The organism is Alteromonas sp. ASW11-130, from assembly GCF_026183735.1.
Classification (GTDB): domain Bacteria; phylum Pseudomonadota; class Gammaproteobacteria; order Enterobacterales; family Alteromonadaceae; genus Alteromonas.
This window is the reverse complement of record NZ_JAPFRE010000015.1, coordinates 259914-317584: the sequence shown is the minus strand read 5'-3', so window position 1 is coordinate 317584 and position 57671 is coordinate 259914. Positions and strand designations below refer to the sequence as shown.

Here is a 57671-nt window from a genome sequence, read left to right as displayed (position 1 = left end):
GGTTGTTTTTAGGTGAAAAGCTCAGGCCTTTGCAGCAAGTTGCAGTGGTACTGGCGATACTGGGTGTCTCAGTTTTAGTGCTCTCTTATGGTCAGCTACCCTGGATTGCACTTGTGTTGGCCGGTACCTTTGGTATTTATGGTTTATTGCGTAAGCAGGTGGCGGTCGATTCGTTACCGGGTTTATTCATTGAAACCATGATGATGCTGCCTTTTGCACTAATATTTTGGATGTGGTTTGCTTCACCGCAAAGTGATATGACGGCGAATTCCATAGAGTATAACAGCCTCTTATTTGCAGCGGGCATCGTAACGACCGCACCTTTGCTATGTTTTACCGCTGCTGCTCGGCGGATTATGTACTCAACCCTGGGCTTCTTCCAGTACATCGGACCCACCATGATGTTCGTACTCGCTGTGTTCTTATACGGTGAGCCGCTTGAGGAAGCCAGATTGATTACCTTTGCCTTCGTTTGGACGGGGTTGCTTTTATTCAGTATGGATTCGCTGCGATTTTACCATCGACAAAAAAAGCTGCGTCTTAAAGGCGCAGATTCTTAATAGATAACGATACTACTCTTAGTTCCCTATTATAACTACGCACCAAAGTACTATGTATAAACTTTAGTCCAGCGACTACCTATTGTTAACATTAAGTTAGCAACAGGCTGGTTTATGAAAACGTTGATTAATACATTGGGTTTGCTGTCATTATTTGCGGGTCAGGTATACGCTCAATGCAAAGACAATGTTGTCTTAGTACATGGTAACACTGCTACGCCATCGAGCTGGTCGAATACGATTAGCGAACTAAAATCCCGCGGTCATGCAGAATCTACTATTTACACGCCTGATTGGGGGGCGAAAAGCTGCGCCCCCTGCAACAATCATAGTGGGTCTGAAGAAACGCCAGTAAGAAATGCCATTGTCTCTGCTATTAATAATTCCTGCACGGGTAAAATTGATGTGATTGGCCACTCTATGGGAGTAACGCTGGCTGCACAGCAAATAGATAAACTGGCAGCTTCGGCAGTTGTCGATACCTTTGTGGGAATCGCCGGAGCAATGCGCGGTTTGCTCAGCTGCGGCGTATATCCATACAATGTGTGGAATAGTACCTGTGGGTATTATGGACTATCTGTGAGCAGTCCCTTCCTAGATGGTCTGTACGGCGCACCGCTGGGGGCAAAGGTCTATTCATTGAAAAGCTATACCGATCAGGTAGTTTGTTCGACGGGCACCTGCTACGTATACGGTGTGCATAGTAGCCGTATTTGGTATGAAGACGCCACATACACTTATTCACTGGGACATTTTGGACTGCAAACTGACACAGCTCGGCATCAGGTCGATTTAATAAACTGATACGGGGGGGTTATTCATCCCGAACACATATCTGATTGCGGCCGTGGGCCTTAGCTTCGTAAAGCAACTTATCGGCATCAGACAGCAACGCTTCAATATTATGCGATGGGCGGGTACTTAAACCAATACTGGTAGTAACAGTAATTTCTGTGTTATCAAACACAATTACAGAGCCTTCTACGAGCTTGCGAAACATCTCAAGGCGCGTGTACGCTTTTTCTGCAGAGTAAAGCGGTAAGTAGATGCAAAATTCTTCTCCTCCAAAACGTGCCACAAACACATCATCAAAGGCCTGCGCGATGAGTTTAGCAACATGTTTAAGCACGTAATCACCGGCGTCATGCCCATATGTATCGTTAATCAGTTTAAAAAAATCCAGATCCAATAACGCCAGTGCCTGTTTTGCTGGAAGGTTTTTGAAGCTGTGGTTAACCGAATAGAAAAAATGTCGCCGATTGGGTAAGCCAGTAAGGAAGTCTTTATTGGCGGCTTCCCTAATAACATTGACGTTATCAATCAATTCCAAATTTTGTGTTATGCGGCACATGAACTCTTCATAACAGTAGGGCTTTCGCAATACATCATTCGCCCCACTTTTAATGTAATGGGCAGATAGTAAGCCGCTTTCACTGTCAGAAACGCCAATAATGGCGAGCTCTTCTGTTGAGTATTCTTTGCGTAAATTGGAGATGAAATCTGTAGAGGGAGCATCTTCAATGCTGTCGCCAATTATTATCAGCTGAATATGTGAATGTAAATCGAGAGCTTCCACCGCTTCTTCTGCACCGGCGGCTTCGTAAATCAGAAAGTGATGACGCTTGAGCAAGGAAACGGTAGCCTGTCGGCTGTGTCTGAAGCTATCAACTACTAACACGCCCACGACTTTATTTTTTTCCAGCCTAGCTAACAACCGACTTAGATAATCATAGATCTGTCCATTCTCTTTAGGAATGTAATCAACTACCTGGCGGGCAAGAACCGCATTACGCGTGTTTGTATCATTGTTATCGGTTACAGCAATAGTAGGAAGGTATGCATTGATCGCGAAATCCAGCGCCTCCCCGTGTTTAGCGTCAGGCAAGTGATAGTCGACTACAGCACATAAGAATTCTTCAGGCATCGATTGTCTGAACTTGTATTCCGCTTCAGAAAGCGAATTGGCACCTACTGGCTGCAAACCTGCTTTTTTGACCAATTTGGACATCAAAGACAAGCTATGTGCACTTTGTTCAACTACCAGCACTTTTTTTTGCATGAACCATGTATCCTGAATGATATGGTCAACTGCTCTTCGCAATACGAATGACACCCGTCTTGACGTGTCTGAGGTGGCCTATCTATGTCGACTAATTTTTAATCAATTATGCCTGTTCAAGCTTAGCGTATGCAAGCACTAGCCATTTGCTACCAAATTCAGCAAAATTAACCTGTACTCGCGCATGTTCACCTGAGCCTTCGTAATTAAGCACAATTCCCTCACCGAACTTACGGTGTTTCACTCGTTGGCCCAGTGAAAAGCCGCTATTTTCAAATGCTTCGTGAGATGTGGCGCGGCTAAATCGGTTATGAACAGGCCGTGAAATAGTAGAGCGTAATCGAACTTCCTCGACGAACTCAGAAGGGATCTCGCGGATGAATCGAGAAACAGTATGAAATTTATCCTGTCCATATAAGCGACGGCTTTCTGCATACGTCATGAAGAGCTTCTGCATAGCGCGAGTCATGCCAACGTACGCTAAGCGTCGTTCCTCTTCCATGCGGCCCGGCTCATCATTCGTCATTTGACTAGGAAACATACCTTCTTCGACGCCGGCAAGAAACACAAGGGGGAATTCCAACCCTTTTGCTGTGTGGATGGTCATCATTTGTACCGCATCTTGATCGCTGTCGGCTTGCGCTTCACCAGCCTCCAGTGAAGCATGGGCTAAAAATGCAGCCAGCGGCGTCATTTCTTCGGCTTCTTCAGGTACTATAAACTGTTTACAGGCGGTAACCAGTTCCTCCAGGTTTTCTAGACGTGCCTGCGCTTTTTCGCCTTTTTCAGCCTGATACATAGCGTACAGACCTGAACGTTGGATGGCTTTATCAGCCTGCTCCTCAAGTGGAAGCTGGCTAAGCTCCTGCTCAAGATCGGTGATGAGTCCGATAAAAGTTTGCAATGCATTTGCAGCACGGCCTTTCATACCGCCTTCATTTACTAACAAATGACTGGCTTGCCACATAGAGCAGTTTTGCGCCCGCGCCGCCTCTCGGATTTGGCCTAGAGTTTTTTCTCCCATTCCGCGGCTTGGTGTATTCACCACGCGTTCAAAAGCAGCGTCATCGTGGGGGTGACTTATCAAACGAAGATAGCCCAATGCGTCTTTTATCTCCTGACGCTCGAAGAAACGCAGACCTCCGTAAATACGGTAAGCTAAATTTTCATGCAATAATGCTTCTTCAAGTACACGAGACTGGGCGTTATTGCGGTACAAGATTGCACATTCTTGTAACGGATTACCTTTGTCGAGCCAGCCTTTTATCTGTGAAACAATGAATCGCGCTTCGTCTAGTTCATTGAAACCCGCGTATACTGACACAGGTTCGCCCTCGCTGCCTTGTGTCCACAACTCTTTGCCCAACCGCCCCTGGTTATTTGCAATAACCGCATTAGCAGCTTTCAAAATAGTGGCTGTTGATCGATAGTTTTGTTCAAGCCGGATGGTGGAGGGCGAGTTGAAGTCTTTTAAAAAGTGTTGAATATTATCAATGTTAGCGCCGCGCCAGCCATATATGGACTGATCATCGTCGCCTACTATCATAATGGTATTATTGTCGCCACAGAGCATGCGCAACCACGCGTACTGTATATTGTTAGTGTCTTGGAACTCATCTACTAAAACAGCTTGAAAGCGTTGTTGATAGTGAGCTAAAACCGCGGGATTCTGTGCCCATAACTCGTGAGCTCGAAGTAACAGTTCAGCAAAATCTACCAATCCAGCGCGGTCACAAGCGTCTTGATAGGCAGCGTAAATCTCCTGCATTTTTTTCTGGGTATGATCCTGATGGGTCTCAATATGGTGTGGCCGCAACCCTTCATCTTTATTACCATTGATATACCATTGGATTTGCCGCGGAGCCCAATGTTTTTCATCCAGATTCATCGCCTTTAATACACGGCGAATAAGACGATACTGATCGTCAGAATCAATAATTTGAAAGTTTTCAGGTAATTTAGCTTCAGCATAATGACTGCGGAGTAAGCGATGGGCCAATCCATGAAAAGTACCGATCCACATAGTATGCATACTTCGATGCATTATTTTTTCAACCCGCCCTCGCATTTCCCGCGCCGCTTTGTTGGTAAAAGTTACTGCCAGAATGGAATAAGGGGCAATGTTCTCTACTTCCATCAACCACGCCATGCGATGCACCAGTACGCGGGTTTTACCGCTGCCGGCACCAGCGAGCACGAGCATATTGGAAAGTGGAGCGGCTACCGCTTCGCGTTGTTTGTCGTTTAAATCATCTAGTAGCCGTGATACATCCATAATTTTACCTGTCTTAACTTATTTGAAGTGATTATACCAATCCGCGCTCATGCCTGCTAAGTTCAGCGGTACAGCAACGCTGCTAATTACGGTTCATGGATGATAAATAGAAAATGCTAATCCCTCTTACGCCAATGTAACACACAATAGACGCCTCCCCCTTACTTCCGTTCGGGCGGGATTCATTAGCCTTTTAAATCCATTGTGTGGGTCAAATTTTGCGCCACAACATTTTCAAAAATCGGTATGTCAATAGTCGAACAATTCTCACCTTGTGCAAGTACGCATCAGTGTGAGTGGGTATTATGCCAGCAGGCTGGTCATTTATACAGTGGCAAATTGTATAGAATCCGAATAGATTATTCTGTTCTTTATTAAAGCTAAATACCATTAACATAACGTAGGGTGGAGCGATAAGCTTAGGTATCATGCGCTAAACATTTTTGTTCTGATCAAATTTTGAGGGAATATGACGATGCAGGCACCCACAAACACCATTGATTTTTGGCGTGAGCTGAAAAGCGAAGCAACGCGCGTGGCAGAAAATGAACCACTGTTAGCCAGCTATATCCACGCCTGTATTCTAACCCATCATAATTTTGAAACCTCCTTAAGCTTTATTCTGTCAAACAAAGTGGCAGATGATGTAATGCCAGCACTGGCTATTCGTGAAGTCTTTGACGAGGCCTATTTGCTGAAGCCATCGATAACAGAAGCAGCGATTGCTGATGTTACCGCTGTATACAAACGCGATGCGGCCACCTCTGATTTTCTTACCCCGCTACTTTACTTTAAAGGGTTCCAGGCGGTCCAGGTACATCGCCTAGCACATCATTTGTGGCAACAAGGAAGGCATCAACTAGCGCTGTTTTTACAGAGCCGAAATTCGCAAACTTTTGGCGTGGATATCCACCCCGCGGCAACGGTAGGGCACGGAGTTATGTTTGATCACGCCACAGGTATTGTGGTGGGCGAAACTGCAGTAATAGAGAATAACGTTTCAATTTTACAAAATGTAACATTGGGCGGGACGGGAAATGAATCTGGTGATCGTCATCCAAAAATCCGACAAGGGGTGCTAATTGGTGCGGGAGCAAAGATTCTTGGCAATATTGAAATTGGAGAAGGCTCTAAAGTGGGGGCGGGCAGTGTCGTTTTGTCCGATGTACCTGCCCATGTTACGGTGGTAGGCGTACCCGCTAAAGTAGTCGGCCGGCCTTGCTGTCAGCGTCCTTGCGAGTCTATGAACCAAAATGTGTTGGAAGACAACTATACTAACTAATCCTCATCGGTTTAAGCGAACATCAAGCATAGCCCTCACTATTTATTATATGAAAGCATAGCTTGTTGTTCTTCAGACAAGAAGTCACCCAGCACCTCATTAAATGGAAGCTAAACCCCTCGTCCTTCAATGGCTTTAGTGCTCAATGGATGAGCTGTTCTCAAATTGGTCGTTAAGCGTTGCAATAATAAAGCGCTTTTAGGTCATTGGGCGGTCTTACATTGACATCGCTTTAGCCTTCAGGTTTTTGCATACCGTAGTGATGTCAGGTAAACCCTTTCCTATCTGCCCTGGCAAGTACCTGATGTAGGCATTGCGGGATAAACATTTTGCACAAAAATTAGCGGCAACACAAAATATCTCAACGAAATTCTGTATGCCTATACTTTGTGAAGCGTTAATTTTTTTTCCGAAAGTTCGGATTTAGGAAACGCCATAAGGTCCACTTCATTAAACCGCGTGTAGAGAGACAATAAGTGATATCGAGTAGGAGTCTTTTCTGTTCTGAGTAGTCAATCACCTTTTGTTTGATGGAACTATGCAAATGCTGCACTGAATGAGTGCATTCAAAGGCACAACCTTCCCAGGCACGTATTGCCGGGCCATTCACAGGGGGACGGCCTAACCACATGAAAGATAAAAACCACCCTTTTTTCAGCCACTTCGATTAATCTACTAATAACAACAGTTCGTCCAATGACCCTAGTTCTACATGGGGCAATACAGATACTTTTTCATAACGCATAATCATACCGCGATTATGGGCATACCATGCCGCCTGCATACCTGAATTTACAGCGCCTTGTACATCCTTTATCAGGTTGTCGCCTACATGTAGTATCTCTTGTGGCTGACAATCTAACGCCTCCACCGCTGCTTTGAAAAGCGGAGACTCCGGCTTCATGGGAAGGTCGATACTCGCGTGGAAGAAGTGGGTAAAATATTCACTAATACCGATATTTTTTGGATTCACGTTTCCATTGGTAATAGCCACCAATGGGACTTTGCGGGACAGCTTTTTTAGACAGGAATGAATGTTCTCTTCGATTTCAAAATCACTTCTTTTGTTATAGAAACGGTCAAAACATACTTTCGCGGCTTCCTTAAGTTCCTCACCCGATAATTCGCTTGAAAGCGCCGTCAATAAACTTTGCATGCGCAACTTTCCCATATCTGACGCGAGCGCAGGATTGGCCTGTATTAAATCTTCTTTAATTTTGTTCCAATCGTGAGGGGCGAGTTTAGCCGTCTGGGGATGGTGTTCCTTAAGGTATAATTGTAAAGTCTGTTCCGCTGCATGAATGATAGGGCCGTTGTCATACAGAGTATCGTCTAAATCGAACGTTATCGCCTTGACGGAATAAAGCGGCCGATAAAATTTCATCATTTCTCTCCTGTACGTCGCCTTGCACGCGGATGGGCGCTATCGTATACCTTCGCCAAGTGTTGAAAATCTAAATGGGTATAAACCTGTGTAGTAGACAAGTTGGCGTGCCCGAGCAATTCTTGCACCGCACGTAAATCGCCACTCGATTCTAAAACATGCGTAGCAAAAGAGTGGCGCAGCTTATGTGGATTAACCTTTTGATTCATACCTTGCTGAACGGCTAACTGGTCGAGTCTATTACCCACTTGACGATTCGATATGCGGCTTCCTCTTTTACTGACAAATAAGGCGCTTTCATACATGGAGGCGTAATTTCCGCGTACCTTCAGCCAGTTATGTATAGCTTGAGAAGCTACCCGCCCTATGGGCAGCACCCGCTGTTTATTGCCCTTTCCCGTTACCCAAATTGTGCCGTCAGATTTAACATCGGCGAGGTTGAGCGATGTCAGTTCATTTAAACGCAAACCGCAACCGTACATAAGTTCGAACATAGCTAAGTCGCGGCAGATGATATCCGCATCGTGTTCACTAGTTAGTAGCTGCTGCATTTCATCTACATTAAGTTGCTTGGGCAGTGGACGGCCCGTTTTGGGCGCCTGAACACCTTCTACCGGATTGGTTTCAAGGTGATCTTGCTCGATTAAATATTGGCAGAATGATCTGAGCGCTGACAGACGCAGAGCAATACTTCTGGGTTGTTGGTTGGCACGTTTTGAAGCGGCGAGTACTCTTTTAACATCTACCTGAGTAAGTGCACGCCAGTCGGTAATAGCCAGTATGTCTGCGACAACGATTAATTGACGTCGGTAGTTGCTGATGGTGTGAGAAGATAGACCACGGACAACGTGTATATGAACTAAGAATTTTTCCAGCCAATGACGGCATTCATCTGTTAGCGATTCAATTGACGGGGTTGCCATTAATACCCAAGCAGATCCGGAATGACAATATTAAGTACTTGTTGCAGCTGTTTCAGCAATAGGGTGTCCATATCAGGGGTAAAGTGTGTAGCATCTGCACTACTCACTCCCACTAACCCCAAATCGTTTTTTCTACCTAGCGAAATTAACGCCACAGACTCTGCGGGCTGGTCACTGAATAGCAATTGCTTTTCATGCTGACTTAAACGACCAAAGAAAAACGGGGTCTGCTTAAAGCGTTTCTCGGTAATGAGTTTTTTTTGCAATTCAGGTAAAGCGTGAGGGCCTTTAAACATCTTAATGACCACTGCGGCCAGATCAAGCTGGTCTTGTAGCACGTCTTCTAGTTTGAGTTGAATGTCTGCTACCGACTTACAGGTAAGCAGTTGGACATTAAGGTCAGTATACACACGATATATTTTTTCGTTTTGTTTAGCGACACCAATTAGTTGGTTAAGTTTGTAATTAAGCTGGCGTAGCTTCTTACGATATTGCTCACTTTGCAACTCTACTAAGGAAACGCTGCCTTTCTGTTGATGAGGTATGCGTAGACGTTCCAGCAAATCGGGATGTTGATTGAAGAATTCAGGGTGCTTCAGCAAGTAATTGCGCACGTCTTCTGCTTTAACCGCGTCGGCTTCCTCATACCTAGGCTCGAGAGGTACGGTCGCTTTGGGCTGTCCTGAAAAATCACTCATACAGTAAAATGTCCATCATAGATATGCTCAGCGGGACCCGTCATCTTTAACATACTATCTCCGCCCTGCCAGCGAATTCGTAAGGTACCGCCTGGCAGATCAACTTGCACATCTTTATCTAATTTCCCCTGAATCTGGCCAATTGCTACGGCCGCGCACGCGCCGCTTCCGCAAGCCAGGGTTTCGCCACTTCCGCGCTCAAAAACACGCAGACGAATATGTTTTGAAGATAATACCTGCATAAAGCCAACATTAACACCCTCAGGAAAACGTTCGCTGGTTTCTAATAAGGGCCCTAACGTGGCCACTTCAGCCTCGTCTACATTATCAACTTCCATAACACAGTGAGGATTACCCATAGAAACGGCACCACAGAAAAGGGTGTGCTCGTATTCACGAATAATATAAGTCTTTTCTTGTTTATTAGCTTTAAGCGGAATATTAGCGGGCTCAAAGTTAGGTTTGCCCATATTCACAGTAACTTGACCATCTTTCTCAAGGTATAGCACCATCTTGCCGTTGGCAGTACTGACTACAATGCGATTCCGATTTATTAAGCCTTTATGGCGAACGAACCGTGCAAAGCAGCGGGCGCCGTTTCCACACTGACCCGCTTCACTACCATCTGCATTGAAAATGCGATAATGAAAGTCTTGCTCAGGATCATAGGGAGGTTCCACCATTAATAGTTGGTCGAAACCAATGCCAAAATGGCGATCTGCTAGTTGCTGAATGCGATCTCTAGAAAAGAAAACATTCTGGGTGACATTGTCCACAACAACAAAGTCGTTGCCGAGTCCGTGCATTTTTGAAAAATTCACCTGCATATAGAATGTTTCTTTTTTATAAAATAATAATTCGATACCCTCTAGTTTACGTAAGTTTATGCTCACCTTTCCAGAGATCTTTTAGTTTTTCTCGTTCACGCACCAAATGAACAGATTTACCATCTACCATTACCTCTGCCGGGCGACAGCGACTGTTATAGTTAGATGCCATTACGAAGCCATAGGCGCCTGCTCCGCGCACGGCCAGATAATCACCTGCAGCAACGGCTAATTCGCGATCTTTACCGAGAAAATCCCCCGTCTCACAAACAGGGCCGACCACATCGTATAACCGTTTGGGCGCAGTGGTTTTCTGCTCTACTTGAACAATTTCCTGCCACGCTTCATAAAGTGAAGGGCGAAGTAAGTCATTCATCGCCGCATCAACTATCGCAAAATGCTTTTCATCCCCTTCTTTAACAAACTCTACCTGCGTTACTAAAATTCCAGCATTAGCTGCAATAGCCCGACCCGGCTCAAGAATAAGCTTAAGATTCTCGCGACCTGTCATCTTTTCCGCCATGGCCGCCGCATATTCTTTAGGGTGAGGCGGTGTTTCAGTTGCATATTTAACGCCCAGGCCCCCTCCAACATCAAGGTGAGAAAGAACAATTCCTAAATCTGTCAGTTCATCTACCAACACTAGTAGACGTTCCAAGGCGTCGACAAAGGGCTTCACTTGGGTCAATTGCGACCCAATATGGCAGTCCATACCTACTACTTCAAGATTAGGTAAAGAGTGAGCGAGTTGATAAGCTGCCACGGCGCGTTCACGGGGGATGCCGAATTTATTGGCCTTTAAACCCGTGGATATATAGGGATGAGTACCTGCATCCACATCCGGGTTAATACGTAGGGATATGGACGCGGTTTTTCCCATATCTTGTGCGACCTTACTAATTCGTTGAAGCTCTGGCTCAGACTCTACATTGAAACACATAATCCCTTGCTTCAAAGCATAGCGAATTTCATCGGTCTTTTTGGCCACGCCTGAGAAAACGACTTTACCTGGGTCCCCTCCTGCTTCGATTACTCGGGCCAGTTCGCCGCCAGAAACAATGTCGAATCCGGAGCCCAGTTTGGCCAACGCACTTAGCACGCCCAAATTAGAATTAGCTTTTACGGCGTAGCAGATAAGGTGAGGATGATCGCCAACGGCATCGTTAAACGCATGCCAATGTCGCTCTAGGGTAGCGCGAGAATAGACATACAGAGGCGTGCCATGCTGTTCCGCTATCTCGTTTACGGGGACATCTTCGGCAAATAATTGCTCATTTTTAAACTGAAAAAAATCCATCTACTGCACCTCTTCATCGGGCGCTTCAGTTTGCTGAGTTTGTTGGTTACTCACTTCTTCCTCAGGGAGGTATAGCGCGGCGCGATACCCACAAGCGGAAAGTAAAAGAACGTATATAAGAACACTAGCGACAGAAAGCTTTTTGAACACGGTAGTATAGTAATTGAAAATGCAATGCCTGTATCATCTCATCGCTTTATTAAATTGCAAGTGAAGATAACTTTTCCTGCGTTCGGTGACCGTAATTTACGCGTTCCCACAATGATTTACACAATGAAGTGGTGTCTTCCCAATTCCCTTTTACTAGCCAGTCGACCACTATACCGGGGGTGTCGGGAAAGCGAATGCCTTCATTCTCTGGAGCCTCTAGCCATTCATCAACTACATCGCTGTCTAATTGGAATAGCGTGTGACAAAGACCTAGCTTCTGCAATGTAAGCACATTAGAGAGCTGTTCGAACTGCCCGTGAAGCGGTTTAACAAGAAGCTTTTTATTCAGGTGGAGTGCCTCACTCGATAGCTCGAATCCGCCATTGGCAATCACTCCCTCGCAGTGTTGCAGTGCATGATGAAAGCCCGCTTTCGAGGGAGGAAACCAACTAATGTGCCCACATTTCTGCTCGGCAGTTATCGAGGGATGATAGCATTTAAAATGTTGCTCGCTCAGCGGATACAGCATTTGGTGGATGTCATCAATATCTTCAAATGGCAGGTAAACCAATATGAGAGAGCTTTCATGTTGGTTTACTGGTTTTTCCATCACAAAAGGCGGAATGATTGGCTGATTGAAGTGAAACCAATGTACACCAACTTGAATATTCGTAGGTGCAAAATATTTTAGAAGGAGTTTATCTACAACGGTATCGCCACAGCGAGGTACAGCATAGGTAAACGCAGCCTGATGACTTATGGAGATAGATTTAAGACCTTGTATTTTTGCAGCCCACGCCGTAACGGGTTCAAAATCATTTATCAGTAAATCATATTTAGAAACATCAAGCTTTCTGACGTCCTGTATAAATTGACGAAGTTGTGCCTGGCGAAACGTCTTTAACCGGTCAACCCGGCCCCGGGTGGTAAAAAAGGTTAAGCCTGCAAAAGTACGGTAGTGACCAAATATTTCCATTTCGAAATAGTTGTGCGCTTCACGACCACTAAAAATGAAATCAACTTCTACATCGTTTCTGCTTTGCATCGCTGCGGCCATGATGCGCGCACGCGCTATATGGCCATTTCCGGTAGCCTGGACGCCGTACAGTATTTTCATCATTATCCCAGTACCGTCAAACTAATCGTTGCGATGGCTACACCCAGGGTGATACCGGCGAGAATATCAGTCGGATAGTGTACGCCAAGTAATATGCGTGATAAGCCGATCAGGGTTGCCCAAGAGTAAACGAGAAAAGCAAAGGGCGGATAGTAGTATGCTACGATACTTGCCATCAGCCAGGCTGCCGCAGTATGTCCTGACGGTAAACTAAACTTGTCGGAAGGTGTCACATGAGAACGTAAGTTAGCGAATAAATCGCAAGGACGCTGTCGTTTAAACAGTGTTTTCAGCATGACATAAATGGGTAGCTCAAGCGCGTATGCCATCAATGCGGTGTATAAAAACAGCTCTCCATGTTGTGGTTCGAATGCCCACAACAGCACACCTATAATTAAGTAAAGGTAACCATCTCCAGTTCTAGACAACCAAATGATGACTCGGCAATCGCGCTTGGTTGTTAATCTGAATAATTTATAAAACAGAGCAATGTCGTATTTTGCAAGAGATGTAAGCTTCATTGATTTTGCCTTACTTACTTTTCTGGCGACCAGGTTAAGGTTAGTTTATGAATAGTCGGTGACAGTGTGGCGAAATATTCGTGACAATACGTCATTACTTATAAATCTTCGTAATTAGTTTGAATTAACTTAAATGATGCTATGCTAGGTACAGCAGTTATTCCCGTAAGGAAAATCGATGGATTACAATACTTCCGAGTTGTGTGACTTGTTTGCTGATAGTGTAGATGTTGTTGACCCTATTTTTGTCAGCTACGGTGGGCGATATTCATTCGGCGGCGAAATTACTACGATTAAGTGTTACGAAGATCGTGGTCTGGTTGACCGCATACTTGCACAAAATGGGGCAGGTAAAGTGCTACTCATTGATGGGGGCGGGTCTACGCGAAGAGCATTAATTGATGCTAATTCTGCACAAATGGCCATCGATAATGAGTGGGAAGGTATCGTTTGTTATGGCAGCGTTCGCGAGGTAGATAGTCTTGCAGATTTGGATATCGGCGTGCTTGCTGTGGCATCAATCCCGGTTAACGCTGAAGTAGAGAGTATTGGGGATGTGGATGTACCCGTTAATTTTGGCGGCGTGACATTTCTTCCTGAAGACCATTTATATGCCGATTCCACAGGGGTTATTCTTTCTCCTGAACCACTGGACATTGATTGATTTCATTGTTAACGGCAAGCAAGCAATAGTTGTACGATGCTAAAAAAACGCGCAGAAAAATGAACCAGATCGCGGGTTTTCAACTATTGCTTCTTTAACGCCGCTTTTTATTTCATTTTCTTCGGTCAGTATGCACTGGTGAAAAAGCTAGACGAACGGCACATTACCCTCAGATTCTCGTAGACTGGTCAAGTTAAGTGTCAATGAATGTTGGAAAAGAAAGTCACCTAAACGTAGAATTGCTAAATGATGTAAAAAGTCGTTTTGGCCTTGTACCTAATTTTTTTAGACTTGCATTAGAATCTCCCGATATTTCCGAAAACCTTTGGGGTTTTGCCAAGTTCGCGTATTTAGATAACCCATTACCCTCTTTATTTAAAGAACGGTTATTTGTTTATGCCTCACGTTTTTGCGAAGTAAGATATTGTATTGCCAGGCACGTCGGCTTTTTAGCAGGGCTTGGGCATCCATCTGGGGACCCTTCGAGCAATTTATCTTCAATGGATTTAATCATTCCCCTGTTAGCGAATCCATTACCCAGAAATAGCGACCTTCAGCCGTACCTAAATCTTGTTCCAACTTTAGAATTGTCTACATCACATGTTCCAGATGAAGGGTCTGAGGAAGAATACGCAGTCTTTGTCTGTGTCGCTCATATTTTATTACAAACCTCCAGTACACATGACTGTTTAGATGCGTTGAAAAAGGCTTACGCGCCTGCTGATTTAGAGTATGTGTTAGTTTTGCTAACCTTTATCCGTACTGCCCATTACTGGACCAAGATTCATCCCGAGTTAGAGCTAGAAGACGACTTACGACAACTATTCCAGGTGCAGGAACATTTAGCAGAAAAGTTATTTAACGACCCTGAAGCTGAAGCCTGCGAATTGTCTAGTCAGTTACATAACGAGCTTTATACGTTAAGACGCGAAGCGCAACTGATGGGACAAATAAAATCAAGCAACGAAGCCTTAAGGGAAGCAAATCTCAGAAAAGACGACTTTCTTGCTACGCTCGCCCACGAATTAAGGAATCCCTTAGCACCGATCGCAAGTGGTCTTGAAGCGATGGACCTTGCAATAAAGAATAAAAACCTTAAAGCCGTTGAATCGTTATGCTCTTCGATGAAAAGACAGACGCAACAGTTAACTTCATTAGTTAACGATCTCATGGATGTGTCTCGGATATCCAGAGGCGTGATGTCGTTAAAGATGGAAAAGGTAGAGTTGGTAGACGTTATTACAGACGCTATTGATTCTGTAGCCGAAAGAATGGAAACGGCTGAGCACACATTTGTTTACGATAGCGGTAAGTATGAATCGATAGTCGTACAAGGGAATCAAGTTCGATTAATTCAGATTTTTTCTAACTTATTAGACAACGCGATCAAATATAGTCCAGATGAAGGAAGAGTGGAGCTAAAAATTGACATACACGATAAACAAGTAGTTGTTACCGTAAGCGACCACGGTGTAGGGATACCTGAGGAACATTACGAAAAAATATTTGAGCTTTTTTCGCAGTCAGGGGATGACCTAGAGGCGGGGGAAAATGGCTTGGGAGTAGGCTTATCTCTAGTCAAAAAGTTGGTAGAACTCCATGACGGATCTGTTTCAGTTAGTTCGCGCCATCCTGATAATGGCAGTCAGTTTGTGGTTCGCTTACCTTTAATTGAATATAGAAAAACACCTGATGGGTCTAAGGTAGCAAGTGAAATGGAGAAAACGACACCCTGTAAGGTACTTCTGGTAGACGATAACAAATCGGCTGCAGATATTCTGGGTATGCTTATTTTGATGTTGGGGTATTCAGTAGACACCGTTTACAACGGAAAGGCTGCTTTGGAGATTGCACCTGATTTATCTCCCGACGTGATTTTTATGGACATAGGTATGCCGGAACTTAATGGTTATGAAACGGCTAAACGTATGAGCAAGGCTGCATGGAGGCGCAATACTGTACTTATCGCACTTACCGGCTGGGGTCGCGATGAGGATATACAACGAACTAAAGAAGCTGGTTTCGATTACCACTTAGTCAAACCTATAGACGCAGAGCAGTTAAAGAAAATTCTTTTGTATGTGAGCAACAAGGACTATGAAGGCCTAAAAAGTTATTTGGATTAAAAAAGGCCATGCTGGTTTTATCACGCATATTATTAGCACATGCGCGTAGGTCTTTGGGGGGGAGGACGGACGTCTATGTCACCCGTAACAACAGGTAATGACGTTACTAGCGCGCGTAATCACCCTGCAGTTAATCTATGCGACACAAAATTTCCCCTAGAAGTTACCTTACCCCGCAAACTGACTACAGATCTTATGAACTCAATAAACAGGTTTGAAACATCAAACCAAGCAAACATAAGCTAGCTTTAATTGAGGTTACCCTGGCCGCGCCAATTTGGCATCACCAGACTCAACTAACGCTGACATAGTCCGAATTACACCCACTCCTATCCTTGACGTCTATTTAGCTACAATTGGAAACGTCCAAGCTTAGAGCCTCGTCCTAACAAGGGTTACGAATGAACTTAGTTATGTAAAAAGGGGCCCGTTGGCCCCTTTTCTGAATGGATTATTTAAATACTTCGTTAAGGTAAGCAGCAATTCTTACCCCTGCCTGCTGCAGACGCTTTTTTACCGTAGGAATATGCTCATAAAGATAATCGTAGTTCATGTTATTAGCGTCCTTAGGGTAGATAGTTTTGCGAATGGCCACACTCTCATCAATCCATGTTTGCGGATTGGTGTCACGCCACTGGTCACGATCAGTATCGCTAATTTTTTGCAATAACCACTCAGTCCATTCGGTGTAAGACAATTTTCTTTGCTCTAGCATTTGTGAGTCCCATACCCTGTGCAAATTAGAATCATTCCAGAAGAAGCGTACTTTTATATCATTGCCCCCTTTATCATTGCCGTTACCTGCGTGTAGGGGTTGGTGAAGATCGCCAATAATATGCACAATAAAACGCAACGCTTTTTGTTTCTCTCTAGCGGAGCTGGTGGGGCTTGTTAGTAATTGGCGAAAATACTGAAGGGCTGTAAATGCATCACCTTGTTTTGGTGCGCCGGTTTGTTGATAGGTTTTATCGCCAGGAATAGTTACATAGTGCCAGGGGGTCGCTGTTCTTTGCCAGAATTCGTCCGGGTTAGAACGCATTTCATCTGCCCAGGTGGATGCTTCAGCCAGAGATTCGTTGGGTAAAAGCGCTTCAACAGCCGATTTGGCTTCGTTTGACAAATAATGCTCGGCAATCGCCCCCGTTACTCTATGGCCTGTCTGCCCCCATGCCATCACAAGTGAAGAGGTAAAAAGGCAGACAGAAGTTAACGATGCAATGAAAATGCGTTGTGTTAGTTTTGGCATTAGTTTTCCCTTAACGTTGGTAGCCCCAGCGAGGCATTAGCGATTGGTCTATTCCAATGTGATCTAGTATTCTGGCGACGACAAAATCAACGAGATCCATGATGGACTGAGGCTGATGATAGAAACCAGGCGCAGCTGGCATAATGGTTGCGCCCAGTTGCGACAGTTTAAGCATATTTTCGAGGTGAATGGATGATAATGGCATTTCCCGAGGTACGACAATAAGCTGTCCACGTTCTTTTAATACAACGTCTGCTGCTCTTTCTATTAGGTTGTCACTCGCCCCGACCGCAATAGAAGAAAGCGTACCAGTAGAGCAGGGACATACAATCATGGTTTTCGGCGCGGCTGACCCCGACGCTACCGGAGAGAACCATTCTTCCTTGCCGTAAACGTAAAGTTGATCTTCATTACAGTGATATTTGTCAATAAATAGCGTTTTAATCTGATCTGGCCGTCCCGGCAGCTGCAAATTTTCTTCGGTAGCGAAAACAACCTTGGCGGCGGATGAAATAAGCAGGTGTACCGTACATTTTGCGGCCAATAATGATTCCAGCAGTCTCAATGCGTATGGCGCGCCGGAAGCGCCCGTGATGGCTAATGTGATGGTTGGGTTAGTCATCTGATTTTTCCGTTCTGGTGGGCAAGGCGTTAAGCAATCGGCGGTGAATATTATCGAACCCGCCATTACTCATGATCAGGATATGGTCGCCGCTTTTTGCATGCTGAAGTAAATAATCAATGATCATGCTGACATCGTCAAAGCATATTGCATCTGATGTACTGGTTGATGCTAATTCAGCCAAAGACCATTGCAGGCCTTTTGGTTCCAACAGCAGTGTATGATCAGCCTGTTGCCAAGATGCAACAAGTTGCGTGTTGTGATGACCCATTTTCATGGTATTAGAACGCGGTTCTAATACGGCAAATATACGTTGCTCGCCCACCTTTTCGCGTAATCCCTGCAAGGTTAACTGTATAGCGGTAGGGTGGTGGGCGAAATCGTCATATACGGTGACCCCGTTAATGGTCCCTCGCACCTCTAATCTGCGCTTAACGTTTTTAAACTGCGCTAGTCCGTTAACTGCGTCGGTAACGGTTACCCCGGCGTGATGCGCTGCGGCAATCGCCATCAATCCATTCTCCACATTATGCAGACCAAGCAAATCCCAATGAACTTCTCCAACAGGCTTATCGTTGTGGCGAACTGTAAAAGCACTGCCGTCAGAGTTTATTAATTCGTACTGCCAGTGTTTGCCGGAAAACTGTTGCGAACTCCAACAGCCGCGGACCAACGTCTCATTAATCGGTTGACTGTGGGAAGGCGATATAATTAAGCCGTTACCGGGTACGGTTCTAACTAAGTGGTGAAACTGCGTTTGAATTGCGGCCAGGTCGGCAAAAATATCGGCATGGTCAAACTCTAAGTTGTTAATAACCAGTGTACGTGGATGATAGTGCACGAATTTAGCGCGCTTATCAAAAAACGCACTATCATATTCGTCGGCTTCAATAACAAAAAACGGGCTCTCACCCAGCCGCGCCGAAATGCCGAAGTTCTGTGGAACTCCGCCTATCAAAAAGCCGGGGTTTAATTCGGCATACTCCAATAACCACGCCACCATACTGCTGGTGGTGGTTTTACCGTGAGTACCAGAAATGCCTATCACCCAACGGTCTTGCAGTACGTTTTCAAGCAACCATTGCGGTCCGCTGATGTAAGGAATATTCCGATTCAGTACATACTCAACGGCTGGGTTCCCTCGCGATAGGGCATTACCCACGATGACAACATCAGGAACAGGATTAAACTGCGCTTCATCGAAGCCCTCTGTCAATGTAATACCTAAGTTTGCCAGTTGTGTACTCATAGGGGGGTACACGTTTTGATCCGAACCGGTGACGGTATGACCTAGAGATTTAGCGATGGCGGCTATACCACCCATAAAACTTCCACAAATGCCTAAAATATGAACGTGCATAGGATCTTCATATAACTTTTTCTTCAATATACTCTACCAGAAGCGACTCGATGTGTTGATATACAACTCAGATTTCCTTTCAATCTTTTTCGCGGGTACAATTAGTGCCCAATTAGTCAATGCCTATTAACACGAAGCAAATTGCTTAGGTCGGCAGATTAATCGATGATCAGCTAAATTACGTTATCTAAAAAAAATTATACTACGCAATGTGATCGCTGATTTACCCTACAAAAATTGATAAAGGCTGTAGCACACTATGAAACGACTTAATTCGCAGTTACAAAAAGACGGTGCCCCGCTCGAACTTATTTTACTTATCCGTACGCTTTTAGCCGGGTGTAAAGAAATCTCTTTTCGTGTTAGTCAAGGCGCATTAGCGGGTGTTTTGGGCTCTACTCTAAGTGAGAATGTACAAGGCGAAACACAGAAAAAACTGGATGTTATTTCTAACCAGATTTTAAAAGATACATTGCGTGAATCGGGCTATGTCAAAGCAATATCCTCTGAGGAAGAAGATGACGTCGTTCCTTGCAATCCTGAAGGCAAGTATCTGGTAAGTTTTGACCCGCTAGACGGTTCGTCAAATACCGAAATTAACAGCCTTATTGGTACCATCTTCTCGATCACGCATGCCCCCCAGTGGATGGAAGCCGATGACCCTTCTGCATTCCTCCAGCCTGGAACGCAAATGGTCGCGGCAGGGTACGTATTATACGGGCCATCAACGATGTTAGCGATGACCACAGGCCGCGGCACGCATCTATACACGTTAGATAAGACCCATGGTGGTTTTCTGTTAACCCATCCTAATATTCAAGTGCCGGAACAAACTAAAGAATTCGCCATTAACACGTCTAATCAACGTCATTGGGAGGCGCCCGTGCAAGAATATATCGGGGATCTGTTGGCTGGCACCGAAGGACCTCGAGGTAAAGACTATAATATGCGGTGGGTAGCGGCGATGGTGGGCGATATTCATCGCGTACTGTGTCGGGGGGGAATATTTATGTACCCGTTCGACAAGCGAAATCCATCGAAGCCGGGTAAATTACGTTTACTCTACGAAGCTAATCCCATGGCTTTCTTGATGGAACAAGCAGGTGGCTTGGCTAACACAGGACACGGGCGCATTATGGAAGTAATGCCAAGTGAAATTCACCAGCGTGTACCCACTTTGTTAGGTTCGAAAGAAGAGATTGAGGCGTGTTTGAGTTACTACGCGAAGCACGAGTCTTAATAGCATTCGCTGCAGTAAACCGGCTTTGTATTTTGACTTAATAGTCTTATACTGTGCGGTTTATTATTACGTCTAAAATAAAGGAAACTTATCAATGAGTTTAAGCAACGTTCCAGCAGGTAAAAATGTACCTGAAGAAGTGAATGTTATCATCGAAATTCCAGCGCAGGCTGATCCGGTTAAATACGAAGTCGATAAAGACACTGGCGCTATGTATGTGGACCGCTTCATGGCGACTTGCATGCATTATCCAACCAACTATGGTTATGTGCCCAATACCTTGTCTGAAGATGGAGATCCGGTCGACGTATTGGTAGTAACGCCTTTTCCTTTATTGTCAGGCTCAGTGATTAAGTGTCGCCCTGTGGGTGTCCTTAATATGACTGATGAGTCGGGCAAAGACGCAAAAGTTATCGCCGTACCCGTTGATAAATTATCTACTATTTATCGCAACGTGCATGACGTAAATGATTTGCCGGAACTACTGCTTCAACAAATTGAGCATTTCTTCTCTCACTATAAAGATCTTGAGCCAGGTAAATGGGTTAAAATTGACGGTTGGGACGGTGCTGAAGCGGCTAAAGCGGAAATCAATGCAAGTGTTGAGCGCGAAAAGCAAAACGGCTAATCATCAAACTTTGGTTTGCTAAATGTGAAGGGGCTCGTTAAATGCGAGCCCTTTTTGTTTTTGGAGAAAAATATGAAATCATGTATTCAGATTTTGTTATTTATCACGTTATCTGCATTTTCAGTTCGTGCAACTGCAGAAGAACCCATTGAAGTTTACTGGGAAGATTTGGTACCAGCCGGGTTTAATCCCATGCAAGCGCCCGCCGTATCGCATGATAACAGTATGGCGCAATTACAGCCTAATGCGCCCGTGGTATCTAAATACGACGGTAAAGTGGTTAAAATCCCCGGTTTCGTTGTACCGCTTGAGGGAACCGCTGAACTCACCACTGAATTTCTTTTGGTTCCTTATTTTGGAGCCTGTATTCATGTCCCACCGCCGCCTTCAAATCAGATTGTTTATGTTAAGTTTGCGGAAGGCGTGCCGATAGAGAACTTATCAGATGCTATTTGGGTAACGGGTTTACTATCTACCGAAGGATGGGCTGGTGAAATAGCGTCTGTGGGTTACCGACTAGAAGGACAAGTTGTCGCGCCTTTTTGATGTGAAAAAAAAGTTTTGGATATTACTAGATATATATAATAAGTTTAGTGATAAGCATTTAAGTTAGCCAAACTAAAAAACAGGTAATCAATGAATTTTCTCAACCGACTATCGATTGCACAAAAGTTATATTTGATACCAATAATTAGTACGATTGCATTTGTATTGTACTTGGTTATTACATCCAATACGGCTTTAGACAATGTTCGTTTGCTGGAAGACGCGCGTGGTGTACAGTTCCCTGCGCTAAACCACTCCCGTGAAGCGCTATTTAATATGAAAAACGTGCGCGATACACTGAGTAGCGCGGTGACTACGGGTGACGAAGAGTCATTGCAACGCGCTAATCAGCTTGCAGAGATCACACGTGAGGAATTAAATTATATTGCTCAGGTTAACCCCGCGTTAAATTCGGAAGCAAATAGTATTCTTTCGAATTTTAATGAGTACTATACGCTGGCTTACAGAGTTAGCGAATCGATGGTGGGGGGCACGGCCGATTTTAGCAAGCTGGCCCAGCAAAGCGTCGAGATGAATGAGAGATTTGAAACTACGACCACCCGATTGGAAAACTTCAGCCAGGCACGTCATGCAGCATTTGAAGAAGCAGTTGATGAATCTAATGAGGCTGCGCGCTCACTCATTATGGTAGGTATAGTAATGGGTGTTATCACTACTATACTGCTGTTTGCCACAGCCTTTCCCATCGTACGTAATCTGCGTGGCGGTGTGACTGAAGTAGTAAACTCTCTGCGCGACATTGCGCAAGAAGATGGCGACTTAACAGTCCGTATTCAGACCAAAAACAAAGATGAGATTGGTGAGTTGGTGCACTGGTTTAATCAATTTGTCGCTAAACTGCAAGGTGTCGTAAAAGATATAGGTCAGTCATCTAAACCTTTGTCAGATCTTGCGAAAAATCTTAATGAGGTGTCAGGCCATACCCGCACTACTATTGATGCTCAGCAACGCTCAGCTGAAGAAACGAAACATGCGGTTGATAACTTAACCAGTAGCGTGAACGAAGTCGCCAGTAGTGCTGCGGATGCAGCCGATGCTGCATCAGATGCCTCTAATGCGTCCAGTGATGGACAACGGGTAGTCAATTCAACCGTTACCAGTATTCAAAACCTAGCGGCGTCGGTACAGGAGACCGCTGAAGTTATTCGCAAGCTAGAGGACGATTCCAACCAGGTAGGTGTTGTTCTAGATGTAATCAAAGGTATTGCGGAACAAACTAATTTGTTAGCGCTGAATGCGGCGATTGAGGCTGCACGTGCTGGTGAACAAGGTCGTGGTTTTGCAGTGGTTGCAGACGAAGTCAGAACACTTGCTTCGCGTACCCAGCAATCCACAGAAGAAATTCAGCATACCATTGAACAATTACAAAATGCGGCCAGATCGGCGGTGACTGTAATGGGACGGGGGACAGAATTAGCTGGCTCGAGCGTTGAGGAAGCCAATAAAGCAGGAAGTAGCTTGACGGTTATCAACGATACGATTTCTCGCATCACCAGAATGAACGATCAAATTGCCAGCGCCACGGGTGAACAGCAAGACGTCGCGAAGAGAATATCAGCTAATGTGGAGGATATTAATCGTCGCACTGATGATACTGCTGAAAGCGCAGAAAAGCTTGCAGGTGTTAGCCAGTCATTGGAACACTTGGCAAAAGATTTCGCCCGTATCATGCAACAATTTAAATATTAATGTTTGTTTATGAGCGGGTTGGCGTAATCCGCTCATAAAAAGAAGCAGGTATTTATGACATTTCAGTCAAGGTATCTTGATAAGATTTGCTGTAAGTATGGACAAAATTAAATTGTCGACGCAGTGACTGGAAGCCTCCTCTTGCCCTCTGCGCCGGCAATTTTTCAGCGTGTTCTAGAGGCTATCCTTTTTTGGTCTCCCCGCTTTGCTCTTCATTATGCGCATGCGACGACCAGAAAATTCCATAAGTGTGTACTTACTATTTTACGATTTAGCGGCAGTATAGATTGCCTCTGCACGATTAAATAGCATCCACGAGGTAAGAATATACTTATCCTGATTTTTTGGTTTTTGTCCCCGATGCGTATGAGTGAATCCTGCCGGGGCAATAACCATTCTACCGGCTTTGGGCTTTATTGAGCGCTTCTGATAATAGAAGTCAGTCTCGCCACCTTCTTCTACATCATTTAGATAGAACATAAATAGTAAGGTACGATGCAGCGCATCATTGTGGGGCAATTGGGGATATACCTCTGAATGCCAGTAAGGATATCCCCCTTCATTCGCTCGATAGCGTTGCGCGTTAATTTCTCCGACTCGAAACAAGTAATTGAGTAAATTTGCTAAATTGGGCTTACCTACCTCTTCGAAATTATCGCCAGTCAGTTTAACCGCTTCTCCAGTAGTTGGATGCCGTACGGTGAGTCCAATCGGGCCGACTAAGGCGAAATAGTATTTTTCCATATAGCGAAGGAGTTGTTCTCCTGTTTTTTGCATAACTTGTGGGAACAATTCTTTAAATTCAGGCTGTTCGCTGAAGGATACATCGGAACTCTTCTTTTTATCAGTATCCACACCCCCACCCGTTCTGCCCGCAGCCAGGTTAGGGCTTTTCTCAAAGGCTGAAATGATCTCGTTACATAACTCAACAGAAAGCACATCATCTATAACTTCGATAAAATCACATTGCTCTTCACTCATGCATCCTTCTCCAATAAGTGGGAGGCTAACGCACTGCGGACTTCATCTGGGATGGCGCACGTTTGCTGATTTTTGTAATCAAAATGCACCATAGTAGTGGTGCCGGAAGCACATTTATTTTCGTTTTGCCAAAGCTCTTGAAATACATCAAAAGAGCTATTCCCAATACGGCTAATATACGTCTTTACCGAAACAGGTCGCCCGTAAAAAATTTGCGCGTGAAAATCCACCTGATAACTGGCGAGAATAAGAGGCCAGTTTTTCAAATCCAGCGTGGGTGTGAACATTTTAAATACAGGTTCACGTGCGGCCTCAAACCAGCCAACGATTACCGTATTACTTACATGCGCCAAGGCATCAGTTTCATAAAAGCGAACATCAAACGATGTTTCCAAGGGGCGATTTGTCATTGTTATACTTTTCCCTCTATTATTAACGGCTCAAAAGTGGCTTTAAAAAGTGTCCTGTGTGCGAAACCTTCGATTCGGCTACCTCTTCAGGCGTGCCCGTTGCGATAATTCGGCCACCGCCCGAACCTCCTTCTGGTCCTAGATCAACGATCCAGTCCGCAGTTTTGATTACGTCCAGATTGTGCTCGATAACCACTACGGTATTACCATGGTCACGTAAACGGTGTAATACTGCAAGTAACTGTTTAATGTCGTGAAAGTGTAGGCCGGTTGTCGGTTCATCTAGAATATACAATGTTTGCCCTGTATCGCGTTTGGATAGCTCTCTTGCAAGCTTAACTCTTTGCGCTTCACCCCCTGAAAGTGTGGTCGCGGCCTGACCTAGTTTAATATAGGATAAACCAACATCTATTAAGGTTTGCAGTTTGCGCGCGATAGACGGAATGGCGTCAAAGAAGGCTCTGGCATCTTCCACTGTCATATCCAGCACTTCGTTGATATTTTTGCCCTTATACTGAATTTCAAGCGTTTCGCGGTTATAGCGTTTACCTTTACACACGTCGCACGGTACATACACGTCAGGTAAGAAATGCATTTCAACTTTAATTACCCCGTCTCCCTGACACGCTTCACATCGTCCGCCTTTAACGTTAAAACTGAAACGCCCTACTTTATACCCTCTTGAACGTGCCTCCTGAGTGCCAGCAAATAGCTCACGAATTGGGGTGAAAATACCCGCATAAGTGGCAGGATTTGAGCGCGGTGTGCGGCCAATTGGACTTTGATCAATGTCGACTACTTTATCGAGCTGATCCAGGCCCTTAATATCTTTGTGGGGTGCGGGTTCTGAAGTTGTGGCTTTGTTTAATTCACGATGAGCAATTTTGTAGAAAGTGTCGTTTATGAGAGTAGATTTTCCAGATCCAGACACACCGGTGACACACGTCATTAAGCCCACTGGGATGGTTAACTCTACTTCATCCAGGTTATTTCCAGTCGCGCCTGTTAAGGTTATAACTTTCTTTTTATCGAATTTTGTTCGTTTTGCAGGTACTTCGATTTTCTCTCTGCCCGATAAATATTTCCCCGTAAGTGAATGCTCACTGCTCAAAATATCTTCTAGTTGTCCCTGGGCAATGATTTCGCCCCCATGGACGCCGGCCCCAGGGCCTATATCAACAATGTAGTCAGCTTCACGGATAGCATCTTCATCGTGTTCAACAACCAGTACGGTATTACCTAAGTCACGTAGGTGCGTAAGCGTCTTCAGCAAACGTTCGTTGTCACGCTGATGCAAGCCGATAGAAGGCTCATCCAGCACATACATGACACCCACTAAACCTGCACCAATTTGACTGGCTAAGCGAATGCGCTGTGCTTCGCCGCCCGACAGTGTGTCTGCACTGCGTGACATTGACAGGTAGTTCAATCCAACGTTGATAAGAAAACGCAGACGGTCCTGAATTTCCTTCAAAATCTTTTCCGCTATTTGGCCTTTTTGCCCAGTAAGGTTGAGATTGGCAAAGAAATCGTACGCCGCGGCAATCGACATTTCAGTAATTGTCGGCAGGGTCGTGTCCTGTAAAAATACATTGCGCGCTTCCAATCTTAGCCGCGAACCCTCGCAGGCACTACAGTGCTGTTGACTTAAATACTTAGCCAACTCTTCTCGCACCGCGTTAGACTCAGTTTCGCGGTAGCGGCGTTCCATATTAGGTATCACCCCTTCAAAAGGGTGTTTGCGCTCCATCACATCGCCGCGGTCGTTAATATATTTGAACTTAAGGGATTTGCCTTTGGAACCATATAACACCACATCCCGCGCTTTGTCAGAAAGTGATTGAAAGGGTTTGGTCAGATCAAAGTCGTATTGTTCTGCCACAGCCTGGAGCATCTGGTAATAGTAATAACTACGCTTATCCCAACCGCGAATAGCCCCACCAGTTAAACTTAACTCTGCGTTACTGACTACTCGCGCAGGGTCGAAAAATTGTCGTGTGCCCAATCCATCGCAAGTAGGGCAAGCACCCGCGGGGTTGTTAAACGAGAATAGACGCGGCTCCAATTCACTTAAACTATATCCACAAAGCGGGCAGGCAAAGTTTGCGGAAAAAATAATTTCTTCCGCTTCCGGCTCGTCCATATTAGCGATTTTTGCATTGCCATGGGCTAACTCTAAAGCAGTTTCAAATGATTCAGCCAATCGCAGTTGTAAATCGTCGCGTACTTTAAAGCGGTCTACCACGACTTCGATAGTATGTTTTTTGTGTAAATCCAGGGGTGGGGGATCGGATAGATCGCAAACCTCGCCGTCGATTCGCGCGCGGATGTATCCCTGAGTCGCCAGGTTTTGTAATACCTTTACGTGTTCCCCTTTACGATCTTCCACGACAGGAGCTAACAACATCAGTTTGCTGCCTTCCGGCATTGCCAGCACCTTGTCTACCATTTGGCTAACGGTCTGTGCATCAAGTGGCGTGTCATGGTCTGGGCACCGGGGGGTACCCACTCGGGCAAACATTAAGCGTAAATAGTCGTATATCTCGGTTATCGTACCTACGGTTGAACGTGGGTTATGCGAAGTTGATTTCTGCTCAATAGAAATAGCGGGCGAGAGACCTTCAATATGATCAACGTCAGGCTTTTCCATCATGGATAGAAATTGCCGAGCGTAGGCTGAAAGTGACTCTACATAACGCCGCTGGCCTTCCGCATAAAGGGTGTCAAATGCGAGTGAGGACTTACCTGAACCGGATAAGCCGGTGATAACTACCAACTTGTCCCTCGGAAGGGTTAAATCGATATTTTTTAAATTGTGGGTGCGAGCCCCGCGAACGTCGATTTTATCCATAGATGCGCTAATTTTTGCCAAAAAGATCAGTATGCCACACCCGAGCCTGAAAGATATACCGGAGACTGGCGTAACATGGTGAATTCAATGTAACTTCGATAAGAAATGTTTACGGTTAATGTAAAAGGCAGATCAAAGTGCACAACATGGGATGTGGCAGAAATTGTGGTAAACTGCGCCGCATTAACGAAATGAAAGCTAATACAGGTGAAGTTTGAACGCACTTGAAGTACGTGCGGCGATTGCGTTGGCGCTGGTCTACGTATTGCGCATGCTCGGACTATTTATGGTTATGCCAGTTCTGGCAGTAGCAGCCATGGATTACCCAGATTACTCTCCTTTAATGGTCGGCCTGGCTATAGGTGGATATGGCTTGACGCAAGCTGCGTTGCAAATCCCAATGGGCATGATGTCTGATCGATGGGGGCGCAAGCCCGTTATTGTGTTAGGTCTATCTGTGTTCGCTGTAGGTAGTTTCATTGCCGCCAGTGCTGACACAATGGCGTGGATGATCGTAGGTCGAATATTACAAGGTGCAGGTGCGATTGCTGGCGCTATAATGGCATTAGCTGCTGATGTCAGTAGAGAATCACAACGCGCTAAAGTTATGGCAATTATTGGCATAGCGATCGGTATGTCTTTCTATTTAGCTGTTTTGGTAGGGCCCCTGCTAGCTGAGCAGTTTGGTTTGGCTGGCATTTTCTGGATAACAGGGATTTTGGCCCTTGCCTGCTTACCACTCATTTTATGGGGTATCCCCAAAGTATCCTTCCTCGCCAGCGGCGACACTCTTCCGCAAGCGAACCAGTTAAAACGGTTATTTTTTTCTTCGCAGCTATGGCGGTTAAATATAAGTGTGATGTTTTTGCATATGCTCATCACCCTATTGTTTGTGCAATTACCGGTGACGCTGCTGCATTTTAATATGTCATTACAAAGCCATTGGACGCTTTATGCCCCTGTATTGCTTGCTTCTATTATCGGATTAGTAGTAATGATGGGAGTGGCAAAGGGACAGATGCCGAAACGATTGTTAATGCTTGCACTGGTATTAATGGGAGCAGGCTTCAGTCTGTTAGCTCTGCATGATGAGAACCAGTGGGTGGTGCTGGTGGCAGTCGTATTCTTTTTTACTGGATTTAACTACTTGGAAGCCAATTTTCCTGCATTGGTTTCAAGTATTGCGCCGGCCGGTGAAAAGGGCACTGCAATGGGGATTTATGCCAGCTTTCAGTTTTTCGGCGCTTTTCTAGGCGGCGTAATTTCGGGCTGGACGGTAAACATTTGGCCAGCGGAAACAGCCTATCTCATCGGGGCCTTAGCTGTAATTCTATGGTTTTTACTCTTAAGCGGGTTGAAAGAAGTTTCTAGGATAAAACGCGTTCAGCTAAAAGGGGTGGCAACTGAGTTGGCTAAATCGAAGCTTAAAGCGCTGCCCGGCGTGGTCGAAGTCACGCAAAATTCCGGGGTGGATACAATATATCTAAAAGTCACCCGCGATTTTGACTTACAACAAGCACAAATGATTGTTACTAAAGAATAGCGTGTAGCTTGTTCTTACGCGTATCATCCGCTTTAATAGAGTTAGGATTAGCAAGGAAGTATCGATGCGTTTTATAACATTTCTTTTATCTTTGGGTCTGTTATGTTTGACGATAGGCTGCGCGATTGACGTCACGCCAAGCGCTTTTATTTATCAAGCGACGCAACCGTTACAGCTGGACACCTCTTCATTACAAAAAGCGATTCAAAAAGATGAAGCTCAGGCTTCCATTACCACCGTACAACTGACAAATTCGCAGGACCTTCAATTGGTAGGTGTTGCCGTCTCGTATCCGAACGCTCAAGTAAACATTGTTTTTTTTGGAGGAGACGGCCAAACCATCAATAAAGGTTCAGGCATTATTCACCGTTTCGGCCAAATTCCGGCCAATATATTGTGGGTAGACTATCAGGGCATGGGGGCCAGTGGTAGAGCCGATAAGCTTAAAGTGGCTAATCTAAAGTCTGATGCGCTTCAGGTTTACGATTACGCAAAGGAAGTCTTCCCTACGCGCTTGCCGACATTAGTGCATGGTCTTTCGATGGGAACCCTGTTCGCCACTTACATTGGGGCGGAACGAGACGTGGATGCGCTGGTTCTAGATGGCGCTCTAAATGATTTACCTAGCGTAGTTACCAACATGATGCCTGGGTGGTCACGGCCATTCACATCGTTAGATATACATCCTGATTTAGCCAATATGAGTAATGTTGAAGCGATCAAAAACTATCAGGGTCCGGTACTGTTTTTGGTGGGTGAAAAGGACAGGGTTACACCTGTCGAATTTGTTGAACAAGTTTATCGCGCCGCTCCGACTGCCAATAAAACCATGTATATCATTCCTGAGCAAACGCATTATCACGCGTTGAAGCAGGATGCGACTATTCAGCACTACCGTGAATTTGTAGAAACTATAAAGTAATAACTAAAATTCACTCGCAATAATATGCGAGCAGCTAAGGAAACGAAGAATAGTATAGTCCTTCTAGTTTACGCCACACAGCCTTAATGCATTACTGTTTTTCTTTTCTGAAGGGGCGTTCAGTTTTCAAATTATTAAAACACTTCGATTCTATCCAGTCATATTTTTCCCACTCTGGCCAGTCAGAAAGTTAAGAAGCGCGTAAATTAGAAACGATCACAATTAAGCCTCAAGGGACGCCACAGGCCCCTTGATCCATTAGGTGTACTATTACTTGCGGAAATCTACTCCACTGTTCGCCGCATACCATGCAAACATTGTGTAAATGGCAGTATTGGTTTTAAGTGCCTCTTGGTTAACCTTATCTAGCGTGTCATTTTCAGTATGATGATAATCAAAATAATCATTGCCATCGGGATAAAAGTTAACGGCGGGCTGGCCTGCTTTACCCAATAAACTCATATCGGACTGACCTTTCGCATTATTGGTCGAGGCCATTTCCACTCCCATAGGGGATAAGTATCCAGCGAACTCTTTTAATTTGCTTAACGAGGTATCTCCCACGCCAGGCGCAAGTTTATATATTTTGCCATTGCCGAAATCCCATTCTGCACCAATCACATGATTCATCATGTTATCCTTATGCTTCTCAACGTAGTCCTTAGCGCCTAACAGACCAATCTCTTCAGCTGCGAAAAGGATGACCCGAATAGTTCGCTTGGGCCTTTGCTTCATTTTGGTAATGTGGTTCACCGCGGCCAAAGTTATGCCCACGCCTATCCCATCATCGATAGCGCCGGTACCTACATCCCAACTATCTAAATGAGCGCCTAAAGTAACAATTTCTTCAGGATTTTCGCTCCCTGTTATCTCCCCTATTACATTCGCGATTGTAACGTTGTTATTCAGTTTTCCGCTTGCCGTGGATGAAATTGACATAGTCACAGGTTGTGTTCGTAGCAGCGCATTTTCCAGCAAATCGGCATCAGGATTGGAAAGGGCTATAGCGGGAATGTGGTTGTTCCCTTCTGAGTAACGCATTACGCCGGTGTGTGCAAAGCGGTGGGAATCTGTACCAACTGAACGCATAGCGAATGCCACCGCGCCACGTTTGGCGGCAATAGAAGCACCATTTACGCGAGCGCCCACGGCTTCACTATACCCGCTACCATCCTTTCTACGTTCCATGGCAAACGCGACATAAGCAATCTTGCCAGCTAAGCTGTTCTGTTTAGCTGCGCTGAGTGCCTCCAAACTCTCAAACATTTCAACCTGAGCTTCTATAGCGCCAGCGCTGGTGCCCACACTGTTACCTAGCGACAGCGCTACCAACTTATGATGGAAAGGAGAGGTCAGTGCGACTTCAAGTTCGCCTCGCTGCCAATCGGGCGCTTGGCTTTCTTCCTTCCATACCTTATCAAATCCCAGTTCTTTCATTTTTACCATTGCCCACTCCACTGACTTTTTCTCCGCAGGGGTACCCACCATTCTGGCCCCTACTTCGGTGGTGAGGGATTCGATGATGTCGTAAGAAAGAGTGGAGTGAACAGTAGCGTTTTTTAGTTCGTCCAATTGGGCATGTAACTTTTCGTCTAAGGCATGTACCGCGCCGCTGAAAAAAAGTGATCCCATTATACCCGCTAAAAAAATGGCCCAACTAAACCGCTTCATTAAATTTCCTTCACAAATAGAGAGTTATTGAAAAATAGACATTCTTAAAAAGATGTCGTTGTTAAATGATTCTAAACGCAATTTTATTTCTATTAACCGATGCTTTCGATCAGTGGTTTTCACTTCAATAAAAGGATATGCTCGGTGACCTAAATAAATACATAAACTGGCCGTTGAATTAAGGTATACTACGCGTAATTCATCCGCTTGAAAACTCCTTATCCTTTTAAAATTCATATGGATAAGTGCGGTAAGTTAAATTAAGTTGCAGGAGATAACGATGGCAAACAGAGGTGTTAACAAAGTCATCCTGGTGGGGCATTTAGGAAATGATCCCGAAGTACGCTATATGCCTAATGGTAATGCAGTTGCGAATTTAAGTCTGGCCACGAGCGAGAGCTGGAAGGATCAGCAAGGGCAGGTACAGGAAAGAACTGAATGGCACCGATTGACCATGTATCGTCGTTTAGCGGAAATTGCCGGTGAGTACTTAAAAAAGGGTGCGCAAATTTATGTGGAAGGCAAGTTGCAGACCCGTAAATGGCAAGACCAGCAGGGTCAGGATCGTTATACAACTGAAATCATTGTCGACCAAATGCAAATGTTAGGTGGTCGTCAGGAAGGAGGCAACGCGAGCGGTGGATACCAGCAGCGCCCTCAAAGTGGAAATCAAGGCGGTAACCCAGGCGGTAACCCAGGCTATAATCAGCAAGGCGGGTATGCACCACAAGGTAATCAGGGCGGCGGTCGTCCTCAACAGCCAAGTAATCAGAGCAATGCAAAACCGGCTATGCCAGAGCCTGATTTTGATTTTGACGACGACATCCCATTCTGATCGCTTTTAGTAGTGGTACGAAAAGACGTAAATAATTTAAAAAACCCTGCAGATGCAGGGTTTTTTGCAGCCAATTTTTAGAATTATTGTGTAAAAGGTCATTAGGGCAAATTTTAATGAGCTCCGATTTAGGTAAACGACTAAATAAATTTATCAGTGATACTGGGCTTTGTTCTAGACGCGAAGCAGATAAGCTTATTGAGCAAAACCGCGTTATGGTTAATGGAAGGGCCCCAGAACTGGGTACTAAAATCTTTTCTACCGATAAAGTCTTCGTCGATGGAAAAAGGGTGGGGGCGGTTGCAGAAGACAAGTCGGATCGCATCTATCTGGTTTATAACAAACCGATAGGCATTACCTGTACGACTGAACGCCATGTAAAAGGCAATATTATCGATGCGATAGGCCATAAGGAGCGAATTTTCCCTATCGGCCGTTTAGATAAACCATCAGAAGGACTGATTCTTCTAACCAGTGACGGCGATATCGTTAATAAAATTCTGCGTGCAGAAAATGCCCACGAAAAAGAATATGAGGTGACGGTAAATCAACCCGTCAGTGAGCGCTTTTTACAGAAAATGGCAAGGGGTGTTCCGATACTAGGAACAGTAACGAAGCCTTGTGTTGTACGACCGCGAGGGAAGTTCCAATTTACAATCATTCTCACCCAGGGCCTTAACCGACAAATTCGTCGCATGTGTGAGTTTCTAGGTTACGAGGTAACTAAACTTAAGCGTACTCGAATTATGCACTTCGAATTAGGCAGGCTGCGTTCTGGTCAATGGCGCGACGTGAGCGAGCAGGAACTTGCAACGTTAAATGCTGCTTTGAAGCATTCCACTAAAGCTGCTAAATCACCTGCGGTAAAAGGTAAGTAAGGCATGGGCTTTTCGTCGATGTGCCGGATGTATTCCAAGGTCCATATGAACAGCGGGTTGGCTCGTTGTTCACGTCGAAGCGACGATAGTGCCACTATTGTAAATCACGAAACTTAAGGATGAAATAAAATTACCGTGTTTTAGTACACGTTACGATTGCATTTTCCTCAACTGAATGACAAACGATGCAGCCAGCACCGATAATTGCGTTATCGCCAATTTCTACCCCACCGCAAATAGACACATTGGCCCCTATCCAGACATGGTTACCAATTTTGATAGGTGCACTTGTAACGCTGTTTGCTGTTTTTTCTAAAACTGTCGCTATTTTGCAATTTGGCCCAATAAGCACGTTCCGGCCAATGCTTACTGCGCTACTATCGTCTATCGTAACGTTGTGATTTATAAAAGTTTCAGCATCGATTTGGATATTGTTTCCATATACGCACTGAAAATGCGATTCTATAAAAAGCGGAAACTGGGCATTTATTAATTGGGCTATTATTCGTCTTCTTTCCTGGATAGCCTGTGGCGAAGATAAATTAAGCTGTTGAGATAACTTTTCACAGCGAAGTCTGTTTGAGAGATATGGTTCCTTTTGGGGGTCAAAACGTATCACTTGTCCTACATTTATAGATTGCTCAACCACATTTCACCTTTGACATTTCATCAATTTTGTTGATGATCGCATTAAATTTGTAATTTGATATTCTACCAAGGCGTTTTCTATGAAAGAAATTATTTTAATTCGCCATGGTAAGCCAGCAAGTGCGCATAATGAAAGAGTCAACGCTACAGGATTTGCAAAATGGGTACGGCAATATGATAAGGCTGAACTTGATGTAGATAGTCACCCTCACTTCACGGTAGATTTGACGAATCACTATATTATTGCAAGTAATTTAAAGCGGGCGCGGTTATCTGCCGAAAAGTATAGTAATAATCAGATAAGTGAAGTCAATTGCTTATTCCGAGAAATGGATATTCCCCGGTACAAACTGCCGTTTACACTTCGGGCTTGGAATTGGGTTTATCTCAATCGGGCATTGTGGATGGCCGGTAAAAAAGGCCCGTTTGAATCTTTCCAACAGGCTAAGGTTCGTGCACGGCTTGCTTCAGAATACCTTTGCGATTTGGCGCAGCAACAGCAACGGATAGCACTATTTGGCCATGCCATGACCAATCGAGTTCTTCGCCATAATTTGCGTCAGCAAGGCTGGTCGCTGGTGCAAAAGCAGGAGCAATTCTGGGGTGTGAGTAAATTGACTCGACCATAACAAACGGTACAACAGTGTGAGAAGAATAAAAAATAGTACACCCAAACATACCCTAAGAAGTGTAACCATAATTATTGGCTTTGCCTTCGTGCTTATGACACTCATTATTTTTTTGAATCGACCAGAGCCAGATTTTAAAGAAGCAATGTTGGAAAAACTGGCCGAGAAATTCGAGCGCAGCGTAATCAGTTCTTACTATCAATGGAAAGCCGAAAACCAGCCTGAAATGATTATGTTCGTTCACTATGACAATAACGGTAAAGAAACTGACCGCCGGCCAGTGAGAATTGCTCGCAATGGCTGGCCTAAAGTCAATCCAACCAGCGAAGGGTGTGAGGATTTGTGGCGGATGTTGCTAAATGTGCCTATGATCATTGACGGTTTTAAAGTTTTTGGCGAGTTCTTCCCAGGTAAGCTAGATGATGATGAGTTAATCAGCGCTCGCTGCCGTTTTCGGTTAAGCAGCGGACCGTATTTTGATTACCACATAGACAAGGGAACGGTGAACTTAGAGGCCCAATAACGGTACTAATTGAAAGTTTTGGGTAGTTACCATAGGTTGTAGAAAAAATAATTGGTTTTTATGCAGTTAGACGACCTGATTACTTGCCCAATAAAGCCCCCGTTGGTAAAGTGTGGGGATAACTATCTTTTTTGTTAATTAGCATTGCGATAACGGCAAGTTCACTAATTAGCACAGTTACAGGAAAGTACATTTCATGTTTAAAAAGCTTCGGGGCATGTTTTCAAACGATTTATCGATCGATCTTGGAACAGCGAATACCCTGATTTACGTAAAAGATCAGGGTATTGTTCTGAATGAGCCATCAGTAGTGGCGATCAGACAAGAGCGCGCAGCCGGTCCGAAAAGCGTGGCCGCCGTAGGGGCAGAAGCCAAACGTATGCTAGGTCGGACTCCAGGTAATATTCGTGCAATCCGTCCAATGAAAGATGGCGTAATTGCCGATTTTTATGTGACTGAAAAAATGCTCCAGCATTTTATTAAACAAGTACACGACAATAACTTCTTAAGGCCTAGTCCTCGCGTTTTAGTCTGTGTTCCATGTGGCTCTACGCAAGTCGAGCGCCGAGCTATTAAAGAGTCTGCACTGGGTGCTGGTGCACGCGAAGTGTATCTGATAGACGAACCCATGGCCGCAGCTATCGGCGCAGGTCTTCCTGTTTCAGAAGCAACCGGCTCTATGGTAGTAGACATTGGCGGTGGTACTACCGAAGTAGCGATTATTTCACTAAACGGCGTTGTATATTCCTCATCTGTGCGAATTGGTGGCGATAAGTTCGATGAGGCCATTATCAATTATATTCGGCGCAATTTCGGCTCACTAATTGGGGAAGCAACCGCGGAACGCATTAAACACGAAATTGGTGCAGCCTACCCTGGCGAAGAGGTACGTGAGATTGAGGTGCGTGGGCGTAACTTGGCTGAAGGGGTGCCTAGGGGTTTCACCCTTAATTCAAACGAAATCCTTGAAGCGCTGCAAGAGCCATTAACTGGGATAGTATCTGCAGTAATGGTCGCGTTAGAGCAATCACCACCAGAGTTGGCTTCTGATATTTCTGAGCGAGGCATGGTACTCACTGGAGGAGGTGCGTTGTTGAAAGATCTTGACCGCTTATTGATGGAAGAAACAGGCATTCCTGTGGTGGTAGCGGATGACCCGCTCACCTGTGTTGCACGCGGTGGAGGTAAAGCATTTGACATGATTGACCTGCATGGCGGCGATTTATTCAGTTACGAACAATAAGAAGAGCAACCGACAGGTTGCCTTCGTTTTTTCATGGATACTATATTCACCCGTGGTCCTTCGATCAATAGCCGCCTAGCGCTTACCCTCGCGTTATCGGTTATGCTGATCGTAATCGACCATAAATTCGATGGCTTTAATTCCACGCGGGTATATCTAAACTCCCTGGTAAGCCCAATCCAATATCTCGCTAATCTACCAAGTGTTATGTTGAGCGAAAGTGCCCAGCGTCTGACTTCCCACCAACAGTTGCGCTCAGAAAACGAACGATTAACTAACAAGCTTCTTATGATGAGTGAGCGCTTACAACGGTTCGATATCATTGAAGCAGAGAATAGTCAGTTACGTAAATTGTTAGATGCACCCGTTAAGCCAGAGATGCGTAAAACAGTGGCAGAGCTAATGGCAGTGGACAATAACCCATTCAGCCAGCAGATTTTGATTAACCGTGGGGCAATCGACGGCGTATTTCCGCTTCAATCGGTACTTGATGATCGTGGTATCGTTGGTCAGGTCATGGAAGTGGGAACAACAAATAGTCGCGTGCTACTTATTTCAGACGTGACACATGCAATCCCAGTGCGTTCTGTCCGTAATAACATTCGCTTTATCGCCAGTGGAAGTGGTTCCTTAGATGAACTTATTCTTGAGCATGTGCCCCATAGCGTGGATGTACAAGAAGGTGACCTATTGTTGTCCTCAGGCCTTGGGCAAGTTTTTCCTGAAGGATATCCAGTCGCTCGCGTTAACAAGGTCGTGCGTGACGAAAGTCTTCCCTTTGCAACCGTTACTGCGCAACCTTTAGCCCGTCTCGACCGGCTTAAATATTTATTGTTAATTTGGCCCCAAGCGCCGGTGGCAGACGACCAACCAAAAGAGGACCAGCCAACGGAAGCTGAACTAATAGAGGGAAATAAGCCGTGAAAGTGCAGTCTCGCTTTTATGTTATACCAGCTAGTTTGCTAATTGCGTTGGTTTTGCAAATAATGCCTCTACCAATCGAAGCTGACCTCTACCGGCCAGATTGGGTATTGATTGTGCTGGCGTATTGGTCAATGGCATTACCAAACCGGGTTAATGTAGGAATTGCCTTTATTACCGGTTTGGCGATGGACATACTGTTGGGCACAGCTATCGGAATACACAGCTTTGCATTAAGCGTTTCCGTTTGGGTACTTGTCGCTAATTATCAACGCTTACGTAATTACTCAGTATGGCAACAGGCTATTGTTATTGGGCTGCTCAGTGCTCTGTACCACCTCTTGGTCTTTTGGCTGCAACATTTACTCACCGATATCTATTTTCTGTTTGACTATCTATGGCCTACGTTTACTTCGATGTTATTGTGGCCGTGGATTTTCTGGCTGCTGCGCAAATCTCGTCGCCAGTTTCGTGTTACTTAAAAGGAGCACTTATTTATGCAGCCTGAACTTATTTTGGCTTCTGCTTCTCCTCGACGAACCGCGCTACTCTCCCAAATTGGTATTCGTCATAAGGTTAAGGCAGTAAATATAGACGAATCCTCGTTGCCTAAGGAAACGCCTATGCAGCAAGTGTTGCGCTTGGCGGAACAGAAGGCACACACAGCGTTGGATACACTTACAGCGGATAAAAAGGCAGGGACTGTCGTACTGGCCTCTGACACCTTAATTGCACTTGATGGCAAGAGTCTTGGTAAACCCGGTAATCAAGCCGAATGTATTACTATGCTCTCTTCTCTGTCGGGAAAGGAACATGAAGTGTTAACAGCAATCTGCGTGTGTTCAGCTGAGGTTAAAAAAAGCCAGTGTATTAATACCAAAGTACAATTCGCTCACTTGACCCATGAAGAAATGGTCGCATACTGGCGCACTGGGGAGCCGGCGGATAAAGCAGGAAGCTACGCTATTCAAGGTATAGGTGGTCAGTTTGTAAAAGCCGTTAATGGCAGTGTAAGTGCAGTAATTGGTTTACCCTTGTATGAAACCAAACAATTACTAAAAGAATTTGGAGTGACGCCGTGAGTGCGGAACTATTAATAAATGTAACCCCCTCGGAATCGCGTGTCGCGTTAATCGAGAATGGTATCTTGCAGGAAGTGCACGTTGAGCGGCATACCAAACGTGGCTTGGTTGGCAATATTTATCGCGGGAAAGTAAGTCGAGTGCTACCTGGCATGCAGGCAGCTTTTGTGGACATAGGTTTAGAAAAAGCCGCCTTTTTACACGCTTCAGATATTGTCATTCATAGTGAAATTGTGGGCGAAGTGAATACCAGCGATATAGCTAAACACGATATCCGTGATCTGGTCAAAGACGGCCAGGACATTGTCGTTCAGGTAGTGAAAGATCCTATTGGCACTAAAGGGGCAAGGTTAACTACTGACATTACTATACCTTCACGTTATTTAGTTTTTATGCCCAGTGTGACTCACGTAGGCGTTTCCCAACGCATTGAGGACGAATGCGAACGGGAAAGGTTAAAATCACTGGTGCAGGAGTTTTGTGATGATGAAGGGGGCTTCATTCTGCGGACTGCTGCAGAAGGGGTTAATCATGAGGAATTATCTCAGGATGCCGCTTTTTTAAGACGCTTGTGGAATAAAATTCAGCAGCGTATGCAGCGTAAGAAGTCAAATGTACTATATGAAGATCTCCCGTTAGCTCGCCGCGTGCTTAGAGACTTCGTCGGCACCGAGTTAGACCGTATTCGCAACGACTCCAAACTTTCGCATCAAGAATTAGGGCAATTTACCAAAGAATACGTACCGGAATTAAGCAGCAAATTGGAATATTATACCGGTGAACGTCCTATCTTTGATTTATATGACGTAGAGAACGAGGTACAACGAGCGTTAGAGCGACGGGTAGACCTTAAGTCAGGCGGCTATCTTATTATTGATCAAACCGAAGCAATGACCACCATAGATATTAATACTGGTGCGTTCGTAGGTCATAGAAACCTTGAAGAAACTATTTTTAATACGAATATTGAGGCAACACAGGCGATCGCGCGCCAGTTACGGCTTCGTAATTTGGGCGGAATGATTTTAATTGATTTCATCGATATGGTGGACGCCGATCACAAACGTCGCGTGTTACATAGCCTGGAAGTGGCTACCAGTAAAGATCGCGCTAAAATCAACATACATGGGTTTACGGCTTTGGGACTAATAGAAATGACCCGTAAACGCACTCGCGAGAGTCTAGAACATGTGCTTTGTGGCGAATGCCCAGTGTGCAAAGGAAGGGGTTCAGTCAAAACCATTGAAACGATCTGTTTTGAAATTATGCGCGAAATTGTGCGTGTAAATCGCGCGTACGATGCAGATAAGTTCGTGGTCTACGCCTCACCTAAAGTTGCAGACGCATTGTTGGGAGAGGAATCCCACATGTTGGCTGAGCTTGAAGTTTTTGTTAGCAAGCAAATTAAAGTTCAGACCGAAACACTATATAACCAGGACAAATACGACGTAGTAATGATGTAGGTACCTGTGTGAGAAAAGTTATGCAAATTGCTTCAATGTTACTTAGAAAGTTATGGGTAACGTTAGCGATTTTATTAGTTGTGTTTGCGGTTGTTCTAAGTGTATTACGCTACACACTTCCCCATATCGAGCATAAAAAACATATGCTGGAAGATTATGCGCGTGAAATCTACGGCGTAGAATTATCAATTGAAAGCGTGCACGCCGTTTGGGAAAGTGACGGGCCGAGTATCGTTCTTACGAATGTCGCATTAGAACAAAATGAGTCTTCACCCGTTGCCTTAAATATTGAAAATGTTTTTGTCCAGTTCAATCTTTGGCAATCGATATTATCGGGCAAGATAAGTTCCGAACAGTTTAATTTAGACGGGTTGCGGCTAACTATCAATATGGAGCAAGCCCCTCAATCGGATAACGATTTTCCCATTGTCGGTGCTTTAAAAAGTTTATTTTTGGAGCAGCTCAAAAGCTTTTCATTACACGATGGGAAAGTGACGCTAGCGCGCAAAGAGAGTGAGCGAACCTTTAATATAAAACACCTTTCCTGGTTGAATAATCACAGGTTTCACCGAGGGGAAGGGCAGGTCAGTGTTGAAACGTTAACCCGCAATACCGCCACCTTCTTAATTGATTTGGAGGGTAGTAAAGATAACTTGTCTGGAATGTTATATGCCAGAGGGGATGATTTAGATATTTCTCCCTGGGTTTCACACCGCTTGGCCGTTACAAGGCCACTGACGCAAAGTAAAACAAACTTAGAGTCCTGGATCTCAATCAAAAATAGTAAAATTGACCGTGTTGTCGTTGATTTTCATGAAAGCCTGCTCGAGTGGGGAGGGAACGACGAACAGACATTTTATTCTGGGGTGATGGGGGGAAGTTTTCAAGCGTTGCCCGATGCAACAGGCTGGAACTTTCGCGTTGATCGTCTCATATTCAACGCCAATAACGAGAGTATAGTGACAGACCTGGTCGGGCACTATAATAATAATGGCGACATTGTCATAAATACCATTAAGCCGGTGGCCGTCAACCCGTTTGCGAGTATGCTGCCGCTGCTAATTAGCGACACCCAGGACAATAATTTTACAAACCTTAATCCCCAGGGCCAGATAGCTACGTTACAGTTTCAGTGGAAAAATAGTCAACCTTACTTGGCTGCTAAAATACTTGACGTAAGTTGGGAACAGCAAGGTCAACTGCCAGGAGTTGATTCGCTCGATTTGGATGTACAGTGGCATGGAACTACTGGGTTTATAAGGCTTAAAGCTGAACAATCCACCTTACTGGTCGACGACAATTTTTCACAGAACCTGCCTATTAATTCTCTCAATGCTAAGCTTTACATTTATGAACAATCAAATAGTTGGGTGGTCAGTAGTAGTCAGCTTACGATCGTCAGTGAACCACTGGTCATAGAACAGGCATTTAATCTGCGGTTAAATGATATGCACTTAGCGTATCAGGCGAATTTAAGTGACGTGCCTTTAGCTAAAGTCAGCTCATTTTTTCCTGCGGTCACAATGGGTAAAGATACGGCACAATATCTCACTGCTGCGCTCGCTGGTATCGGCAATGTGGAATCAGCTCGCGTCCTTTGGCATGGCCATCTAGAGCAATTTCCTTTTAAAAATAACAATGGCATATTTCAAGCAGCGGTGGATATTAAAGATAGCCATCTTTTATTCTCCGATGACTGGCCAGTGTTGACAGACCTCAATCTTACCCTTTTGTTTGAAAACGCTGGCCTTACCATGCACGCTCCTTTCGCAAAATTGCAAACGATTGATGTGGCCGGGCTTAGGGCAGAAATTCCCGATATGCTCGCAAGCAATCCAATGCTAACTATTCAAGCCCAGGGAAAAGGTACCGGCACGGCGTTGGCATCACTAATGATGCAAAGCGAGCTAAAAAAGTCGTTGGGTACGCTGTTTAGTAACGAGGTGATGATAGATGGACCTATCACTGCAGATTTAAATTTACGTATACCGTTAAGTGATACCGGCGAATTCGTTGCCGCGGGTGAAGTTAATATAAAAGAGAGTGCGGTTACCATTGATTCTGTAGGCTTAATACTTAATCAAGTTAACGGCCAGGTGTCTTTTGTTAATGATGTGGTCACAGCCTCTGCACTGGACGCTAATATATATAATCAGCCAGTTACTATCGATTTCAAGGGGAGAAATGACGAAGACAGTTATCACGTAGGAATTCAGGCAGCGGGTGAAGCTAACATTCAGGAAGTGCTCACAACTTTGAATTCGCCCTTAGTTGATTACTTTAAGGGGGCTGCCCCGGTCAATGCAAAAATAGACCTGACGTTGCCTGAAGAAGGTTTCGTTTACCAAGCAGAAATCACAGCTGACCTATTGGCGGTGGCTTCATTAATGCCTGCACCGCTGGATAAAAATCTAAACATTAACGAACCGTTAAAAGTGGAAGTTGAAGGTAATGAGCATTCTTCCTTAGTAATGGCTACTGTGGGCCAAACTGTACAATTTGATGGTGTGTTAAGCCACTCCCTGAAACAATTTACTCGAGCTCATGTTTCGTTAGGGGAAAGTGATTTTATTAGTCAAGGTTTAGGCTTAAGTATTGTTGCCAATGTCGATTCGCTTGATGCACACGCATGGTACGACTTTGTTAGCGCGTTAACTGAGCACAGTGAATCATCAACCACACCACTTTTTACTTTGCCTGAACGAATCTATCTTAATGCAAAAGAAGTGAAGTTAGCGGGGATCACTTTATCGAACGTAAAGTCGGTAACTAGACAAAAAGACAATAATTGGTATATCGACCTCCAATCAAAGCAAGCTAGTGCGCAAATTAATCTATCTGATGATTGGCTGGGAAGAGGAATTTACGTCAATGCAGATTTTATTCAGATAGACGACTGGAAGGTATCGGATACAGACTCTCCTACACAGTGGCGCGCTGAATCAATGCCACCACTTTATTTCTATTGTAAACAATGTCGATACGCTGATAAACAGCTAGGCGAAGTCACGCTTGCTATGGCTAAGATGCCGGAGGGCATGTCTATTCGAACACTGAGAGCTGAAGGTAAGCACGGCGTAATTTCGGCAACGGGAAGCTGGGTCGACAACGACGAACGAAGCGAAACTAACCTCAGTGGTCAAATAAGCAGCGACGAAATTGGACTGATGCTTAGTGACTTTGGCATCGATACGGGCATCAAAGATTCGGAAGCTGATTTAAGCTTTACTCTGAATTGGGCTGATTCTCCGATGGACTTTTCTGTCGCTAATTTAGGTGGGGAGGTAAAATGGGAATTAACCGACGGCTACCTGAGCGAATTGAGTGACAAAGGCTCCCGTCTATTTACTTTGTTCAGCTTAAATTCGCTTATTAGAAAGCTTAGCTTGGATTTTAGAGATGTATTTGCCAAAGGATTCTTTTATGATGAAATCCACGGGAGTATGCAAATTGGTAATGGGAAAGCCGTTACTCGTGATACTGAAGTAGACGGGGGGGCTGGTGAAATAACCATCAATGGCTATACCGATTTGGTGAAAGAACAACTCAATTATCGAGTATCTTTTGCACCGAACGTGACAGGGAATTTACCATTTTTAGTTTATTTCTTAGCCACGCCCCCCACGGCTCTGGCTGCTTTAGCACTTGATCAAATGCTAACGTCCGCAAAAGTAATATCCAATGTGAATTACAGAGTTACGGGTACAATTAGTAATCCTGTTTTCGAAGAAGTCGGCCGAGACAGCAAAGACGTGCCATTACCAGCAAGGAGTGAACCGACTGGTAAAAATGACACGATTGAACAAGAGCTGGACCCGGTTAAACTGGAGGTGAATAATGGTTAATCTTTGTGCAGTGCAAATGACGTCTAATCCTGATATGGACGCAAATTTTGCATGGATAGACAAACAGCTTTCAGCAGCATCTGGAATTAAGAACGCACTCGTCGTATTGCCCGAATGTTTCGCATTTTTTGGTGACAGTGATAAAGCAATGTTGGACAAAGCAGAGCCTCTGGGTGAAGGCCCGATCCAACAACGTATAGCCGACTTAGCGCAAAAATATCAATGTTACATAGTGGGCGGCACCATTCCGATTAAAACAGAAAGTCCGGATAAATTTGCCGCCTCATCGCTTCTGTTTTCTCCAAATGGCAACAGGTTAGCAGATTATCAAAAAATACATTTATTTGATGTGGCAGTAGTAGATAACACCGGTAGTTATCAGGAATCCAAGCACACCCTGGCAGGTAATCAAATAGTGACCGTAGACACAGAAATAGGACGTATTGGGATGGCAGTATGTTATGATGTGCGTTTTCCTGGTCTTTTTTCTGCCATGGGCGATATAGATATTTTAGTATTGCCTGCTGCTTTTACCCGCGCGACGGGGAAAGCTCACTGGCATACACTTTTACGCGCCAGGGCAATTGAAAAACAATGCTTTGTGGTAGGTGCAAATCAATGCGGTACCCATGCCAACAACCGCAAAACCTATGGGCATAGTCTCGTTTATTCTCCATGGGGAGACGTGCTAGTAGAGCGACCTGATGACCCAGGCCTGGCAATTGCCGAATGCGACTTAAGAGAGCGTGATACGCTGAAGCAGCGCATGCCGCTGACCGAACATAATCGATTTAGGAGTTACATCGTCGAATGACGCTTGCAACCAACGTAAGACAACATTTACTTCATGATTCAGGCTTAGAGATTAACGATCTCGAGCGTGCATTAGCTTCAATTTATCACCATGATAATGACTTTGCTGATCTTTATTTTCAATCAAGTCAGCATGAAAGCTGGGTACTGGAAGACGGTATCATCAAAGAAGGAAGCTATAGCCTCGAACGGGGCGTCGGCGTGCGGGCTGTGAGTGGTGAAAAAACAGGGTTTGCCTACTCAGATGAAATTAGTAACGAAGCGCTAATTAAGGCTTGTGAAGCTGCCCGAAGCATATCTACTGAAGGTGGCAAGCATAAGGTGACGGGATTAAAATCGGCTAACTTCGCCTCCCGTTATCAGGCCGACAATCCCATTTTAGGCATGGAAGATGCTGAGAAAATTGCTTTGTTACGGGCCGTAGACGCTTATATTCGCAAGCAGGAGCCTGGAATCAATCAGGTGGTCGTTAGCTTAAGTGGGGTGTATGAAGAAGTCCTGATAGCAGCTACCGATGGGACACTTGCCACTGATATTCGCCCCTTAGTTCGCTTAAACTGTTCTGTGTTGATCGAAAAAGGTGACCGTCGTGAGCGCGGCAGCGCAGGAGCGGGAGGGAGACACACCTATACGTTTTTCCAAACTGATGAAGACGGTCAGCCGCTTTACGAAAAACTGGCAGAGGAAGCACTTCACATGGCACGCATAAATATGCAAGCCATAGCATCACCCGCTGGAAGCATGCCCGTTGTGCTAGGTAATGGTTGGCCAGGGGTATTGTTGCATGAAGCGGTAGGACACGGATTAGAAGGAGACTTCAATCGTAAAGGAGCCTCTACATTTAGCGGTCGCATCGGTGAACGTGTCGCCGCCAAAGGGGTGACGGTGGTGGATGATGGAACATTGGCAGACCGTCGCGGTTCACTGTCGGTCGATGACGAGGGCACACCTACACAACATAACGTGCTAATTGAAGATGGTATTCTTAAAGGCTATATGCAAGATAAACTAAATGCCCGTTTAATGAAGGTTAAGCCAACTGGAAATGGTCGTCGTGAATCCTTTGCTCATCTTCCTATGCCCCGCATGACCAATACATATATGCTTGCAGGTCAGTATGCAAGAGACGAGATAATTGCCTCTATTGATAAAGGTATTTATGCACCTAACTTTGCCGGTGGGCAGGTAGATATCACTTCGGGTAAATTTGTGTTCTCTAGCGCAGAAGCTTATTTAATTGAAAATGGCAAAATCACTGCGCCTGTGAAAGGGGCTACGTTAATTGGAAACGGTCCCGAAGTGATGCAAAAAATTTCAATGATTGGGAATGACGTTGCACTGGATCGCGGTGTAGGCGTGTGCGGCAAAGACGGTCAGAGCGTACCCGTAGGGGTTGGGCAACCTACGCTGAAAATTGATGAGCTAACGGTAGGTGGAACGGCGTAATGCTGTTTCTCCTACCTTATTCTATCTATTGGCAACAATGAACGTACAGCGCTCAAAGGAGAGTGCGTAAAGTCTATTGCAAATAAAATAGACCGCGCCTGCTTTCTGGGACGTGACGCTTAAATTTGACTCCCCCGTTTCGTTGCCTTAGTTTCGCGAAACTTTCTAGATCGCGTTTAACAAGAACAGAAAATTCTCGGACAGAAGGGGCGTCCGTTTGCACCGCTGGTCATGTCTAGCCACCTATAGTACTTTTTAAATATTGAAATAATTCGCGGTAGGCTTTTGGCGGTGCCGATTTTTCCTTTTCTTTTTTAATTTGGCGGTGAAATTGTCTCAACTTCTGCCTATCTAACTCAGGGTACGTTTCCAACAACGCCTGTATGGCAGTATCACCCTGATTCGCTATATCTTCGCGCGCTTTTTCTAAAGCGTGAAATTCGCTATTTTGTTGCGCATGCTTTTGATTAAGCATCGCCATGGCTTGCTCTATTTCTTCAGTGTCTCGGTGCCTTAATAACTTTCCAATGAATTGTAATTGACGCCGATACCCGTCTTTTTTACGATTAATTTTTCTCGCCACAGCAACGGCATCGGCCAGCTCATCATCAAGCGGTATCGTAGCAAGTTGGGCTGGGGTCAAATGTACCATGTCTTCGCCAAGCTTTTGTAAAGCTGCTGACTTGCGCTTAAGTTCCGATTTACTTAACGGTTCTAATTCATCTTCAGGTGAATGGGAGGAATTATCATCCCATTCAGAATATTCATTCCGGTGAGTCATTTGTCACTCATAAGTGTTACACTTCTTAGTAATATTGTGACACATACCATTTGATAGCGAAACAAAGTATGCAAATAGAACAGCAGATTGCTGAGATTCAGGAAGTAGTGGCTGACGCATTGAAGATGGCTCAGCAGAAAGGCGCGACACAGGCCGAGGCGAGTATGTCGAAAGTACAGGGAATAGCCGTTTCGACCCGACTGCGTGAGGTTGAGAATGTTGAGTTTACTAATGATGGTGGTCTCGGCATCAGCGTTTATGTGGGTAAACACAAAGGCAGCGCTTCAACAGCAGATTTGAGTAAGAGTGCATTGCAGTTAACGGTAGAGAAGGCCGTTGATATAGCTCGTTATACCAATGAAGACCCCTGTGCAGGGTTGGCAGACAAAGACCTTATAGCCACAGAGTTTCCAGATTTAGATCTGTATCATCCGCAAGAATTGGATACTGAAAAAGCTATCGAAATTGCATTGGAAACAGAAGCCGCTGCACTGGACTTCGATAAGCGTATTGTGAATTCTGATGGAGCTTCATACAACGCCAACCTGGGAATGCGTGTGTATGGCAACACCCATGGAATCAATACAGGCTATCCCAGCAGTCGTTACAGTTTGAGTTGTATGATGATCGCGTCGGATGATAACGATATGCAACGTGATTACGCGTATTCAGTCGATCGAAAGGCTAGCCGCTTATATTCGCCCAGACGAGTAGGAGAAGAGGCTGCTAAAGCCACGGTAGACCGTTTGGGGGCGCGCAAAATTAAAACCGCTAATGTGCCTGTGATATTACATCGTGATCTAGCATCCAGTTTGTTCGGCCATCTGGTAAGTGCAATCAGCGGTGGTAGCTTATATCGCCGTTCCAGTTTTCTATTGGATAAGTTGGGCCATCAGTTATTTCCCGAATGGTTAACCATAGAAGAAAAGCCTCATATCAAATCTGCGCTAGCCAGCTCCAACTTTGATCATGAAGGGGTCGCAACCAAAGATATGACAATTATTGACGGCGGCAAACTAGCCACCTACCTTTATACGACCTATTCAGCTAGAAAGTTAGATACTAAAAGTAACGGCCACGCGGGTGGGATCCACAACTGGATTGTGGGCAATTCCGGCCATAGCGATGAAGCTTTGTTAAAAGAGATGGGAACAGGGTTATTAGTCACTGAGCTGATGGGACAAGGCGTGAACATTGTCACTGGCGACTATTCTAGGGGCGCAGCAGGTTATTGGGTAGAAAATGGTGTAATTCAATATCCGGTACATGAAATCACGATAGCAGGAAGCCTTATGGAGATGTTCGCAAACGTCAGAGCCATAGGCTCGACCCCCGATACGCGGGGCAGCGTACAAACAGGGTCGGTATTAATTGACAATATGCGTGTTGCGGGAAATTAGACCAGGCACATGCACCGGCTACTAGGCCGGTGCATAAAGTGACCCATCGCTTATTGGGCAAAGTCAGCACAAACGATACGGTTGCATCATTGGAGGTTCTAACCACGTTAGTCAGGATAAATATTCGTTAATAAATGACTTTCGTTGTTCTTGGTATTAGTTCAAAAATGCATTCTTTACTAAATAAAGGATCATAAATTCCGCCCTGATGATTGCTTAGTCACTAAGCTAGCTACTATTTTTAGACACTATCTCACACATTCACCTGCTTAGGATCCGAATGTAGACGTTGCACAAGATAATTGAATACAGACACTACGAATACCTTCAGGTTACCAGCGTAAATGCTCGCTGTGCGATAACTACGTGTCTACCTACTTCAACCGCCCGTATAATGCCGCTCTCGTGATGAAAAAGTATAAACAGAGTTAGAATAACGCTGTGTGATACAACACTTACAGCTAAGCGGTACGATAAGCATCAGAAACGTAATTTTCAGCCTCCCCATGAGCAATAACAAGCAATTACAATTCAGCGTGCAGAATTACTGTAATTCTGTATTTATCAGTCGATAATTATGCAATAAAAAGCGGTGTCAGTTTTCTCGAAAGAAGAAACTATTGGATAAACAGATAGGATTCGATGTGTATGCCATAGTTTCGAGTGACACAATGGCGACAGGCTGTTTTTTTAGACAAACGGCCAATTTCAGCATGCTGTAGGGGTTAAGCAATAACGGCGAGTATGTAGATAACTTTACGGTTACGTACTTTGCCAAAGAATATGAGAAAAACACAGAAATTAAGTTGAAATGTAAGGCTGGTAAGGGAATTGAAGTTATCGGAGGAGGCCAAAGCCGAAATAGAAAAGTCGTGGTTACTTATACTGGCGTTAATTAATAGAAAGGCCATGTGGGCCGAAAACACACATGGCCTATCTCGATTAGGCGTCTACCGAACCACAGAAGCGATATCCTTCACCGTGAATAGTCACAATAAGTTCCTGATCACCTGGGTCAGATTCAAAATGCTTACGGATGCGACGGATGGTTACATCGACGGTGCGATCATTAGGACGTAATTCACGACCTGTCATTTCCATAATTAACTGTTCACGGGTTAGTATCTTTCCCGGATTATTCAAAAACAAGTGAAGGGCACGAAATTCACTTCGCGGCAACCTGAACTCTTTTCCACTAGGAGAAATCAATGAGCGACTGTCGCCGTCCAATGTCCAGCCGTTAAAGCTAACGCGGCTTGGTAAATCATCGTCTTCGGCGGAATTTGTGGTTCTGGCCAATAGATTGCGCGCTCGGATAGTTAATTCGCGTGGATTAAACGGCTTGGTTAGATAGTCGTCTGCACCAATCTCCAAACCTAGTATTCTATCTACATCATTATCGCGGCCCGTTAAAAAGATAAGACCTACGTTTTTACGGTCACGTACTTCGCGCGCCAGAATTAAACCATTCTTACCAGGCAGGTTAATATCCATGATCACCAGATTAATGGTGTTGTTTTCGAAAAAGTCATGCATCTGATCACCGTTTTCGGCTTCGAAAACATTATAGCCTTCAGCCTCAAAAAGGCTTTTTAGGGTGGTACGGGTGACCACCTCGTCTTCAACAATTAATATATTAGGCGTCTGCATGCTGTTTCACACTCTTTTACAATGATTTAAGTCTTAAGTCGGTGATGGATCAAATTTTAATAGCCGTGGGCTGGTTTGCAAGTTTCTACGGCAACTAAGTCAAAAGTAATTGGGGCCTGTATTAAAATAACAAGGTTTATTGAAGCAAATTCAACGTCTCTCTTGATTTAGAACTGGTTACCGGGAATACAATGACAAATTCTACGCCATGTCCCTCTTCGCTGGAAAGAGAAATTGTACCATTAAGTGCCTGAGTCACTAAATTATAAACTAAATGCATTCCTAAACCAGATCCACCTTGCCCGCGCTTTGTGGTTACAAAGGGGTCGAAAATTCGTTTGCGTATATCATCGGGAATGCCCCTACCATTGTCACGGTAGACTATTTTTAATTTATTCGCAGACATCATTTGCGCTGAAATTTCGATGTGTCCAGATTCGATATCTTCGAACCCGTGGATAATCGAGTTCATTATTAAATTGATAATGATTTGATTTATGGGGCCGGCTTTGGTGTCAACAACCAAATTTGGATCAACATCGATATCAATTTTATGTTGTACTTTCTTAAGCCTAGGACGCAAAGATAAAAGAATTTCACTAATAAGCTGGGATACGCACACTGCACGACTATTTTCACTGGTCTGATCGACAGCTACTTGTTTGAAACTTGAAATTAATTCGGCCGCACGATTTAAATTGCGATAAATAATATTAAGATTTTCCTGACTTTCGGCAAGAAATTTCGCCATGGTACTGGCTTTTAAAGTCTTGTTCTCAAACTGCTCCTGAATCGTGTCAATTCTATCAAGCATCATAGTGGAGGCGGTGACACCTAAACCAATGGGCGTATTGACTTCATGGGCCACCCCGGCAACCATATCCCCTAACGACGCCATTTTTTCATTTTGCACAATCTGGCGCTGGAATTGATGCAGCTTCTCCAGGGTTTGGATAAGCTCTTGGTTAGCATCTTTCAGAGCCAGTGTTCGTTGGTTAACCATGTCTTCTAATCGTGTATTCAACTCACGATGTTGTTCCTCGGCAGCCTCCTGTTTTTGCATGGTTTCCTGAATACGCCCTAGCGTAATATTAACGGCTTTAGCAAGAATGTTGAGCTCTTTTATTCTCGAACTATCCGCTCTGGCAGAATAATCTCTTTTGCGCGAAGTTGACTGTAAAAAATCAGCTAAATATTCAATTGGCTCGGTGATAAAGCGTTGCAGCTTCAGTGTCAAGATTAACCCTACCACTAACATGATTAACATCACTGACAGGTTTAAAAAAATAGCATTGCCTACCATTTTGTTAAAACTTGCAGCAGACGCTTTAACGAAAACGTAGCCAATAGTGCCACCCGACTCGCGGATAGGAAGGGTTACATCCAGCGAGTCGCCATCGAAACGCGCATGACGAATTTGGTTGAAAATGCTAGCAGGCGGAATAATCGGTGCAGCAGCAGAGTGGGTAAATTCGGCAAAGCGTGTAGGTTGCTTGCCGTCAGGTGTAGGGGTTCCTTGATAAACGACTACGTTTTGCAGAATATTTGCAGCCTCTAATGTTTTCAATCGAGCATTTGCTTCTTCAGACTTCATCGTTCTTAAATAATAACCAGCGTTATGGCTGATAAGCTCAGCAAGCATAATGACTTGATTCGCCAGCTCCTGACGATAATTTTTAATTTGCGAATACATGGATAGACTGGATGAGAATACCAGCGTGAAGGTGATAATGAGCATTACCACCCAGAGAAACAAGCTGCGAATGGAAAACTTAACGTTTGATTCAGTCATTAATTATTATTACGTTAAACATAACTTTATTGCAGGATTTTCACTTATAGTGGCCTATTAATGAGAAAAAGTAAAAGGAGTCGCCCTAAGCATTTACATGCAACCCGTTATATTATTTTCCCTCCTTCATTTTTCTCACTACACTCTGGTAGAGTTCTGCGTAACGTGCTGCTGCTGCATCCCAGGTGAAGCGTGTTTGCATCCCTCTTATTTGCATTTGTTTAAAATCTTGCGGGTATTCGTAGTAATAAAGCAGCGCGCGGCGAATACAGGCCAGTAAGGCGTGAGGGGTAGGATCATCAAACACAAAACCGGTGGCTCCGTGTTTGTCCTGATTTATATCTACCACGGTATCTTTCAAACCACCGACTGCCCGGACAATCGGTATAGTGCCATACGCCAGGCTGTACATTTGGTTCAGTCCGCAGGGCTCAAATTGCGACGGCATTAGGAAGTAATCTGCGCCCGCTTCAACTAAATGGGCGTGCTTAGTACTGAACCCGTTGATAAATTTGAATTTAACTGGATGATGTTGAGCAAACTCGTCTAAGTCCATGCACACTTCTGGATCGCCAGTTCCGACTATAACTATCTGAACTTGATGATGCATCAAGTCATTTAATATGGGCAACAGATAGCCAAACCCTTTTTGTTCGGTCAGCCTACATACCATGCCAAGTAAAGGGATATTTTGTTTTTCAGGTAGTGAAGCAAGTTTTTGTAGCGCTGCTTTGCTCGCAGTTTTAGCATGGAGGGTATCCACCGAGTAGTTTTCTGGTAAATAGTGATCATGCTCAGGATTCCACTGACTATAGTCACAACCGTTTAGAATGCCGATCAAATCCTTTTGCCTGGCTACTAGACGATCATGTAACCCGTGGCTACCCAAATTGGTTAATAATTCTTGGGCATAAGTCGGACTGACAGTGGTAATTTGGGTGGCAAATTCAATTCCCGATTGCAGCATATTTATATAGCCACCATGCACCTGCGACATAATACTGGGATGGTGACGTAAGAAGGGGATACTTTCCAGGCGATGGACCCCTTGAAATGCGGCGTTGTGAATAGTAAAAACCGTCGCAGTATCGTCAAAGTAACCGCTATGATCGAAACTCATTAAGAAGGGCAGCATGGCAGTATGCCAATCATGGCAATGTATTACGTCTGGTTGGAATCCGATTGATTGCAACATATTCAATACGGCTCCACAGAAAAAACTGAAGCGTTCGCCGTTGTCGTTATAAACGTCATAACCATTGCTATAAATACCTTCACGAGCAAAGTATTCGGGGTAGTCAATAAAGTAGACGTTAATATCGTTCCAGTTAAGCTGTTTTACATCGAAATGATATACCTGACTTTGGGTAAATAATGTTTGTTGAGAACACGCAGAAGCAAGCTTTGCCGGGGCCATTTCAAGTTGATTCGCAATAGCCAGATAGTAAGGCATTATAATAATGACATTGTGTCCGGCTTCTTTCAAAGCAAGAGGAAGGGCTTTACCAACGTCAGCCAGTCCACCGGTCTTGACCAGGTCTTCTACTTCTGAAATGGCAAATACAATGTTCACAATCGCCCCTCAAGATGAGTAAAACAATAGAATTGAGCTAATAGCACTCTCGCAGTGTATCGAAGCAGTATAGATCGCGCTACGGATAAATCCTGTTTGGCTATTCTTTTACTGCTCGATAAACCGAAAAACGACTCGTTTGCGCCAATGTTTGCACATGCGAAAATACTTCGCCTAATAACCCAGGGTAGGGTAGGAAACGATTGGCGACCATATGCAAACTTCCGTTACGAGGAAGTAGGCGTGCTGCATCAGCAATAAACCGTTTTGTCACTGAATAATCCGTTTTAATACCCGTGTGGAAAGGGGGGTTAGTAACAATGTTATTAAATTGTTCATCCACACCGTGTAACCCATTGGCGGCCATTACTGTTCCGGTCAATTCACTTTCCGCTAATGTGTGTGCAGTGCTGTATAAAGCTAATGCGCTGACATCCAGATACGAAATATTCAAGTGGGGAAACTGACGTTTAAGTATGCACCCGATAATTCCAGCGCCACACGCGAAATCAAGAATATTGCCGCGTAAATTCGACGGCAGTTTCTCGAGCAGTAGCTGGGTACCTTCATCTAGCGCTTCATGGCTGAATACCCCGGGCAAACTGGCAATAGTAGCTGCCTGACCATTAATATTGATATCAAAATAGCTCAGCCATTGATTGATATCAAAACTAGGTTGCTGGTGGGTAATTTCACATCTAAGCAAACTACAGTGGCGGGCAGAATCTACCTTCTCTACCTCTCCTACGGAGTTAAGTAATTTGCCGGCACTTTTAATGCCACCTTTATTCTCGCCCACTACATAAATACTTCCGCTACCGTTGACGAGCGATGCAGCCATTTTTATCAGCATGGAATAGTGCGCTTTTGCCTTTGGCAGGTAAATGACAATATTGTTGTAATGCTGCGGTAAGGTTAAAAACGGAGCGAAGTAGTGGTGGTGTTTGTTAATTTTCTGCTGACTGAAAATGCCCGTAGAGGTGTTTAAAATATCTCTGCTGTCTAAGATCGTATAGGGTATTACGCGCGCACTTTCAGCGTAAATATCGTAATACTGATGAAGAACGTCGACAGAGAGATGACTTAGTTGATCGGTAAAATACGCGTCAGCGGGGTTTATAATTAACCAACCATCATCTTTAAATACATCGATGTTTCTTTCTAGCAATTGACTGGGTGCACTTAACATTATTCTGTTCTCTCAAATACTAAGTCCCATACTCCATGGCCTAATTTTTGGCCGCGCACTTCGAACTTAGTAATGGGGCGGTATACTGGACGCTCTACAAAGTCCCCCGACAATGAAGTATTGACGAACCCCGGCGCGTTTTGCATAACCGTAAGCATATGTTCCGCGTAATTTTCCCAGTCCGTTGCCATATGAAATACGCCGCCAATTGCCAGCTTCTCTTTTATCATCGCCACAAATTCAGGCTGCACAATGCGACGTTTATGATGACGTTTTTTGTGCCATGGATCAGGAAAGTAAAGTTGAACCCGTTGTAAACTGGCATCGGGGATCATGTGCTTGAACACTTCAACCGCGTCATGCTCCATTACGCGCAAATTTTTCAGACCATTTTCTACCGCATCGTTTATACATGAGCCCACACCTGGGCGATGTACCTCTATGCCGAGAAAGTTTGTATCGGGAGCCTCTGTGGCCATTTGCACCAGTGACTTACCCATTCCAAAACCAATTTCTAATACGACTGGACCACGCTGTTTAAATACTTCTTCAAAGTTAAGAAGTTCGGCTCGGTAGTCAATACCCATCGCCGACCAATTTTCTTCAATCGCCCGTGCTTGAGCATTAGTTAATCGGCCTTCACGTTTTACAAAGCTTTTTACCTTACTGACATACACACCTGCGGCTTCAGCTTCTGCCTGACTTTTAAATTGCTTCATTGTCAACTCACTACCTTCTACAATCTCGCTGCGGCATTATCCAGCCTCTATAACGCTTTGCAATAATAACCTTTTAATATAGCAACAAATCAGCGAATAATTTGGCTCACCCTGTGCTTTGCATGAGTAATTGGGCTATTCGTTGAGGATATTCCAACGGCATCATATGTCCAGCTTTGCGCATAATATGCAGTGTTGCAGGTTTAATTAATTGATGTTCCGTTACTAAGGTATCTATCGGAGCAACTTTATCTTCATCCGCTGCAATGAAAGTAATCCGTGTGCCTAGAGATGCGATGCTTTTTAGTAAATTTTCCCGGGGGGTGGTGGCTTGCGTATGAGCAATAAGGGTGGATTTACCTAGATCCTTTGCCATTTCAAGTACTGGCTCAGCCACCGCTGAATCCGCTAATCTCAACGGGTGCACCAAGCGTGATAGAAACGCATTGTCTGGCTTAAAAGTATTGCTTTTTAGGTACTTAAGCATATCCGACCGACGCGCGACTTCTTCTTGTGATAAGCCGCTTAGGCTGTATCCAATCAGCGTAAGCGAGGCGACTTTCTGGCTATTTTCGCTTGCCCATTTAGCCGCAATATAACCGCCCATAGAAAATCCAACAAGATGCACCTTCTCGTCAGGTAACACCCTGTCAGAGGTAAGCTGTAACATATCTGACAAAGAGTTTGCCCACTGCAAAGGAACATAGCGGCGGTTAATGTGTGTCATGTTCCGCCAAGCAGGTAACCAAAGACGCTCGTCGCAAAGCGTACCAGGTAAAAACAGCATGGGTGTTTGCATAAGTCTCATTTGTTCCTGAATTAATAATTATACCCATCCACAATGCTGTGCAGTCACTCTTCTTCTAACTAATATGAAAGGCTTCAGCATTCTGAACTTTTTACCAGTTTGACCCAATTAAATGGATTTCTCTATGTCGGAGTTGCCCACCCATCAATGTGGATTGATATTAATCATGGTATCATGCGCGCTCTGTTTGGTTGTAGCCATACTCGCATTAACTCTATGTCAGATACATTTACTCAAAAGGTTCTCAACTGGTTTCACCAGCATGGTCGCAAACACCTGCCATGGCAGCAAGATATTAACCCCTATCGGGTGTGGGTATCGGAAATAATGTTGCAACAAACGCAGGTTGCTACGGTAATACCGTATTTCGAACGGTTTATGAAAAGCTTTCCTGATGTGCTCAGCTTGGCAAGCGCCAAGGAAGATAACGTGCTTCATCATTGGACGGGACTGGGATATTACGCGCGGGCCAGAAATTTACACAAAGCAGCAAAGGTTATTTCTAACGAATATGCGGGGGAATTCCCGACAGAAATTGACCAAGTAATTGCGCTACCTGGAATAGGGCGTTCAACTGCAGGCGCGATATTATCAATTGCAGGTGGACAAGCGCATCCCATTTTAGATGGCAACGTCAAACGTGTACTTGCTCGCTTTTATGCTATTGAAGGCTGGCCGGGAAACAAAAAGGTAGAGCAGTCTTTGTGGGACGTGGCAGAACGGCATACACCTGACAAACAGTGTGCACGATACACGCAGGCGATGATGGATTTAGGCGCTATGGTGTGCACGCGTTCCAAACCAGACTGCGATCACTGTCCCTTGCAGAATGGATGTTTGGCATACGCTCAAGGCGCCCAAAATGAATTTCCTGGAAAGAAGCCAAAGAAAGCACTACCCCAACGCAAAACATGTATGGTCGCTCTGAGCTTTCAGAATCAGATACTGTTAAAAAAGCGACCTCCAAGCGGATTATGGGGGGGGTTGTTTGGGTTTATTGAAGGCGCTTCTTTGCAAGACGTGATCACGTCTTACGATATACAGGAATATAGAGAAATATCCCTAACGCCTTTTATGCATACGTTTAGCCATTTTCAGCTGCACATTACACCAGTATTTATTGAACTGGGGCAGCCTCTTCTACTTGGGGTTGCTGAAGACAATTCGCGTTGGTTTGATATACTAGAGCCCATTGAAGTAGGGTTGGCGGCTCCAACTCAGAAAATCGTGAATGAAATAAAGTCATTACGATAACCAAAATTATTGAAGGCACACATAATGAGCAGAACCGTTTTTTGTCAGCATTTAAATAAAGAAGAAGAAGGTTTAGATTTTCAGCTTTACCCTGGCGACTTAGGTAAGCGCATTTTTGACAACATTTCAAAGCCGGCGTGGGCCGAATGGCAGAAAAAGCAAACCATGCTCATAAACGAAAACAAACTCAATATGATGGACCCACAAGCGCGAAAATTTTTGGAAGAACAAATGGAAGCGTTTTTATTTGAAGGTCAAGAACCCACAATTGAAGGGTATGTGCCGCCCAAAGCCTAAAAATTTAACAAAAAATAAGCAGTTGATTCATGTTTCGTGAAAATAAGTGGAAAAACGGTTGACTTGTGACGCGGAAATCCGTTTAATACGCACCCACGACGCAGTAGGCAATAAGCCTTACGCGCAACCAGATTTGCCCAGATAGCTCAGTCGGTAGAGCAGCGGATTGAAAATCCGCGTGTCGGTGGTTCGATCCCGCCTCTGGGCACCATTCTTAGAAGCCTCGCATTAGCGGGGCTTTTTTGATCTTGTAATTCGACAGTGTCGGT

General features: G+C 44.6%; 51 protein-coding genes and 1 tRNA gene (1 of these 52 only partly in view). 27 read left to right on the top strand and 25 right to left on the bottom strand.

What is annotated here, in order from left to right; translation table 11 throughout:
- Together rarD and OPS28_RS04510 are read left to right on the top strand one after the other, a co-directional pair.
- Positions 1–560, top strand: partial view of an EamA family transporter RarD gene (gene rarD / locus OPS28_RS04515; protein WP_265608249.1) — the 3' portion only. The gene continues 376 nt to the left of window position 1, outside the view; 560 of the gene's 936 nt are visible here — the last part of the coding sequence; its start codon lies off the left edge, out of view; its stop codon occupies positions 558–560.
- A gap of 114 nt (positions 561–674) precedes the next feature.
- Positions 675–1364: an alpha/beta fold hydrolase gene (locus OPS28_RS04510; RefSeq protein WP_265608248.1), complete on the top strand. Its 690-nt coding sequence runs from the start codon at positions 675–677 to the stop codon at positions 1362–1364.
- A 10-nt stretch (positions 1365–1374) separates the two neighbouring features.
- On the opposite strand, the gene OPS28_RS04505 is transcribed toward OPS28_RS04510, so the two are convergent.
- The gene (locus OPS28_RS04505; protein ID WP_265608247.1) at positions 1375–2619 is read right to left on the bottom strand and encodes a diguanylate cyclase; all 1245 of its coding nucleotides are present in this window, start codon (positions 2617–2619) and stop codon (positions 1375–1377) included.
- A gap of 106 nt (positions 2620–2725) precedes the next feature.
- Complete coding sequence (gene uvrD / locus OPS28_RS04500; protein ID WP_265608246.1) at positions 2726–4894, bottom strand: DNA helicase II; 2169 nt, start codon at positions 4892–4894, stop codon at positions 2726–2728.
- A gap of 475 nt (positions 4895–5369) precedes the next feature.
- Between uvrD and cysE the strand changes: the two genes are divergently transcribed.
- Entirely contained in the window at positions 5370–6176 is an 807-nt protein-coding gene (cysE, locus tag OPS28_RS04495) for a serine O-acetyltransferase (RefSeq protein ID WP_265608245.1), read from the top strand.
- Between the two features lie 667 nt (positions 6177–6843).
- On the opposite strand, the gene OPS28_RS04490 is transcribed toward cysE, so the two are convergent.
- From OPS28_RS04490 to OPS28_RS04460, 8 genes are read right to left on the bottom strand one after another with little or no spacing between them, the layout of a single operon-like run.
- The gene (locus tag OPS28_RS04490) at positions 6844–7563 is read right to left on the bottom strand and encodes an HAD-IA family hydrolase (RefSeq protein ID WP_332017552.1); all 720 of its coding nucleotides are present in this window, start codon (positions 7561–7563) and stop codon (positions 6844–6846) included.
- The gene (gene xerC, locus OPS28_RS04485) at positions 7560–8483 is read right to left on the bottom strand and encodes a tyrosine recombinase XerC (RefSeq protein WP_265608244.1); all 924 of its coding nucleotides are present in this window, start codon (positions 8481–8483) and stop codon (positions 7560–7562) included. The genes OPS28_RS04490 and xerC overlap by 4 nt, the downstream gene beginning before the upstream one ends.
- The gene (locus tag OPS28_RS04480) at positions 8483–9181 is read right to left on the bottom strand and encodes a DUF484 family protein (protein ID WP_265608243.1); all 699 of its coding nucleotides are present in this window, start codon (positions 9179–9181) and stop codon (positions 8483–8485) included. The genes xerC and OPS28_RS04480 overlap by 1 nt, the downstream gene beginning before the upstream one ends.
- Positions 9178–10008 (bottom strand): diaminopimelate epimerase, encoded by an 831-nt coding sequence (gene dapF / locus OPS28_RS04475; RefSeq protein WP_265608383.1) that lies wholly within the window; start codon positions 10006–10008, stop codon positions 9178–9180. The genes OPS28_RS04480 and dapF overlap by 4 nt, the downstream gene beginning before the upstream one ends.
- Before the next feature lie 46 nt (positions 10009–10054).
- The gene (gene lysA / locus OPS28_RS04470) at positions 10055–11305 is read right to left on the bottom strand and encodes a diaminopimelate decarboxylase (RefSeq protein ID WP_265608242.1); all 1251 of its coding nucleotides are present in this window, start codon (positions 11303–11305) and stop codon (positions 10055–10057) included.
- Positions 11306–11455 (bottom strand): LPS translocon maturation chaperone LptM, encoded by a 150-nt coding sequence (gene lptM / locus OPS28_RS17135; protein ID WP_442863966.1) that lies wholly within the window; start codon positions 11453–11455, stop codon positions 11306–11308.
- A gap of 49 nt (positions 11456–11504) precedes the next feature.
- A complete protein-coding gene (locus OPS28_RS04465; protein WP_265608382.1) occupies positions 11505–12572 on the bottom strand; it encodes an MJ1255/VC2487 family glycosyltransferase in 1068 nt (355 codons plus the stop codon).
- A 2-nt stretch (positions 12573–12574) separates the two neighbouring features.
- Positions 12575–13093, bottom strand: a complete 519-nt coding sequence (locus tag OPS28_RS04460; protein ID WP_265608241.1) for a phosphatase PAP2 family protein — start codon at positions 13091–13093, stop codon at positions 12575–12577.
- 178 nt (positions 13094–13271) lie between these two features.
- Here OPS28_RS04460 and rraA point away from each other — a divergent pair, with 178 nt between their 5' ends.
- Positions 13272–13757 carry a ribonuclease E activity regulator RraA gene (rraA, locus tag OPS28_RS04455; RefSeq protein WP_265608240.1) on the top strand — a complete coding sequence of 162 codons (486 nt, stop codon included), beginning with the start codon at positions 13272–13274 and terminating at the stop codon, positions 13755–13757.
- 203 nt (positions 13758–13960) lie between these two features.
- Positions 13961–15883, top strand: coding sequence for a hybrid sensor histidine kinase/response regulator (locus tag OPS28_RS04450; protein WP_265608381.1), 1923 nt, complete (start codon positions 13961–13963; stop codon positions 15881–15883).
- Between the two features lie 451 nt (positions 15884–16334).
- Here OPS28_RS04450 and OPS28_RS04445 read toward each other — a convergent pair whose 3' ends face one another.
- Genes OPS28_RS04445 through mpl form a run of 3 tightly spaced genes read right to left on the bottom strand, consistent with a single transcriptional unit; the run spans position 16335 to position 19111 of the window.
- On the bottom strand, positions 16335–17129 hold the full coding sequence (locus OPS28_RS04445; protein WP_442863965.1) for a S1/P1 nuclease: 795 nt from the start codon (positions 17127–17129) through the stop codon (positions 16335–16337).
- A 10-nt stretch (positions 17130–17139) separates the two neighbouring features.
- Positions 17140–17751, bottom strand: coding sequence for a flavin prenyltransferase UbiX (locus tag OPS28_RS04440; protein WP_265608239.1), 612 nt, complete (start codon positions 17749–17751; stop codon positions 17140–17142).
- Positions 17744–19111 (bottom strand): UDP-N-acetylmuramate:L-alanyl-gamma-D-glutamyl-meso-diaminopimelate ligase, encoded by a 1368-nt coding sequence (mpl, locus tag OPS28_RS04435; protein ID WP_265608379.1) that lies wholly within the window; start codon positions 19109–19111, stop codon positions 17744–17746. Before mpl ends, OPS28_RS04440 begins: the two co-directional genes overlap by 8 nt.
- A gap of 259 nt (positions 19112–19370) precedes the next feature.
- Between mpl and OPS28_RS04430 the strand changes: the two genes are divergently transcribed.
- From OPS28_RS04430 to OPS28_RS04415, 4 genes are all read left to right on the top strand, one after another.
- Positions 19371–20351 (top strand): class 1 fructose-bisphosphatase, encoded by a 981-nt coding sequence (locus tag OPS28_RS04430; RefSeq protein WP_265608238.1) that lies wholly within the window; start codon positions 19371–19373, stop codon positions 20349–20351.
- A gap of 94 nt (positions 20352–20445) precedes the next feature.
- Positions 20446–20979: an inorganic diphosphatase gene (ppa, locus tag OPS28_RS04425; protein ID WP_265608237.1), complete on the top strand. Its 534-nt coding sequence runs from the start codon at positions 20446–20448 to the stop codon at positions 20977–20979.
- A gap of 72 nt (positions 20980–21051) precedes the next feature.
- A complete protein-coding gene (locus OPS28_RS04420) occupies positions 21052–21525 on the top strand; it encodes a DUF3299 domain-containing protein (protein WP_265608236.1) in 474 nt (157 codons plus the stop codon).
- A 90-nt stretch (positions 21526–21615) separates the two neighbouring features.
- Entirely contained in the window at positions 21616–23235 is a 1620-nt protein-coding gene (locus tag OPS28_RS04415) for a methyl-accepting chemotaxis protein (protein ID WP_265608235.1), read from the top strand.
- Positions 23236–23499: 264 nt separating this feature from the next.
- On the opposite strand, the gene OPS28_RS04410 is transcribed toward OPS28_RS04415, so the two are convergent.
- Genes OPS28_RS04410 through uvrA form a run of 3 tightly spaced genes read right to left on the bottom strand, consistent with a single transcriptional unit; the run spans position 23500 to position 27477 of the window.
- Positions 23500–24216: a 2OG-Fe(II) oxygenase gene (locus tag OPS28_RS04410; RefSeq protein WP_265608234.1), complete on the bottom strand. Its 717-nt coding sequence runs from the start codon at positions 24214–24216 to the stop codon at positions 23500–23502.
- On the bottom strand, positions 24213–24626 hold the full coding sequence (locus OPS28_RS04405; protein ID WP_265608233.1) for an acyl-CoA thioesterase: 414 nt from the start codon (positions 24624–24626) through the stop codon (positions 24213–24215). The genes OPS28_RS04410 and OPS28_RS04405 overlap by 4 nt, the downstream gene beginning before the upstream one ends.
- 22 nt (positions 24627–24648) lie before the next feature.
- Complete coding sequence (gene uvrA, locus OPS28_RS04400; RefSeq protein ID WP_265608232.1) at positions 24649–27477, bottom strand: excinuclease ABC subunit UvrA; 2829 nt, start codon at positions 27475–27477, stop codon at positions 24649–24651.
- Between the two features lie 214 nt (positions 27478–27691).
- Between uvrA and OPS28_RS04395 the strand changes: the two genes are divergently transcribed.
- Together OPS28_RS04395 and OPS28_RS04390 are read left to right on the top strand one after the other, a co-directional pair.
- A complete protein-coding gene (locus OPS28_RS04395; protein ID WP_265608231.1) occupies positions 27692–29020 on the top strand; it encodes an MFS transporter in 1329 nt (442 codons plus the stop codon).
- A gap of 64 nt (positions 29021–29084) precedes the next feature.
- Complete coding sequence (locus tag OPS28_RS04390; protein WP_265608230.1) at positions 29085–29942, top strand: alpha/beta hydrolase; 858 nt, start codon at positions 29085–29087, stop codon at positions 29940–29942.
- Positions 29943–30212: 270 nt separating this feature from the next.
- Here OPS28_RS04390 and OPS28_RS04385 read toward each other — a convergent pair whose 3' ends face one another.
- The gene (locus tag OPS28_RS04385; protein ID WP_265608229.1) at positions 30213–31613 is read right to left on the bottom strand and encodes a M20/M25/M40 family metallo-hydrolase; all 1401 of its coding nucleotides are present in this window, start codon (positions 31611–31613) and stop codon (positions 30213–30215) included.
- A 280-nt stretch (positions 31614–31893) separates the two neighbouring features.
- Between OPS28_RS04385 and OPS28_RS04380 the strand changes: the two genes are divergently transcribed.
- Both OPS28_RS04380 and OPS28_RS04375 read left to right on the top strand, forming a co-directional pair.
- Entirely contained in the window at positions 31894–32448 is a 555-nt protein-coding gene (locus tag OPS28_RS04380; protein ID WP_265608228.1) for a single-stranded DNA-binding protein, read from the top strand.
- Positions 32449–32564: 116 nt separating this feature from the next.
- On the top strand, positions 32565–33326 hold the full coding sequence (locus OPS28_RS04375) for a pseudouridine synthase (protein ID WP_265608227.1): 762 nt from the start codon (positions 32565–32567) through the stop codon (positions 33324–33326).
- 130 nt (positions 33327–33456) lie between these two features.
- Here OPS28_RS04375 and OPS28_RS17055 read toward each other — a convergent pair whose 3' ends face one another.
- Positions 33457–33975: a DapH/DapD/GlmU-related protein gene (locus tag OPS28_RS17055; protein ID WP_265608226.1), complete on the bottom strand. Its 519-nt coding sequence runs from the start codon at positions 33973–33975 to the stop codon at positions 33457–33459.
- Positions 33976–34054: 79 nt separating this feature from the next.
- Between OPS28_RS17055 and OPS28_RS04365 the strand changes: the two genes are divergently transcribed.
- The 10 genes from OPS28_RS04365 (at position 34055) to tldD (ending at position 45939) form a co-directional block, all read left to right on the top strand.
- Positions 34055–34603, top strand: a complete 549-nt coding sequence (locus OPS28_RS04365) for a histidine phosphatase family protein (protein ID WP_265608225.1) — start codon at positions 34055–34057, stop codon at positions 34601–34603.
- Positions 34604–34619: 16 nt separating this feature from the next.
- A complete protein-coding gene (locus OPS28_RS04360) occupies positions 34620–35126 on the top strand; it encodes a hypothetical protein (protein ID WP_265608224.1) in 507 nt (168 codons plus the stop codon).
- Positions 35127–35322: 196 nt separating this feature from the next.
- A complete protein-coding gene (locus OPS28_RS04355; RefSeq protein WP_265608223.1) occupies positions 35323–36369 on the top strand; it encodes a rod shape-determining protein in 1047 nt (348 codons plus the stop codon).
- A gap of 33 nt (positions 36370–36402) precedes the next feature.
- Complete coding sequence (gene mreC / locus OPS28_RS04350) at positions 36403–37293, top strand: rod shape-determining protein MreC (protein WP_265608222.1); 891 nt, start codon at positions 36403–36405, stop codon at positions 37291–37293.
- A gap of 2 nt (positions 37294–37295) precedes the next feature.
- Positions 37296–37772: a rod shape-determining protein MreD gene (mreD, locus tag OPS28_RS04345; RefSeq protein WP_265608378.1), complete on the top strand. Its 477-nt coding sequence runs from the start codon at positions 37296–37298 to the stop codon at positions 37770–37772.
- A gap of 15 nt (positions 37773–37787) precedes the next feature.
- The gene (locus OPS28_RS04340; RefSeq protein ID WP_265608221.1) at positions 37788–38372 is read left to right on the top strand and encodes a Maf family protein; all 585 of its coding nucleotides are present in this window, start codon (positions 37788–37790) and stop codon (positions 38370–38372) included.
- Complete coding sequence (gene rng, locus OPS28_RS04335) at positions 38369–39835, top strand: ribonuclease G (protein WP_265608220.1); 1467 nt, start codon at positions 38369–38371, stop codon at positions 39833–39835. The genes OPS28_RS04340 and rng overlap by 4 nt, the downstream gene beginning before the upstream one ends.
- Positions 39836–39843: 8 nt before the next feature.
- Positions 39844–43680, top strand: a complete 3837-nt coding sequence (locus OPS28_RS04330) for a YhdP family protein (protein ID WP_265608219.1) — start codon at positions 39844–39846, stop codon at positions 43678–43680.
- Positions 43673–44494: a carbon-nitrogen hydrolase family protein gene (locus OPS28_RS04325; RefSeq protein WP_265608218.1), complete on the top strand. Its 822-nt coding sequence runs from the start codon at positions 43673–43675 to the stop codon at positions 44492–44494. Before OPS28_RS04330 ends, OPS28_RS04325 begins: the two co-directional genes overlap by 8 nt.
- Positions 44491–45939, top strand: a complete 1449-nt coding sequence (tldD, locus tag OPS28_RS04320) for a metalloprotease TldD (RefSeq protein WP_265608217.1) — start codon at positions 44491–44493, stop codon at positions 45937–45939. Before OPS28_RS04325 ends, tldD begins: the two co-directional genes overlap by 4 nt.
- A gap of 235 nt (positions 45940–46174) precedes the next feature.
- Here tldD and yjgA read toward each other — a convergent pair whose 3' ends face one another.
- Positions 46175–46720 carry a ribosome biogenesis factor YjgA gene (gene yjgA, locus OPS28_RS04315; protein WP_265608216.1) on the bottom strand — a complete coding sequence of 182 codons (546 nt, stop codon included), beginning with the start codon at positions 46718–46720 and terminating at the stop codon, positions 46175–46177.
- Between the two features lie 68 nt (positions 46721–46788).
- Between yjgA and pmbA the strand changes: the two genes are divergently transcribed.
- Positions 46789–48120 carry a metalloprotease PmbA gene (gene pmbA / locus OPS28_RS04310; RefSeq protein ID WP_265608215.1) on the top strand — a complete coding sequence of 444 codons (1332 nt, stop codon included), beginning with the start codon at positions 46789–46791 and terminating at the stop codon, positions 48118–48120.
- Between the two features lie 942 nt (positions 48121–49062).
- On the opposite strand, the gene arcA is transcribed toward pmbA, so the two are convergent.
- From arcA to OPS28_RS04280, 6 genes are all read right to left on the bottom strand, one after another.
- The gene (arcA, locus tag OPS28_RS04305) at positions 49063–49770 is read right to left on the bottom strand and encodes a two-component system response regulator ArcA (RefSeq protein WP_265608214.1); all 708 of its coding nucleotides are present in this window, start codon (positions 49768–49770) and stop codon (positions 49063–49065) included.
- Between the two features lie 136 nt (positions 49771–49906).
- Positions 49907–51562 carry a sensor histidine kinase gene (locus OPS28_RS04300; protein ID WP_265608213.1) on the bottom strand — a complete coding sequence of 552 codons (1656 nt, stop codon included), beginning with the start codon at positions 51560–51562 and terminating at the stop codon, positions 49907–49909.
- A gap of 112 nt (positions 51563–51674) precedes the next feature.
- Complete coding sequence (gene glgA, locus OPS28_RS04295) at positions 51675–53135, bottom strand: glycogen synthase GlgA (protein ID WP_265608212.1); 1461 nt, start codon at positions 53133–53135, stop codon at positions 51675–51677.
- Between the two features lie 100 nt (positions 53136–53235).
- The gene (locus tag OPS28_RS04290; protein WP_265608211.1) at positions 53236–54324 is read right to left on the bottom strand and encodes a methyltransferase; all 1089 of its coding nucleotides are present in this window, start codon (positions 54322–54324) and stop codon (positions 53236–53238) included.
- Entirely contained in the window at positions 54324–55043 is a 720-nt protein-coding gene (gene trmB / locus OPS28_RS04285) for a tRNA (guanosine(46)-N7)-methyltransferase TrmB (protein ID WP_265608210.1), read from the bottom strand. The genes OPS28_RS04290 and trmB overlap by 1 nt, the downstream gene beginning before the upstream one ends.
- 106 nt (positions 55044–55149) lie before the next feature.
- The gene (locus tag OPS28_RS04280; RefSeq protein ID WP_265608209.1) at positions 55150–55851 is read right to left on the bottom strand and encodes an alpha/beta fold hydrolase; all 702 of its coding nucleotides are present in this window, start codon (positions 55849–55851) and stop codon (positions 55150–55152) included.
- Between the two features lie 216 nt (positions 55852–56067).
- Between OPS28_RS04280 and mutY the strand changes: the two genes are divergently transcribed.
- From mutY to OPS28_RS04265, 3 genes are all read left to right on the top strand, one after another.
- Positions 56068–57105 carry an A/G-specific adenine glycosylase gene (gene mutY / locus OPS28_RS04275; protein ID WP_265608377.1) on the top strand — a complete coding sequence of 346 codons (1038 nt, stop codon included), beginning with the start codon at positions 56068–56070 and terminating at the stop codon, positions 57103–57105.
- 24 nt (positions 57106–57129) lie between these two features.
- A complete protein-coding gene (locus OPS28_RS04270) occupies positions 57130–57402 on the top strand; it encodes an oxidative damage protection protein (RefSeq protein WP_265608208.1) in 273 nt (90 codons plus the stop codon).
- A 135-nt stretch (positions 57403–57537) separates the two neighbouring features.
- A tRNA-Phe gene (locus tag OPS28_RS04265) sits at positions 57538–57613 on the top strand.
- The last annotated feature ends 58 nt before the right edge of the window (positions 57614–57671 follow it).

Excerpts from the sequence above, each read along its gene's own strand:
- OPS28_RS04510 (WP_265608248.1), top strand. The coding sequence starts at position 675 with ATGAAAACGTTGATTAATACATTGGGTTTGCTGTCATTATTTGCGGGT.
- OPS28_RS04505 (WP_265608247.1), bottom strand. The coding sequence starts at position 2,619 with ATGCAAAAAAAAGTGCTGGTAGTTGAACAAAGTGCACATAGCTTGTCT.
- uvrD (WP_265608246.1), bottom strand. The coding sequence starts at position 4,894 with ATGGATGTATCACGGCTACTAGATGATTTAAACGACAAACAACGCGAA.
- cysE (WP_265608245.1), top strand. The coding sequence starts at position 5,370 with ATGCAGGCACCCACAAACACCATTGATTTTTGGCGTGAGCTGAAAAGC.
- OPS28_RS04490 (WP_332017552.1), bottom strand. The coding sequence starts at position 7,563 with ATGATGAAATTTTATCGGCCGCTTTATTCCGTCAAGGCGATAACGTTC.
- xerC (WP_265608244.1), bottom strand. The coding sequence starts at position 8,483 with ATGGCAACCCCGTCAATTGAATCGCTAACAGATGAATGCCGTCATTGG.
- OPS28_RS04480 (WP_265608243.1), bottom strand. The coding sequence starts at position 9,181 with ATGAGTGATTTTTCAGGACAGCCCAAAGCGACCGTACCTCTCGAGCCT.
- dapF (WP_265608383.1), bottom strand. The coding sequence starts at position 10,008 with ATGCAGGTGAATTTTTCAAAAATGCACGGACTCGGCAACGACTTTGTT.
- lysA (WP_265608242.1), bottom strand. The coding sequence starts at position 11,305 with ATGGATTTTTTTCAGTTTAAAAATGAGCAATTATTTGCCGAAGATGTC.
- OPS28_RS04465 (WP_265608382.1), bottom strand. The coding sequence starts at position 12,572 with ATGAAAATACTGTACGGCGTCCAGGCTACCGGAAATGGCCATATAGCG.
- OPS28_RS04460 (WP_265608241.1), bottom strand. The coding sequence starts at position 13,093 with ATGAAGCTTACATCTCTTGCAAAATACGACATTGCTCTGTTTTATAAA.
- rraA (WP_265608240.1), top strand. The coding sequence starts at position 13,272 with ATGGATTACAATACTTCCGAGTTGTGTGACTTGTTTGCTGATAGTGTA.
- OPS28_RS04450 (WP_265608381.1), top strand. The coding sequence starts at position 13,961 with ATGAATGTTGGAAAAGAAAGTCACCTAAACGTAGAATTGCTAAATGAT.
- OPS28_RS04445 (WP_442863965.1), bottom strand. The coding sequence starts at position 17,129 with ATGCCAAAACTAACACAACGCATTTTCATTGCATCGTTAACTTCTGTC.
- OPS28_RS04440 (WP_265608239.1), bottom strand. The coding sequence starts at position 17,751 with ATGACTAACCCAACCATCACATTAGCCATCACGGGCGCTTCCGGCGCG.
- mpl (WP_265608379.1), bottom strand. The coding sequence starts at position 19,111 with ATGCACGTTCATATTTTAGGCATTTGTGGAAGTTTTATGGGTGGTATA.
- OPS28_RS04430 (WP_265608238.1), top strand. The coding sequence starts at position 19,371 with ATGAAACGACTTAATTCGCAGTTACAAAAAGACGGTGCCCCGCTCGAA.
- ppa (WP_265608237.1), top strand. The coding sequence starts at position 20,446 with ATGAGTTTAAGCAACGTTCCAGCAGGTAAAAATGTACCTGAAGAAGTG.
- OPS28_RS04420 (WP_265608236.1), top strand. The coding sequence starts at position 21,052 with ATGAAATCATGTATTCAGATTTTGTTATTTATCACGTTATCTGCATTT.
- OPS28_RS04415 (WP_265608235.1), top strand. The coding sequence starts at position 21,616 with ATGAATTTTCTCAACCGACTATCGATTGCACAAAAGTTATATTTGATA.
- OPS28_RS04410 (WP_265608234.1), bottom strand. The coding sequence starts at position 24,216 with ATGAGTGAAGAGCAATGTGATTTTATCGAAGTTATAGATGATGTGCTT.
- OPS28_RS04405 (WP_265608233.1), bottom strand. The coding sequence starts at position 24,626 with ATGACAAATCGCCCCTTGGAAACATCGTTTGATGTTCGCTTTTATGAA.
- uvrA (WP_265608232.1), bottom strand. The coding sequence starts at position 27,477 with ATGGATAAAATCGACGTTCGCGGGGCTCGCACCCACAATTTAAAAAAT.
- OPS28_RS04390 (WP_265608230.1), top strand. The coding sequence starts at position 29,085 with ATGCGTTTTATAACATTTCTTTTATCTTTGGGTCTGTTATGTTTGACG.
- OPS28_RS04385 (WP_265608229.1), bottom strand. The coding sequence starts at position 31,613 with ATGAAGCGGTTTAGTTGGGCCATTTTTTTAGCGGGTATAATGGGATCA.
- OPS28_RS04380 (WP_265608228.1), top strand. The coding sequence starts at position 31,894 with ATGGCAAACAGAGGTGTTAACAAAGTCATCCTGGTGGGGCATTTAGGA.
- OPS28_RS04375 (WP_265608227.1), top strand. The coding sequence starts at position 32,565 with ATGAGCTCCGATTTAGGTAAACGACTAAATAAATTTATCAGTGATACT.
- OPS28_RS04365 (WP_265608225.1), top strand. The coding sequence starts at position 34,055 with ATGAAAGAAATTATTTTAATTCGCCATGGTAAGCCAGCAAGTGCGCAT.
- OPS28_RS04355 (WP_265608223.1), top strand. The coding sequence starts at position 35,323 with ATGTTTAAAAAGCTTCGGGGCATGTTTTCAAACGATTTATCGATCGAT.
- mreC (WP_265608222.1), top strand. The coding sequence starts at position 36,403 with ATGGATACTATATTCACCCGTGGTCCTTCGATCAATAGCCGCCTAGCG.
- OPS28_RS04340 (WP_265608221.1), top strand. The coding sequence starts at position 37,788 with ATGCAGCCTGAACTTATTTTGGCTTCTGCTTCTCCTCGACGAACCGCG.
- OPS28_RS04325 (WP_265608218.1), top strand. The coding sequence starts at position 43,673 with ATGGTTAATCTTTGTGCAGTGCAAATGACGTCTAATCCTGATATGGAC.
- tldD (WP_265608217.1), top strand. The coding sequence starts at position 44,491 with ATGACGCTTGCAACCAACGTAAGACAACATTTACTTCATGATTCAGGC.
- yjgA (WP_265608216.1), bottom strand. The coding sequence starts at position 46,720 with ATGACTCACCGGAATGAATATTCTGAATGGGATGATAATTCCTCCCAT.
- pmbA (WP_265608215.1), top strand. The coding sequence starts at position 46,789 with ATGCAAATAGAACAGCAGATTGCTGAGATTCAGGAAGTAGTGGCTGAC.
- arcA (WP_265608214.1), bottom strand. The coding sequence starts at position 49,770 with ATGCAGACGCCTAATATATTAATTGTTGAAGACGAGGTGGTCACCCGT.
- OPS28_RS04300 (WP_265608213.1), bottom strand. The coding sequence starts at position 51,562 with ATGACTGAATCAAACGTTAAGTTTTCCATTCGCAGCTTGTTTCTCTGG.
- OPS28_RS04290 (WP_265608211.1), bottom strand. The coding sequence starts at position 54,324 with ATGTTAAGTGCACCCAGTCAATTGCTAGAAAGAAACATCGATGTATTT.
- trmB (WP_265608210.1), bottom strand. The coding sequence starts at position 55,043 with ATGAAGCAATTTAAAAGTCAGGCAGAAGCTGAAGCCGCAGGTGTGTAT.
- OPS28_RS04280 (WP_265608209.1), bottom strand. The coding sequence starts at position 55,851 with ATGAGACTTATGCAAACACCCATGCTGTTTTTACCTGGTACGCTTTGC.
- mutY (WP_265608377.1), top strand. The coding sequence starts at position 56,068 with ATGTCAGATACATTTACTCAAAAGGTTCTCAACTGGTTTCACCAGCAT.
- OPS28_RS04270 (WP_265608208.1), top strand. The coding sequence starts at position 57,130 with ATGAGCAGAACCGTTTTTTGTCAGCATTTAAATAAAGAAGAAGAAGGT.